The following is a 57671-nucleotide window of genomic DNA, read 5'->3' as shown; positions in this document are numbered from 1 at the left end:
CGTGTATTGGTCCGTGGTCACACGGCCCAGGATGTTGACGAAGGGAACGGGTTTGAAGTTGAGGTAAGCGTTACCGAAATACCGGGAACGGGTATCCGTTTCTGCCATCTGGTTTTGAACCCAGTAGGGGTTGTCGTGGTAAGCCGGGATACCGATATGACCGGCGGTGTTGCTTTGGTAGGTCCCATCGTCCTGCCAGTTCCAACTGGCGTTGGACAGCGTCCGGAAGTAGTCGCTTTTCAGTTCCTGGATGTTGACGTTGGTGGGCCACCACTGGCGGAAGTCCGTCATGATGTTGGTGGTACCCGTATAGGGGTAGAGGTACCGGTTCTTGGCGTCTTCCTGGGAGTAGTTGAACGAACCGCCGACGTTGACCATGTCGCTGAGGTTTTGCGTCATGTTCAGGTTCAGCAGGTTTTTCGACATATTGGCGCTCGGCATGAAGTCCTTGTCGTCGGAGTGCGTAAACCCGATCTTGTAGGTCCCTTTGTCACCGGCACCGCTGGCTAAGATGCTTTCGGTAGTGGTGACCGGGGTCACAAAAAAGTCGGTCGGGTTGTGGTGCTGCGCCGGCTGCCAGGCCGTCGCCTTGTGGAAGTTGGGGTTCCCCGGAGAGAAGGCATCCCAGCCATACACCATCAGGCTCGGGTCGTAGATGGGACCGGTAGCAGCGTCGATGGGGGTCTGGACGATCTGAACGGGGTTCCCGCTGTTCACGCCCGGAACGGATTCATAAATGAAGTAAGGGCTGGGGGCGCCTGCCGAGGCAAACGCGCTACCATAACCTTCCCCGTACGTTGTTTGGTACGTCGGCAGGGTGCTATGGTCGAAGGTGCCCACTGTAACGCCAAAGGAGGCGGTCACACCAAGACCTTTGCTGGCGCGGCCCCTTTTGGTCGTGATCATGATGACCCCGTTGTTCCCGCGGGAGCCATAAAGGGCGGATGCCGCAGCGCCTTTCAGGACGCTGACGGACTCGATGTCGTCCGGGTTCAGGTCGGAGGCGGTGTTACCAAGGTCAAAACCACCCGTGCTCTGGTTGGTGTTGTCGTAAGGGATACCGTCCACGACAAACAACGCCTGGTTGGATTGGGTCAGGGATTTGAAACCGCGGAGGATGACGTTGGTCGAACCACCCATGGTGTTGGCGGCAGTGATGTTCAGACCGGCGACCTTCCCGGACAGGTTGTCCACGAAATTGGTGGTCGGGGTCCGGTTCAGTTCATCCCCGGACACCTGTTGGGTGGCATAGGGCAGTGCCGACTTGTTTCTTTTTACACCCAGGGCTGTAACGACCACATCGGACAGTTCCTGGGATACTTTGGATAGTTGGATGGTTACCATCGGCTGGCCGCTGTAGGTCACTTCCCCCGCCTTGTAGCCGGCGGAAGTGAACACGAGGACGTCACCTGGTTTGGCTTTAACGTTGAAAATACCGTCGGCATCAGCCACGGTACCGCCACGGGCGCCCTTGATCTTTACGGACGCATAGGGAATGATGTTCCCCTGGTCGTCCAGGACTTTCCCCCTGACGGGGACATTTTGTGCAAGTGCTACATTGCTGAGAAGCAAGCCGAATACGGCTAGAAGGCTTAGAAGTTTTCTCATATCTCTGAATGTTAGGTGATGTGTAAAGGGAGACCCAGGTAATCGGTGCTCGACAATTACATGCCATCAAGTTGACACGCAAGATATTTAAATTGCTGCTTACAAGCGGGAAAAATTTTAAGAACTCTTTTTGTTAAAACGTAGTCCTATCTAAAATTCGCTTAAAGTCAAGGAGTTAAATATGCAATTTGAGGCAAATAAAAGGCCGGCTTCATATGAAGCCGGCCTTCGTCTTATCAATTTTGATTATTAAAATTATCTAGTAGCTGTTATGCGGGTGGCGAATAAGGCGATGCCGGCCAGTCATCCGCATCAAACCCGGTCCTTGCCACCCCTTCCACGGTCAATGTATCGGTTGGATTCGCGATAAACACGATCTTCAAAATGAGACTATCGGTCACCACCCCGGTCCTGGACCGCCCACCCTTGGGAAAGACTTGCCCAACGGCATACTTCACCGGGTTGCTGGTCTGGTAGAGGTTCATCGTCCCGGCCGAGGAAATGGTATAGCTCGTATAATTCGCACCCAACGTCGCTTTGAAGTCATAACCCGCAGGGCCATAGGCACCAATGGCGCCCAGGTCATCGGCCCATAACGAGTCGTTGGTGTTGCCGGACGTATTGTAGGTCGTGATGTAGATATGACCCGCCGCCGAATCGGAGCCGGCGGGATTGGCGGGCGGGGTGATAGAAACAAGGCCGTTGACGGAGGAATAGGCTTTCACCCACCACCCGTTCGCCATCTTCTGGACGGCCGTGCCTCCATAGTTCTGTGTCTTCGTACAGGACGCCGCCAACCCGAGACCTGCCAGAAGGATCATGCTATAAAATAACTTAACCATATTAAAGTTTTTTTGCGTCATTACAATATATCATTACAGTCCCCACCATACAGGAGTAGTGATCGGAACAGTGGGCAGCGCATTGGTATTCCTGGACTGCTCGTCAAAAGGATATATCAATCGCTTGGGCATCAGCCCCGACCCCAAAACGGAGTTGGCCACCACCACCAGCTGGCCCGGTACGTAGCTCGCGGAGGTCGAATAGACGGCGCTCTTCGCCGGGAACCCGGTGCGGTTGAAGTCGAAGTAACTTTCTATACCATGGCAGCCGTAACCGCTGGCGGCCCATTTCTGACGGATGATCTGGGCAAGGGGGGTGAGCAGCTTTCCGCCCTCCATTTCTGCGCCCCAGGCATAAGGTCCGCCCGTGGCCAGAAAGGCCGCGGCGGTATCCGACGGATAACCCGTATAGCCGAAAGCCACGGTGACGCCCTGGTTGTAAAGGCTCTGGGCGTTCGTTCCTCCATAGTAACGAACCGCAGCTTCCGCCTGCATAAAGTAAGAGTCCGCCATAGAAACAAATTCTACCGGGTCTTTGGCCGTCTCCGTGAACACGTTGGCGTTCCCATAGGTATTACTGATGATACGGAAATTCCCCTGATCGATCGCAAGGACCGGTGTTCCCCAGGTGGATCCATAGTACGCGTTGACCCGGGGATCGTTATTGGCGTACAGCCAGGAGACCATCGTAACGCTGGCCCTCAGGTTTGTCGGGGTATTCAGTTCCCGGACATTTTGTTCGTACAAGGGGTTGTCCTGTCCGGGGGCGTTCGAGAAATTCGTTACGCTGGCATCGCCCGTGGAAGTACCAATGAGGGGTACCCCGCTATTGATCAGGGCGGTGATCCCGGCCTGCGCGACACTCGGGTAAGCGTTGACCATCCGCAGATACAACTTGAGTTTTAGCGTATTGGCGAAGGCCTGCCAGGAAGACATGTTACCCCCAAATATCAGGTCCTGGCTACCCATATTGGTATTGGTGTTGGCCGAAAAGTCTTTCCCCTGGGCCGTATCGATCTCCGCGATCAGGCTGGTATAGATGGCATATCCGCTGTCAAACTTTGGGTCCAGGTTGGTGATGCCTTCGAGGGCGTTGGAATAAGGCGTCGACCCATAGAGATCCACCAGTGTGGCAGCGGTATATGCTTTCATGACCGTGCCCATCAGGTAGGAGTTCCAGTCCTGTACGGAATCGGCCTGGGCGATGACGTATTGGAAGTTCTTCAGGCCGTCCACAAACATCTGATCCCAGGGGCCCTGTACGAACACGTCGGTGCTCGTCAGGTTATAGGAATCCACTTCGGTGTATTGTTGGGAAAGGGATGCCTGGGTAAAAATCTGGGACCACATCCCGCCTAGGATGGCCAGGTTCCCTCCCACGCTGCCTGCCGTTGCAAGGACAGCGACCGGGAATACCTGGGCCGGTGTCCCTTGGGCCAGCGTCGGATAGTTCGGATTCTGATTGATGTTGAGCAGCCGCTTACAAGAGGTCGCTCCCAATAACAACGCGAACAAACAGGCGCTGTAAACGATATATCTGTTATGTATTTTCATATCCTGATGTCATTGGTTGGTTAAAAGACGATTTTCACAATTACCCCATAGCTTTTGGTAAGGGGAGGCCCGGTCAGTTCACCGTATTCGCTCTGGAGGTCGTTGCCAAGGTCTGTGGCCTCAGGATCGACATACACATTGTTTTTCGGTGTCCACAGCAAAAAATTCCGCCCGTACACGCCCAGGGAAGCGGTAGACGCTTTGATCTTGGCGGCCCAGGACCCCGGCAGGTTATAGGAAAGGTTGACGTCCCTCAATTTCAGGAAGGACTTGTCGATGATCCTTTGCTGATCGGCGGCGCCGGAGAAGCTATTGCTTTCCGAGTACGCGTTGTAATACTGGTCGGATTCCCCGCCGCCTCCGGGCGAACCGATAAAGACGGTGTTGGGGACATATTTGCCACCGCCAACGGAAATCACCGAGTTGGGGAAAATGAAGGGACGGCGGTCATTGTATACCGTCGGGGCCGCATTCCCCACAAACAAGGACAGGTTCGCCGTGCCGCTGTACATCACCCCACCGTAGCGGAAATCGAGGGACCCGGACAGCGTCCAGTTCTTATAGGTGAAGGTATTCGTCAGCCCCATTTGGTAGGTATAGAGACCGCTGCCCATGTATCCTTTGGTCAGGTTCAGGCCATACAACCCGGTGGTGTTAGGCAAGGGGTACCCGGTAACCGGGTTGACCACCACTTGTCCGGCTGCATTGGTCTGGGGGATGCCCGTGTAAATGGACGCCACGGTCTTGCCGACCACGGCGCGCATTTCGGCGTCGACGGCCGAAGAGAACCCGAACAGCAGCGGATCCTGGGAGGAGCCCGTCAACTCCAGCACCTTGTTCCAGTCCCGGCTGAAGACATAGGTCAGGTTCCAGGTGAAATTCCTGGTTTCTACCGGACGGACGTTAAGAGTCAGCTCTATCCCCTTGTTGCCGATCGTACCCAGGTTTTGCACATAGGTCGCATATCCCGAGGAGGGGGCAACCGGTACCGCAAATATCTGGCCCTTTGTCTTTTTGCTATAGACGGTAGCGTCCAACCCGATCCGGTCCTTCAGGAACCTGGCTTCCACACCCCCTTCCCATTCATTGGTAAAGATGGGTTTCAGGTTGGCGTTATTGATCTGGTCACTGACGCCGAACCCGCTGACCCCGTTAAACGGTACGGTCAGGGACCCAAACGGAAGGGTGATATTCCCGGTCCCCAATTGGGCCAGGGTTTGATAAGGGGCAGGGTCGGACCCGGTCTTCCCGTAGGCCGCCCGGAATTTCAGGTAGGAGACGGTGCTGCTGTTAGCGAACAGGGAGGACGCCACCCAGGAAAGGTCCGCGCCGGGATAGAAGATGGAGTTGGCGTTGATCGGCAAGGCGGAAGACCAGTCGTTCCGGACGTTGCCGGTAAGGTAAAGCTGGTCTTTGTATCCGAGGGTTACCTGTCCATACACGCCTATTTTCCGGTATTGCCCCGACTGGTCGGTCACCGTGGGCGGTTTCCCCGTATTGTTCAGGTTATAAAACCCGGGAACGGCGATGGGGGTGATGGACGCAAGCTCTGACCGCTGGCTGGTGGTATAGTAGTTCCCCCCTGCCAATGCATCCAGTGAAAAACCACTCCCCAGGTCGGCATTGTACTTCAGGATGAGGTCTCCGTTGACCAGGCCGTAGTAGTCGGATCCCTGGGCCACCCCGCCGTAATCCGGGTTCCTGATGGCAAAAATCCCTTCGGGGTTGGTGGCCGGAAAGCCGTCCCAGGTACCCGCCAGCGCGTTGGCGGAGTTCTTCCATTCGAAGGTCCGGGCATTGGTAATGTCCGCACCCAGCCTGAATTCTGCACTCAACTGCGGGGTGAACTTATAGCCGAAGTCCAGGTTCCCGAAGATCCGGTCCAGCTTCTGCTGGTTCCCGTTGTTGTACAACCCGAAGTAAGGGTTTTCCGCATACGGGGTAAAGAAATTATTGATATTGAAGAACGGGTTGTTGATGTCCTTAAATTGCTTGATGGGAATGTCTACCGGGATCTGCAGCACGGACTCATAGACCCCGCCACCGGAGGAGGTGCCTTGACCCGTGTTGGGTACCTTCAGTATCTGGCCCACATAGTTGATGGAAGTGTTGAACGTGAAATTCCCATAGCGGCTATTGGTCCGGAAGGACAAGGTATTGCGCTGCTGCGTATTACCGTTGATCGGGACGATCCCATCGCTGCTTACATTGCCGTACGAGAAATAAAACCGGTTCGCGTCGGAACCACCGGAGAGCGCCAGGTTGTTATTGTATTCGTGCCCGGTGACATAAAACTGCCGCAAGGGATTCTTAATGGCCACAAAGGGCTTGCTCAGTTGCTTCCCGTTCACGATCGATCCCCAAGGCCGGATGGTGCCATCGTATTTGGGCCCCCAACTGCCGTTTTCATCCAGCACCATGACGCCGCCCCAACCCTGTCCGAATTCGTCCTGGTAGGTGGGCAGCTTACCGGCCTGGCTCATATTGAAGGACCCGCTGTATTCGACTTTCAGCTTCCCTGCCCTACCCCTCTTTGTCGTGATCATGATGGCGCCGTTTTTCGCAAGGCTCCCGTACAGGGAGGATGCCGCCGTACCCTTTAGCACCGTGATGGTTTCTATATCATTGGGATTGATATTGTTCATCCCGTTGCCATAGTCGGCCCCGTCTGTTCCGGTCGTATTGCCGGAGAAGATGGCATCGCTCATAGGCACCCCATCGACGACATACAAGGGCTGGTTATCGCCGCCGGAAATGACCCCATAGCTCCTCAACACCACTTTGGTGGAAGAACCGGGTCCACCGGTATTGGAGATTTCTGCCCCGGCTATCTTTCCTTCCAATCCGTCCAAAGCGCCGGTGACACCGTTTTTGTTGATGGCGGCTGTGTTAAACGTTTGTGTGGCGTAACCGATCTTGGCCTTTGCTTGCGTCTGGCCGAGCGCGGTCACGACCACTTCGGTCATGGTCGTGCTTTTGTGGCTGATGACGATATTCAGGCTGGGTTCGTCGCCAACGGTAATTTCCTTGGAGGTGATGTTGGTCCCGCTGATGACCAGCACATCCCCGGCTTTTACCGAAATGGAAAAGCGACCATCCGCGTCGGCGGCTACTCCTTTATGGTTTCTTTTAAGCTGAACGGAAGCAAAGGCGGCGGGCTGCCCCTGGTCATCGGTCACCCGGCCTTGCAGCAGTCTGGTTTGGGCAAACGTCCATAAGGAGCACAGCAACAGTGCCCCCAGCAGTAGTGTTTTTCTCATACGACATTCGTTTTTTGGTGTTGGAGAAACTGTCTATCAGTGTAGTGGAGTTTGGGGCAAGACAAAAAGCCCCCGTTGGGAGGATACAATGGATCTCTCATAATCTCTGATGTTTTAGGTCAAAAAAATAAAAACGTAAAAATATGTTAATACCGTCTCCTGAATAGACAATCCAGTTAATTAATATGCTGCATTTATGTCCATCGGTTTCTTCTAGGATACTTTATTTTGCTGGGTTTTCAAGAATTTTGAAATACGCATTTTTTCACGCAAAGCCCGTACCTTCGCGCCATGCAAAAAATCGACGGAAGACTGGTTTCCCAGGCAGTACGGGACGACCTGGCTCAAAAGGTTAAAGAACTGACGGACAAAGGAATGCGGGCACCGCACCTGGCCGCGATCCTGGTAGGCAATGATGGCGGCAGTGAAACGTATGTCGCCGCCAAAGTAAAGGATTGCGAAGAGATCGGTTTTGGATCGACGCTCCAAAGGTTTCCATCAAGTATTCAAGAAAACGAATTGCTGGCCGAAATCCGGCGGATGAATAAGGACTCCGAAATTGATGGCATCATTGTTCAGCTCCCGCTGCCCAAACACATTTCCCCGGACAAGGTGATCGACACCATCGACCCGGCCAAGGACGTGGACGGGTTTCACCCCGAAAGTGTCGGCAGGATGGTCGGGGGCTTGCCCACCTTCATTTCCGCCACACCCTTCGGGATCCTGATGCTCCTGGAGCACTACAAAATCGAGACAAAAGGCAAGCACGCCGTGGTCATCGGCCGGAGCGGCATCGTAGGGACACCGGTGAGCATACTCTTGAGTAGGAACACCTATCCCGGCAACTGTACCGTTACCCTTTGCCACTCCGCAACACCCAATATAAAAGAACTTTGTCTTCAAGCAGATATCGTTGTGGCTGCCCTGGGCAAACCCGGTTTCGTGACCGCGGAAATGGTTAAACCGGGCGCCATTGTCATCGACGTGGGCACCACCCGGGTCTCCGATCCTTCGAAAAAAAGCGGTTTCTCCCTGAAGGGGGATGTGGATTTTGATAACGTAGCACCCCACACCTCTTATATTACCCCGGTGCCTGGTGGCGTGGGTCCCATGACCCGGGCAGCACTGATGAAAAACACGTACCTGGCGTACCTGGGGCGCACAAAGCCGTGAAGTCCCCGGGGATTCGGTACCTTTGCCCCATGATCGCCACAGCAGACACTTCGGTTCTTTTGCCGGTGATGGAGTCGTTCTACACCCTCCAGGGTGAAGGCGCCTACCAGGGCCGTGCCGCGTGGTTCATCCGCCTGGGGGGATGCGACGTCGGTTGTGTCTGGTGCGACGTCAAAGACAGCTGGGATGCCGCCCGGCACCCGTTGCGCAGCGTCGGGGACCTGGTGCATGAAGCGGCGGCCCAACCCGGGCGCATCGCGGTGGTCACGGGGGGCGAACCCCTGATGCACGACTGCGGTCCCCTGACAAAGGCCCTCCGCCAGGCCGGGTTCCGGACCCATATCGAAACCTCGGGGTCATCTCCCCTCAGCGGGGAATGGGATTGGATCTGCCTGTCTCCCAAAAAGTTCAAGGCGCCCCTGCCGGAAGTAACCGGGAAGGCCGATGAGCTTAAAGTCGTCGTGTACAACCGGCACGACTTCGAATGGGCGACCCGCTATGCCGCCCTTGTCTCCCCTGAGTGTCGTCTTTTCCTGCAACCGGAATGGAGCCGGGCCGAAGAAATGACCCCCCTGATCGTAGACTATATAAAGGCCAACCCTCAATGGACCCTTTCCGCCCAGGTTCACAAATTCATTCACGTCCCCTGATGAAATCCCTGCTCATTTTTATACTTTACTGGTCGGTTTTCGCCGGCGCCCACGCACAACAAACCTACGATCCCGACAGGGTCAACCGGAAGGCTGTAGACTGGTACAACATGGCCCTCAACGAGTTATCTACCAATAACGACCGGAAAAAGGCCCTCGAATACCTCGACAGGGCCCTCGACATAGACAGCAGCTATATCAACGCCCACCTGACCAAAGCGGGCATATACGCCGATATAAAAGACTACACATCCTCGGTGGCGGAATACAATAAGGCCCGGTCCATGGACACGGCTTATTTCTTCGACATGGACCTCCCCTACTCCATTTCCCTGGCCGGAACCGGAGACTTCCAGGGAGCCCTGCAGGCCGTCACCCGTTACCTGACCATCCCCCACCTCAACGACCGCGCACAGGGCGCCGCGATGTACCGCCAACGGACCTACCAGTTTGCCCTGGACATGGCGAAGGAACAGCATTTGTCCAATTATGTTTTTGCCCCCGTTAACTTAGGGGACAGCGTCAATACCCGGGCATCGGAATACCTCCCGTCGCTTACCCTGGACGGGAATACCCTCATTTTTACCCGCAACGTCAACGGCAACAACGAGGACTTTTATGAAAGCCACCGGGGGCCCGACGGCAAATGGAGCCTCGCCAGACCCCTGGAAGGCGACATCAATACCCCCGACAACGAGGGCGCCCAGAATATTTCCCAGGATGGCAAAATGCTCGTCTTCACCGGTTGCAACCGGCCGGATGGCTTTGGCAGCTGTGATATTTACTACGCCCTGCGCACCAAACAAGGGTGGTCTACGCCGATGAATATTGGCGAGCCCATCAATACCGAATTCTGGGAATCACAACCCAGTCTTTCCCCCGACAAACGCGACCTGTATTTTGCAGCCCGCGACCCCAGCGGTTTTGGAGGGAGCGACATCTGGGTCAGCCACCGCCTGCCCAACGGCGCCTGGGGCAATCCCCAAAACCTGGGGACCAACATCAATACAAAAGGAGACGAGAGCTGCCCGTTCATACATGCCGATAACCAGACCCTTTATTTCACGTCCAACGGTCTTCCCGGTTATGGAGGCACCGACCTCTTTGTCGTGCGCAAGGACTCCACGGGACACTGGGGCAAACCCATGAACCTGGGATACCCCATCAATACGATCGACAATGAAGGCGCGCTGACGATCGCCGCCGACGGCAAAACGGCTTACTACGCCGCCGACAGAAGCGATACCCGGGGTGGTCTTGACATCTATACTTTCGAAGTGAGGGACAGCATCCGCCCCTTCCGGACGCTTTGGGTCAAGGGTAAAGTTTTTGACAAAAAGACCAGGGAAGGCTTGCCCTCCGGCGTCGACCTCACCGACCTGCACGGTGGCCAGGCCATCGCCCGGGCGCAGACGGACGAAGAGGGAAACTACCTCATCACCCTGCCCGTGGGCAAGGAATATGCCTTTAGCGTCCACCGGAAAGGGTATCTTTTTTACTCCGCCCATTTCGACTTTACCGGAAAAGCGCCTGACTCCACCTACGAGGTCGATATCCCGTTACAACCCCTGGAAACGGGCGCCGCCATCGTGCTGAAAAATATCTTTTTCGACACGAAGAAGTTCGACCTGAAACCCGAATCCATCGTCGAGCTCGAAGAGGTGGTGTCGCTGATGAAGGAAAACCCCACGCTCAAGATCCAGATCAGCGGGCATACCGATAATGTGGGACAGGATAAGGATAATATGGTACTGTCCAACGCCCGCGCGATTTCCGTGATCAATTACCTCATGACCCACGGCGTGGCCCCTTATCGATTGGCCGCCAAGGGGTATGGGGCCACCCACCCCATCGCCGACAATGCGACCGAAGCCGGCAGGGCACTCAACCGCCGGACGGAATTGTCGGTTGTTTCCAATTAAGACGCGTTCTTTGGGGGCTATGCTTCCGGAAGACGAATTGTATTACCGGGTCGCGCTGACCATGGTTCCCGGCATCGGGCCGCGGCGGCACCGGCAACTGCTCGACCATTTTTCCTCGGCCGCTGCCGTGTTCCGTTCGGGCCTCCTGCCGGAATTTGACAATTTTAAAGCGGTGGATCGCACATTTACATTCGCCAGGAAACACAACATCGGGATATATTGTCCGGGGGACCCGAGGTATCCCGCGCAGCTTCTTGAATGCTCCGACGCCCCTCCCATATTGTATTACAAGGGCATTGCGGATCTCAACCATCAACGCATATTGGCCGTTGTAGGTACCCGGACACCGAGTTCTTATGGCCAACAGATGGTGCGGTCGCTGGTCGGGGAACTGGCTTCCTGCGACGTCCTTATCGTCAGTGGACTAGCGGATGGGATCGACACCTGGGCACACCGGGCGGCTCTGGATAACGGCCTGCCCACCGTCGGCGTCCTGGGACACGGTTTACAAAGGATCTACCCCGAAGGCAACCGCTTGCTGGCCGCATCGATGCTTGACAAAGGCGGTCTGCTTACCGAATATCGACAGGATCAGGGTCCCGAAACATTTCATTTTCCCATGCGGAACCGCATTATCGCCGGTATGGCAGTGGCTACGGTCGTCGTCGAATCCCGTTCGCAAGGCGGAAGCCTGATTACCGCAGAGTTGGCCAAGGGGTATCACCGCGAGGTTTTCGCCCTTCCGGGAAGGGTCACAGACGGCCGTAGCCAGGGATGCCTCGCCCTTGTCCGCGACAACGTCGCGGCCCTTGTGACCGGGGGTGCAGACATCGCGCGGATGTTGGGCTGGGAAACACCTACACCCAAGACCAAACCGGTGACAAGCATTCATCCCCTCCTGGACCTTCTACGGGACAGAGACAGTATCCACCTGGACGAGCTCCTGGAGCGTACCGGGTTATCTTCCGCGGAGCTGGCGGCACGCCTCCTTGAGCTGGAGTTAGAACAGGCCATAGAGGCTCTCCCTGGAAACCGCTACAGGCTTATCTTCTGACCGCCAGCAAGCCCCTCATTTGGCTCGTATACCTATTTTACCATACCTTTGCACATGGCGACAATAAATATTCCCTCCGACACGGATTCTCTCCATTCCAGGTTTTTTGGTGAAGGTCTGACCTTCGATGATGTGCTCCTGATGCCTTCCTATTCCCAGGTTCTTCCCCGGGAAGTGGACATCCGCTCCAGGCTTACGGGCAACATCACCATCAACGTACCCATGCTGTCCGCAGCCATGGATACGGTCACCGAAGCCAACCTGGCCATTGCCCTCGCCAGGGAAGGAGGGATCGGGATTCTCCACAAGAATATGCCCATTGACAGACAGGCGGAACAGGTCAGAAAGGTCAAACGCAGCGAGAGCGGCATGATCATCGACCCGATTACCCTTCACGAGGACGCCACCTTAGGAGACGCCCTCCGGTTGATGAAGGAGAATAAGATCGGGGGCATACCCATCGTCGATAATGTCGGTAAGCTGTCAGGTATCCTGACCAACAGAGACCTTCGCTTCGAAGAGGATACACGCCGGAAGGTCCGTGAAGTGATGACCGTTGAAAACCTCATCACCGCCCCTGAGGGCACCGACCTCAAGGGTGCGGCCGTCATCCTGAGGCACCATAAGATTGAAAAACTCCCCGTGATCAAAAACGACGGCACCCTGGTGGGGCTGATCACCTACAGGGACATCCTCCAGGTGCAAAGCCATCCCAACGCCGTAAAAGATACCTACGGGCGTCTCCTGACCGGGGCCGCACTCGGCATTACTGCGGATATGCTCGACCGTGCCGCCGCCTTGCAACATGTAGGGGTGGACGTGGTTTGCCTGGACAGTGCCCACGGCCATTCCCGGGGGGTCATGGAAGCCCTGAGCACCTTGAAGAAGTCGTTTCCGAAGTTGCAGGTCATCGCCGGCAACGTGGGGACCGCTGCAGGGGCAAAAGCCCTCGCGGAAGCCGGAGCGGATGCCGTCAAGGTCGGGATAGGCCCCGGTTCTATCTGTACGACCCGCATTGTCGCCGGGACCGGTGTTCCCCAGCTCACGGCCATCATGGAAGCCGCGTCTGCCCTCAAACCACTCGGCATCCCGGTGATCGCCGACGGTGGCATCCGGTACACGGGCGACATGGTGAAGGCGCTGGCCGCCGGTGCCGACGTCGTGATGATGGGCAGCGTCTTTGCGGGGACGGAAGAAAGCCCCGGCGAAACCATCATTTATGAGGGCAGAAAGTTCAAACAATACAGGGGTATGGGTTCCATCGGCGCCATGCAACAAGGCAGCGGGGACCGTTACTTCCAGGATGTGGAAGACGGCATTAAGAAACTGGTGCCCGAAGGCATCGAAGGCAGGGTTCCCTATAAAGGTTTCCTGACGGAGGTCGTCCAGCAGTTTACCGGTGGCCTCCGGGCGGGAATGGGTTATTGCGGGGCGGCAAATATGGAAGCCCTTCAACAGGCCACCTTTGTCAAGATCACCAATGCCGGCATGAAAGAAAGCCACGCCCACGACGTGGAAATCACCAAAGAAGCACCCAATTATCATCGCTAAGGATATGCATAAGAGCAGCTTTTGGCAACACCCGGTATTTCTCTCAGTAATATCGGGTGTCTTGTTATGGGCCTGTTGGCCGACCTCTCCCCTGACCTTTCTGGTCTTTGTAGCCTGGGTACCCCTCCTCGCGCTGGAAGCAAGGAGCACCCGTCTCCTGAGGTTCTGGGGATGGACCTACCTTAGCCTGCTCCTCTGGAATGCCGCCACGACCTGGTGGGTAGGCAACACCACCGTACCCGTCAGCGGGGTCATGGCCAATGTGCTCAACGCCCTGGTCATGTCCGTTCCCTGGATCGGGTATTGGAAAACCAAAAGAAGGTTTGGCCAGACGGCGGGGTACATTTCCCTCGTCGCCTATTGGCTGGCTTTCGAGTACATCCACCTCCAATGGGAGCTGAGCTGGCCGTGGCTCACCTTAGGCAACGTCTTTGCGGGCCAGCCCCGGTGGGTACAATGGTATGAGTGGACAGGCACCTCCGGGGGAACGGTTTGGGTATGGGTGGTCAACATGCTCGTCTTCCGGGCTTTACAAACAGGCGTTGCCCGTCTCCGTTCCTGGAGGACCGTAGCGCTCGCCCTGGCCGTGCCCCTTGTCGTCTCCACCGGTATCCGGTTTTACCGGTCCGGTTTGAAAGCCGTCCCCCTGAACGGACCCGACGTTGTCGTCGTCCAGCCCAACATCGACCCGTACAATGAAAAGTTCGAGTCGGGTACGGAAATCCAACAGTTGCAAAAGCTCATCACCCTGAGCGATTCGCTCATTGACACGACGACCAGCCTTGTCGTCTGGCCGGAGACGGCCATCCCCTTCGAAGTCGACGAATCGCGCTTCTGGCACGTCCCCGTGTTGCAACCCCTCAGGGACTTTCTGCAAAGACATCCTCGTATCCGCCTCGTGACCGGTCTTGCGGGGGAGCGGAGACTGCCCGCCGACACCAGCACCCCCGCCATGCGGATCGATCCCGCCACCGGCATTCACTATGAAGAATACAACACCGCCCTCCAGCTCGATACGGGCCAGGGCATCGAATATTACCACAAAGGCAAACTCGTTCCCGGGGCCGAGATTGTTCCCTATTCCTGGTTGTTTGGATTCCTGGAGAAATTTTCACTGGACATGGGCGGTGCCAGCGGCACTCTTGGCCGCGGTACGGAACGGACCGTCTTTTCCCGTTCCCCCGCGGGATACCGGGCTGGCCCCATTATATGCTATGAAAGCATCTATAGCGCTTACGTGACCGGTTATGTCCGGAACGGGGCCAATATCCTCACCATCATCACCAACGACGGCTGGTGGGGGGATACCCAGGGTTACCGTCAGCACCAGCAATACGCGCGGCTCCGGGCGATCGAGACGAGGCGCTGGGTAGCCCGGAGCGCCAACACCGGTATCTCCTGTTTTATCGACCCCCTGGGCCAGGTCTATCAGGCACAACCCTATGACGTGGCCTCGGTGATCAAAATGCACGTTCCTCCCCTGGAGGGAAAAACGCTGTTTGTGCAAATAGGCGACTGGCTGAGCTTCCTGGCACTGGCCTGGACGGTGATCGCGCTGGCCACCGGTATTTTTGTACGCGTCAAAAAACGGGTATGGAAAAAACACTAAGCCACACACCCCTCACCTACGAGGACACCGGCAAGGGTCCCGTGGTCGTTCTGTTACATGGCTTTGCCGAAGACAGCACCCTGTGGAAACACCAGGTGGCCCTTCTCGCGCCTCACTACCGGGTGATCGCGCCCGACTGGCCGGGGAGCGGGTTGTCACCCCTTGGACCCGGCGAGCCTCCCGGCGCCGGCGAGCCCTCCATGGAATCCTTTGCCGGCCTGCTCCATACCCTCCTGGTCCATGAGCGCATCGACCGCGCCGTGGTCATCGGTCATTCGATGGGCGGCTATGTGGCGCTCGCCTTTGCCGAAGCCTACCCTGATTTCGTGGCCGGTCTTGGGCTTTTCCACTCGACCGCCTTTGCCGATACACCGGAGAAAATACAAACGCGCAAACGGGGGCAGGCGTTTATCCGCGAAAACGGCGCGGCCCTTTTTATCAAACAATCGACGCCCAACCTGTTTGCGGACGCCTTTAAGGCAACGCACGCCGGCGAGGTAACCGCCCTCCTGCAAAGAGGCGATCACTTCCAGCCTGAGGCTCTTATAGGTTACTACGAAGCGATGCTTCAACGGCCGGACCGCACCCACGTTTTGACCGGCAGCACCGTACCGGTACTCCTGATCGCGGGCGCGCAAGACAATGCGGTCCCGCTGGCCGACAGCCTTCGCCAGGCAGCCCTGGCACCCACGACATTTTTTCACATCCTCGCGGGCACCGCCCACATGGGTATGTGGGAAGCCCGTGAAGCCTCGGGCAGGATCCTTTTGGAATACCTGGCTTATGTGTATAAACAATGACAACTTATGAATAAGATCGTTCTCGTTACAGGGGGCACCTCCGGCATCGGTGCCGCTTGTGTTCAAAAGTTCGCCTCGGAAGGATATGACGTGATCGTCACCGGGAGAAGGGCCGACAGGCTGGAAGCGCTGAAGGGCGACCACATCCTGCCGCTGGTCCTCGACGTGCGGGACAAACAGGCGGTTGCAGACACACTGGGGTCGCTCCCTCCCGAATGGAGAAACATCGACGTGCTGGTCAACAATGCGGGGCTGGCCCTTGGCCGTGACTTTTTTGATGAAGCCTCGATGGACGACTGGGAGACCATGATCGATACGAACGTTAAAGGGCTTTTGTACGTCACCCGGGCCGTCCTTCCTTTTATGACCGCCCGCGGGAAAGGCCATATCATCAACTTAGGGTCCACCGCGGGTAAGGAAGTCTATGAAAAAGGGAATGTCTATTGCGCCACCAAATTCTCGGTGGGTGCCTTAAGCCAGGCCATGCGGATCGACCTGCTCAGACACGGCATCAAGGTGACGGCTATCCATCCCGGTGCGGTGGAGACCGAGTTTTCCATGGTCCGTTTCAAGGGCGACAAGGCGACCGCCGACTCGGTGTATACCGGTATCGAGCCCCTGGTGGCCGAAGACGTGGCGGACGTGATCTACTATACGACCACGCTGCCCGCGCACGTCTGCATCAATGATCTTGTGCTGACGTGTACGCAACAGGCGAACTCCATGTACATGTATAGAAAGTAGTGTTGCGGCGGCGGCCTAAGCGGACAATTTAGGCCGCCGCCGCAACACCGCTAATGATGGCCCTTCGGGCAGGGCGCCTGTGGCGCCCTTAGCTACTGCGCCAGGTTGATCTTAAACTCAAATCCCATCCGCGTTAAGCTCGACGGCGGCGACGAAGATATATACGGGATGATCCGCGTGCGGTCATAATACAACCGCACGTCGACCTTCTTGCTGATCACATAGTCCACCGCGGGTTGGATCTTGATCGTCTTATTCCCCGCCACGGGCGTGGTCAGGTTTTGGTCCAGGACGCTGTTGGAGGTGGAGTTGTTGAGGATGCTGAGGTCCAGCTTAAAGGTCAGGTCGTTGTCCAGGCGATGGGTATCCTTGCTGGTGAAAGGCACCTTGAAGGGCAGCACGATCCCCTTCTTCCGATACGTCCCGCCCAGCGTGAAGCCGGAATTATGGACTTCACTCACCTGGTAGTCCACCAGGCTAAGGCTCACCGACCGCCCTTTGACATAGCTGAAGTGGATGTTCGCCCCGGTTTTGGTGGTGGCGTCGATCCCGATCAACGGGTTAAACTGTTCGGTAATCGTCGTATTGGGTACGTAAAAGAAGGGCACAAAACTGTGCGAGATCGTATCGATAAATCCCGGCCATCCGTACCCCATGGGGTCGTCATAGGTCAGGTTGGTGCCAAAGCCATTCATCGCCAGGCTGCCTGTATAAATATTGGTCAGGGTGATGCTTCTAAAAAGGTCACCGATGGCGGGGATACGCGTCAACCCGTTGTAGGTGATCTTCCAGTTGGGCATGGGTTTGTAGCCAGCGAAGGGGTCCGTCTTGATGTTTTTGTTTTGTTGACCTAAAAGGGCAATCTTATTGGGATCCTGGCCGGTATAGGCGGCGATAAAGGCAGGGACCAGCACATCCTGCGCATATTGACCGTATCCTAAGTAGTATCCTCCTGTCGGGAAATAACCCAGGCTGTACGGGTTTTCCATGCCCAGGCGTTTGGACAACGCGGTCCGGTAGTTTTGGAAGTTCAGGAAGGTCTGGGACGTCACGTTCGGGTTAAACGGCTTGAACAAGGTTTTCAGCGCGATATAGGACACGGTAAAACCACCGCTGGCGTAGGGCGTCAGGTGGGAGAAGTCGCCGTTGCCCAGGGTGTCCTTGAACAGTTCCGAATAGCTCTTTTGAAAAGACTTGCTGATGGTCAGGTCGATGGTTACGTCCCGGAAGGGGGTCAGGGTAGCATTGGCATTCAGCGTTTGCTGGAAGCTTTGGTTGAGCATCTGGTTAAAGGACGTATCCCTGGTCAGCCATCCTTTATAGGCGGCATTTTCCAGCCAGGCGGCATTGGGTTGGGCACCGAACACAAAGGGCAGACCGGGTGCCCCCGTCTTCCAGTCCCCACCAAAGGCGACGGCGCTGTCCGTAAACCCGGGCAGGTAGGTCGAATAGTTTTCGGAATAGTCGATGCCCACCATCTTCACCGCGGTAAGGATGCGCCCGAAGAATTGCGCGGCCTTGTTCTGGGCAAGGCGCGACACCTTGGGTCCCGGAGGTTGTGAGGGCGGCCGTTTCGATTTGGCGCTGGCCGTATCGCGCTTGGGCGGAGCGGGTGTGGCCGTCGCGGCGTCCAGGCGGTCCATGTCCCGGAAGAAGTGCAGCTTGTCATACAGCTTGCGCATATCCATGGTCACCTTAAGATTCCGCGAGGAAGAGTTCTGGATGGTATTCCCGTAGTTGAGCCCGAGTTCCTGCTGCAACTGGCTGGCCGCCGTCCATTGGTACATCGAGCTATACCCCACGGATATATTGGTCCAGTCGATCAAGGGCAACTTGAGCGTGGGCAACGTGTAGGTGATGTTTGTCGACTGCCGCCACATCGTGTTGCGCCCCCCCTTGAAGAAATTGCGCCATACGCTGTCCTTTTTATGGCCGTTGTTGATGCGGCCGTCCGGTTCATCCACACGCGCACTGTCCAGGGCCTGGATGGACACGTTGATGGATTTGGTAAAGTCCCAACCCAGGCCGTACGTCTTGGCAATGGTGAAATACTTGTTGTAGGTTTCCGGGATCTGGTAAACGTTCGAGTCGGTGACCCCGGGCACAAGGATATTCCTGGCCTGCTGGGCACCGAATTGCCGGTTGACATCCTCCCGGAAAAGGAGCAACGTGGGATGGCCGTTCAGGTTGAAATCCTTGACCATGTCCAGCCAGTGCGACTTGGACTTTATCTTTTTGAAAGGCGTCCAGAATTTGGGCTGACCATTATAAGTATACCCGATACCCGCGTAGTATTTCTTTAGGAAGTCTTCCGACAAGGTAGGGCTGTGGTGTTTGCTCTCCGTAAACGAAAAACTAAAGTCAAAGTTGGTAATATCCAGCAGCTTTGGCTTCTTACCCCCGGTTTTTAGTTTTTTGACATTTGTAAAATTGATGGTACTGATCTGTTGTACCTCGACCGCATAGTTCTTGATCGAGTCCTTGGCGTGTTTGCCGGACACCTGGCTGAGCTTTTCGCTCAGCTGCACGTCCTCGTCAAAGGGGTCGTATTTGGGCGTACTGACGGCCTGGGAATAGTCCGCAAAGAAGGGCACGGAGATCGCCGCCTTTTTGGGGAGGAGTTTACCAAGCTCCAGGGTCGAAGAGATGTCCAGCTGGGTCGTCGTCGATAGGGACCGCTCTTCTATGCTTTGATCGATGGTTCCCCAGCCTACGGTCTTGATACTACCCGACGCGCTGATGTGGCCGAGGTCGGCAAGCTGCACGTCCACCCTACCCTGGGCGGCGTATCCGCCCTTCTCGTCCAATTCGGTGAGCCGGAGTTCGTCCACCCAGACTTCGGTGGAGACAACGCTACTGCTGTTGTTCTGGATGGAGATCAGTATCCCGCTCACTTGTCCCAGGTTGGGTACCCCCATCACGGAATAGGTGACGCCTGTCGACAGGGCTTCCGTATACTTCGTGGTCACGGGCCGGCTTCCCCTGCGCAATTTTAGCTGCACCAGGTCGTCCAGCATGACGTCGAGGTTGTTGGCCGTCGGCCAGACGGCGGTGTCGGGATAACTCCCATTCTGCGGGGTAACCTGCAGCGGTATTTTTATCTCGTAGAAGTTGTTGACGAAATCCTGCCCGATACGGATGACGGCGGAGGTCTGACCGTTTTGAAGCAGGAGGCCCTGCGCCGCTTCCGAGTGGAGAAACATCTGCATACGTTTGTACCGCCGCAGGTCGAGGCTGGTCGTCTTATAGACCGCACGTCCGTCCGAAGGCTGCAGGTTATAGATCTGCAAACTCATGGACTGTTCGTTCTGGAGCAGGGTCACGTTGTTGGAACTGAGGGTCTGCTGCCGCTGGACACCGGGGGGTATCACGTAAGGGATGGGAGTGCGTTGGTCGTTTTGTTCGATATTGACGGCCGTGATATTAAAAGTCGTCGTCGTATTCGATATAGGTTCGTATTGACCGCTGGAGTCTACATTGTAGTTAAACTGGCGCCACTGGTTACGGACCAATTCAAGCTCCGCAAAACGCAGGACGTCCGCGGTGTCCGAGAAGCCGGTCATGTACATCCGCATGAACTGGATAGACGTGAAGTCGGGGATGTTGCCCACCTTTGTTTCATACGACTCCACGGGTATGCGGAACTGGTACCAAACCTCGGTCTTGGAATTACCATTGGCCAGGGTGACCGTGACGTTGCGCTTGTCGGTGATAAAGTTTGTTCCCACCTGCATGCGCAGACTACTAGGCCGTTGCAGGTCCACGTGGTACTGAAAGTACTCCTCATCCGTATTCATGGTATTGTCCCCGTTAAGGTCCTCGTTGTCCGGGTAAAGCGTGGCTGCCGTGGAATAGGTGGCGTTGGAGTTGACGACGGGGGAGTTCCCTTCCGTATTGTTATAGAGCTTGTACCGGTTCAGGATGCTGGCGTTGTAGGCATCATAGCGTGCATCCCTGTAGTGCACATAGTCGTCGGAAGACGGGTCCGCGGTGGCCGCTTGCAGGGCCGCGGGGCTGACACCCCGGAGTTGGAGCGCGTTCAGATAAGGTTGATGCAGTATTTGCTCGGCCGTATCGTTGATCCCGTCGAGGCCTATATCCTGGAACGGCCGTTCCCCGGGGTCATTGCTAAAGGCATTGGTGATCTGGATCGGGTTGCGGGGTACCTTCCCCCAGACCGATGTGTCTTCAGGGGCGGGGTTGGCCGGCGTATTCAGGCCGTTTTCAAAAGAGTGCTTACCGTCCTTAAGGATGTCCTCACTGATGTTCCCCAGGTTGAAATAAAGGCGTCCGCTGTCGGGAGAGGCACCGGAGACGTCCATCGCGTATGGGTCTTGCAGCCAGAATTCGATGTACTCGATGTTTCCGGTTTCGAAGTCGGTCTGGTCCAGGGAACGCATGATCCCCCCCCAGCGGCTTTTCGGGTTGGTCAGGTTCCCATTGACGTCTACGTCCCCCTGGGCGGCGTCGAAATTGTATTGACCACGCTGGAACGGATAGTACGCCATGTCGAAGGACACCAGTTGGTTCTGCCCGATGTCGGTGGTCTGCTGAGGGAAAAGCTCCTGGTAGGACAGGGCCCTCGTCCGGGAATCGGAGAGGGAGGCGATGTTACCCCTGACCGGGTTATTGGTGCTGTTCGGGTCCTGGAGGGTGGTCTCAATATTATACCAGGCCATGCGTGCCCTGTTCTTTCCATAATCCAGGTTGTCGTTGAGCCCGGCCTCGGGGAACATAAGGCTCCCGTTTGAAACGTTTACGGCGCCATAGGGCGTGCTGGCCGTTGCCCAGCTGGTGAACGGGAACCTCAGGTCCACGCCGCTGGAAGAAGCCTCGAAGTCGTCGATGTACACCGCCCCGCTGGAGCCCCTCCCGATCTGGGGCGGGTGCCCCGGGATCAATTTGGCGATTTCACCCTGGGCCTGTATGGTGGAGGGCGCGGTCGTCTGGTAAAGGTTGTTCAGCCATTTCGTCATCCGCGGGAAGTCCGATTTATAGTTGGCGTCCACGCCGAGCATGGCGTTGTCGATGGGGTCTTCCCCGTATTGCACCTTTATATAATAGGGTCTTTCCGCCAGTTTTTCGAAAGTGGCCCCGAGCGCAAGCTGTTTGTTGGGCTTGTTGATGGCCATATAGTCAAACCGCAACCCCATGAAGTTCCGCTGCTGGAGACCATACGATCCGTTGTTTTCATAAGACACGTTGACCGGCACCCCGGAGTTCAGGATCGCCTGGTTGATGATCTTGACCTGCCCCTGGTTATAGTCGACGAGGTAGTCCTGGTTCTCCTTCAAGGTCGTCCCACCCGATGTGACCACGACCGAACCGGGCGGTATGTTGAAGGCACCTAAGCTGACCGTATTGGAAGACGTCCCCTTAAAGGAGCCCTTCAATTCGAAGCGATCCAGTTGCGGCGACTGCTGGGCGACCCATTGTAAAGAATCATACAGGGTATAAAAAAGTGTATCCCGGACGTTGGGCGGGATGGTTTGATAGATGCGCGACGCCAGGTCCTTGCCGAAAGGATCGAGCACGGGAAAGATAATCTTGGAAAACTGGGGCAGGACGGTAAAGTTGGGGATAAAGTCAAATACCCCATCCGGTTGGGGATCGTTGTTGCTGTTGAGCCGGTCCAACCCCAACACGCTGATCAGGGGTACCCCCTTCTGGCTGGCATCCCCGAAAGGAACATAAGTCTTGGCGCCTCCACCCGGCTGGTCGTACAGCACGTTCAGTACAAAACCTTGTTGCTGGAGCGTTCCGCTTCCCAGTGAATAGACGTTCTTCATCATCAGGTTCCAGATCGGCAGGGCGGGCCGGGGTGCGGTCGCCTTGAGCAGCTTCAGGAAAAGGGTCTGCTGGTTCCCGGCATTGGACGCAGAAGTATCGGGAGTCACGTCCGTCGAGAATTCCCCTACCTGGTACACCTTCCCGTTGTAGGAATACTGGTACGCCACCGCCAGCACGTCGTTGGGCTGGAGCTGGGTGTTGACACAGATAAAACCGGCATTGGGATTAAAGTAATATTCCGACGTATTCAGCTTGCGTGCATACACCTGCTCATAGTCCGTGACCTGGCTGAGGCCCAGGGACTGTAACTGGCTGCCGACCCTCGTGACATCCCGGAAAGCAGTGTTCGAGGTAACCGATCCGTATAGGCTGTTGGCGCCGTTTGACGGGAAGGGCGATGTGGTCAGCGAATGGACCACCGCCGTATTGGACGGTTGGTTTTCCCCCAGGTCCGCCAGCCCCACCACGATGCGGTTGTTCAGGGATGCACCCTGGCGGTTGGTCACCCAGACTTCCAGCCGCAGGATGTTGACCTGGGAGGTGACGACCGGGGCGGTGGACATGACCTTGTTAAAGTTGTTGACGAAGTATTGGGCGAGCAGGAAGTTCCGGTTGACGTCGTACTGGCTGGATTTCAGGTCGAAAGTCTGGGAAGCGGAGCCCCCCTGGAGGGTGATCGATTGGGTGGCCGCCTTTTGGTTGGCAATGGCCGCCGTCACGAACAATTTCCCGAATTGCAACTGTGCCTTGATCCCGAAAAGGGATTGAACGCTGGGGATCAAGGCGCTTTTGGTTGTGAAATTAATGTTCCCCGCCTCGATCTTTTTGATGATGTCGTCGGTCGTCCCCTGGTACTCCAGCTTGAGCTGGTTTTCGAAGTCGAAGGAGGACTGGGTGTTGTATTGGATGGGCAGCTTCAGCTTGTCGCCAATGCTGGCGTTGACGTTGACGTTGGCGTTCAGGTTAAAGTCGAAACCGCCGTTGGACCTTGCCCGCTCCGGTAAGGTAGGGTTGTCGATGCGCTGACCCATATACCCCACCTGGACGTCGATCAACCCCTGGGTTTTGTAGTCCAGTTTGGGAATACCGGTGGTGGAAAAAATACGGTTGAAAAAGCTGGGGTGGATTTGCAGGTTCGGGTCGTTGATGTTCCGGTTCAACGCGCTAAGGGCGTCCGCCCGCTGCTGGAAATAATCCCGTTCCGACTGGTCGCTGAGAATCTTGAAGAGCTCATCGAAGGTATAGGAGGTCGGCATCCGGTAATAGGTCTTGCCCACCTTTTCGTAGATGAAATAACGGTTGGTAACAGGGTCGTAAACGATGGAGTCTCTGATGTTGGAGGGGTCGCGGAGGTTGATCCCTGGAAGCGAAGTCACCGAAAAAGGGTCCCCTCTCCTGTCTTCAATAGGATAGTGGAGGGTATCCTTTGAAGCCGGCAGTATAGTCGTGTCTGGTTGAGCCCATTTTTCACGCCCGCCTGCCCAGGCGTGTAGGCTGGGTAAGCAAGTTAAAAAGGTGATAAGCAACAAGGACACGACAAGGTGCTGTCGTGTACGGGTCAAATTCTCTAAGCTGTTTTTCACGAAATATTATAAGACCTGTAGGGCACGCTTGATCAAGTTTTCCACCCCTGCCTCCTCTCCTTCCGCCTGTACCGCCTTTCGAAGGGCTCCTTCGGCGGCGGAACGGGCTATTCCCAGGGCCAGAAGTGCATTTAACGCGTCATCCTGTGCCGTATTGTGTAGCGAAGCGGGAATATCTGGCCCCGGGAGCACCGGGCTTCCCTTTTTGCCCAGCTTGTCTCTTAGTTCCAGGACAAGCCGCTGGGCTGTTTTTTTGCCGATCCCCTTTACCCGTTCCAGGAGCGGTTCGTTCCCCTGTATGATGGCGCGGGTGATTTCAGAAGGTGGAAGGGAGGACAACATCATGCGGGCGGTAGCGGCACCCACACCCGAAACACCGATCAGGTGCTGGAAGAGGTCTTTTTCTTCCTGCTCGGAAAAACCATAGAGGATGTGTGCGTCCTCCCGGATCAGGAGACACGTAAGCAGGGTCCCTTGTTCCAGGCCTTGTATCCTGGAATAGGTGTGCAGACTGATATTGACCTCGTAACCTATACCCTGGACCTCGACGAGGACCATTGTGGGTGTCTTTACCGTAAAAATTCCCTTCAGATAAGCAATCATATCGGCGCCCTTGCTTAAAGGTCAAAAATACCCCATTTCTCCTTACTTTTGATCCCTGTTTTCATATACAGGTCATTGATTAAACAGATTCTATGCAAAAAGTCACCGCCGCGATCACGGCAGTAGGAGGATATGTACCTGAATACCGCCTTACGAACGCAGCACTGGAAAAGATGGTAGATACGACGGACGAATGGATCAGGACCCGTACCGGTATTGAAGAGCGAAGAATTCTCAAGGGTGAAGGACTGGCTACTTCCGATATGATCGTCCCGGCAGTCCGGGAGCTTTGCGCCAAAAGAGGCATAACCCCGGAGGAGATCGATTGCCTGATTGTCGGCACCGTTACCCCGGACATGGTTTTCCCTTCCACCGCCAACCTGGTTTGCGACAAGATCGGCGCCAGGAATGCCTGGGGCTTTGACCTCAGCGCCGCCTGTTCCGGTTTTCTGTTCGCCCTGAGCACGGGCGCTATGTACATCGAGTCCGGCCGCTACAAAAAGGTCGTCGTGGTCGGCGCGGACAAAATGAGCGCGATCGTTGATTATTCCGACCGGGCCACTTGCATCATCTTTGGAGACGGGGCCGGCGCGGTGTTGCTGGAACCCGACACCGAAGGGCTCGGTGTCCTGGATACCATCCTTAAAAGCGACGGCAGCGGCGCCCCCTACCTTCACATGAAGGCCGGCGGCTCCCTTCACCCCGCCACCGTGGACACGGTCACCAACCGCATGCACTACGCCTACCAGGAAGGAAAGACCGTATTTAAATTCGCCGTCACGGAGATGGCCGACGCCGCTTTCCAGATCATGGAACGCAACCAACTCACGGAAAAGGATATTGCCTGGCTTGTCCCGCACCAGGCCAACAAGCGCATCATCGACGCCACGGCCCACCGGATGGACCTGGCCCCCGAGAAGGTCATGATCAATATCCAACGCTATGGGAACACGACGGGCGGGACCATTCCGCTTTGTCTTTGGGACTACGAACAACAATTGAAAAAAGGGGATTTGCTCGTACTGGCCGCCTTTGGTGGCGGTTTCACCTGGGGATCGATCCTGGTGAAATGGGCCTATTCCCCGCAATAAGATTTTTATGTCAGACACGTCCTTCCACCCCGCCGGTTTCGGCTCTACAGCCGTCCACAGCGGGCATGAGCCCAATTCAGCTTACGCCCACCTCGTACCCATCTATGCGTCCAGCACCTACGTCTACGAAAGCGCGGAGCAGGGTATGCGCCGTTTTAGCGGGGAAGAAGACGGGTACATCTATTCACGCTGGGGCAACCCCACCTTTACCGAAGCGGAAGAGAAGATTGCCGCGCTGGAAGCCTTTGGGTTAACGGGACCCGATGGCGGGCCCCTCCGCGTCAAAGGCCTTCTTCATGCGTCCGGGATGGCAGCCCTCAGTACCCTGTTGCTGTCCGTCCTGAAAAAAGGCGACAAGATTTTGTCTCACTATTCGCTGTACGGCGGTAGCCAGGAACTGATGGAAGGCCTCCTCCCCGGTCTGGGCGTAGACGCCGTCATCACCGATCTCCGCGACCTGGATAAGGCGGAGGCCGTTTTTAAAAGCGATCCTTCCATTCGCCTTCTCTACCTGGAGACGCCTGCCAATCCCACCATGCAGTGCGTGGACATCGCCGCGCTGACGGCCCTGGCGCGGCGCTACAACTGTCCTGTCGCCTGCGACAATACTTTTGCTACGCCCTATCTGCAGCAGCCCTTCCGGTATGGCGTGGACTTCATCATGCACTCCACCACCAAATTCCTCAACGGGCATGGCACCGCCATCGGCGGCATCCTGCTCGGGCGGGACGTCGAACGCATGAAAGGACCGGTCTTCAAGACCCTGAAGCTGCTGGGCGGTAACGCCAACCCCTTCGACGCCTTCCTGCTGATCAACGGCCTGAAAACGCTCGAACTCCGGATGGAACGCCACTGTGACAACGCCGAAGCCGTCGCCGCCTATCTGGAGCGCCACCCCGCCATTGCCCGCGTTAATTATACGGGACTGGCTTCCCACAAGGAGCACGCCATCGCCGCCCGCCAGATGCGCAGGCACGGGGGCATGCTCAGCTTCGAACTGAAAGGTGGCCTGCAGGCCGGCGTATCCTTTATCAACCGTTTGAAGATGTGCACGCGCACGGTGTCCCTGGGTACCTGCGACACCCTGCTTTGTCACCCCGCTTCCATGACCCATTTTAGTATTCCGAAGGAGAAAAGGGAACAATATGGCATCACCGACGGCCTCATCCGCATGAGCGTCGGCATCGAAAATGCCCCCGATATTCTCGCAGACCTGGAACAAGCCTTATGAGCCTGACAATACGCCACGCGGCGCGCGAAGACTGCCCGCGTATAATGGAACTGATCGAAGAGCTGGCTGAATTTGAAAAAGCACCACCCGGTACCATTACCGCCACCCTCTCCCACCTGGAAGACAGCGGCTTTGGGCCCCATCCCGTCTGGTGGGCTTTTGTCGCCGAAGAGAACGGCCATGTCATCGGCTTCGCCCTTTACTATATCCGCTACAGCACCTGGAGGGGACAACGTCTTTACCTCGAAGACCTCATCGTCACGCATGAAAAACGCGGCCTTGGCGCAGGAAGGCTGCTCTTCGACCGCCTGATCCAGGAAACCGAAGAGAAAGGCTTCTCGGGTATGACCTGGCAGGTCCTTGATTGGAACGAGCCCACCATCCAATTCTACAAGAAATACGGCGCCGATATAGAGGCCGGCTGGCACAACTGCAACCTTACTGTACCCCGTCTGTAGTTACCCCCTTGGCGATCTTTGCGATCAGCCCCTGGAGAACCTTACCGGGGCCCACTTCCGTAAAGCGGGTCGCGCCGTCGCGCACCATGGCTTCCACGCTTTGCGTCCAACGGACCGCGCCGGTCAGTTGGTCTTCGAGGTTTTGTTTGATCCGGGCCGGGTCCGTTTCCGGGGCCGCGGTCACGTTTTGATACACAGGGCAAGACGGCGCTTTGACCGTTGTCCGGGCGATAGCGGCATTCAACTCGGCCTTGGCGGGTGCCATCAATGGTGAGTGGAACGCGCCTCCGACAGGAAGCACCAGCGCGCGTTTGGCACCGGCTGCCTTGAGGCGCTCGCAGGCAATTTCGATGCCCTTGACGCTGCCGGAGATCACCAGCTGACCCGGGCAGTTATAGTTGGCGGGAACGACGACTTCGCCTGTTTCCTGTTGCACCGCCGCACAGATGTCCCCGACCTTTTCGTCGTCAAGGGCCAGCACCGCGGCCATCGTAGACGCCTGAACCTCGCAAGCCTTTTGCATGGCTGCCGCACGGGCCGCCACCAACAAAAGCCCGTCGGCAAAAGACAAGGCCCCTGCGGCCACCAGGGCGGAGAATTCACCCAGGGAATGACCGGCGACCATGTCCGGTTTGGGTTGGTCCAGGGTCGCATAGGCGATCACGGAGTGCAGGAAGATGGCGGGTTGTGTCACCCGGGTTTGTTTCAGGTCCTCTTCCGAACCCTCGAAAAGGATATCGGAAATCCGGAAACCCAGCAGGTCATTGGCCTGCTCAAACATATCCCTGGCCAGGGTATGCCCTTCGTATAAGGCCTTTCCCATCCCGGGGAATTGGGAACCCTGCCCGGGGAACACATACGCATGCTTCATAATCGTTTCATTTGGGCGACAAAAATAAGGTTAATCACGTAACGGCGACAGCAACGTATGCTGGCTCGCGGTATGAATATCCCTCCATACCCGGTTGATGTCGGTGCCCATACGCATCATCCGCATGCCTCCGTAAGGATACAACGTGTCCGCCACGCGAAGGGCCGTTGCTGCGGCGGCACGCGCCACCTTACCCACCTCTGTCAGCGGGACGGGCCCACCGGGTGACGCCCACGAAGCCCTTATGGTTGCATAAAACCTTTGTCGCATTTGTTCCAACTCCCCGGCCAGGTCGGGCGCACCATCCACCACCCCGAACAGGTCCAGGAAATGTCGCACCATCCCGAGCATAGTCACGCTCAAAACCGCCTCCGCCTGTTGCAAAAAGGGATAGGCATATAACGGTCCGGATGCATGTGGAAAGGGTTTGTCCAGCGCAAAGCTCCGATTAAAAGGCACAAAGGCCTCCCGCACCACCATATCCTGGCTGGCCGTGGCTTTTAGGCCAAGGCTTTGCCAGCCGTCTTGCAGCGTAACCTGGTCCGGCAGGAATATGACCGCCCTGATCAAAGGCTCGCCCCGTTCGTCGCGCAACGGCTGGCCGTCTCGCATCAACCGACAGTTGGCCGTGTATAGCGTCGCATGCGGCGCCCCGCTTGCATAGCGCCAGTGTCCCGACACGAGATAACCGCCCGCTACCTCCGTGGCGGAACCTGCGGGAAAACCCGTCCCCGCCGCACAAACATCCGGCCGCCCAAAAAGCGAAACTGCGAGCGCTTGTTCGATAAATCCCGCGAAAAAACCGGCGCCCCCGCAAAGCGCGAGCACCCATCCAAAGCTCCCGTCCGCCCAGGACGCCGCTTCCTGTAATGCCAGCAGGTCGGGCAGGTCGTATTCCAGACCGCCCACGGACCGGGGGATCAGCAGCCGTAGCCATCCCTGCTCTACCAGTAAGGCAACCGCCGCAGGCGTCAGGCGGCCGAGCGCCTCGGACGGGCCGGCCTCGGATCGAATCCGCGCCAGCAGGTCGCCCGGCAACACCGCGGTGACGTCAGGAGCAACCGGCGTCCTCATATCAGGTCGGCCGTAATCAGCTTTGTAAATTCACTCCGCGTCTCCGCCCGCTCGAACTCGCCCCAAAAGGCCGAGGTCGTCGTCACAGAGTTTTGCTTTTGCACACCGCGCATCATCATGCACAGGTGTTGGGCTTCGATCACGACCGCGACCCCCAGGGGATTGAGGGTTTCCTTGATGGCATCCAGGATCTGGGTCGTCAGGCGCTCCTGCACCTGAAGCCGGCGCGCATAGACGTCGACGACCCTGGCGATCTTACTCAGACCGGTGATGTACCCGTTCGGGATATAGGCGATGTGTGCCTTGCCAAAAAAGGGCAGGATGTGGTGTTCGCAAAGGCTATAGAGTTCTATGTCTTTGACCACCACCATTTCGCTGATGGATTCCCTGAACTTTGCCGACTCCAGGATCTGGTGAGCGTCCTGCTCGTAACCCTGTGTCAGGAATTGCATGGCCTTCGCCAGGCGTTCGGGGGTTTTCAGGAGCCCCTCCCTGTCGGGGTCCTCGCCCAACATATGCAGACACTCTTTGTAATTCTCCTTTAGTCCTTCGGTAACCGCTTCGTCGTATTGCTCGATCTTTTTGTAGGCCATGGCAGGAATTTTAGGCTGGATAAGACACGAAATTACGGTCTGTTTCATAAAGCGTGACCTCCAGATCCAAATCCACCGGGATATGAGGTCTCAGGAGACGGTAAATCACCATGGCGATATGCTCGGCCGTTGGGTTGAGGTCCCTGAATTCGACCGTATCCAGGTTGAGGTTCTTGTGGTCGAAGCGCTGAATCACCTCCTCGTGGACCAGGTCGCTCAGGCGCTTGAGGTCCATGACATACCCCGTGTCGGGGTCTGGTACCCCGGTCAGCTTGACGATCAGCTCGTAGTTGTGGCCGTGGTAATGGGGCAGGTTGCACTTACCAAACACGCGTTCATTGGTCGCCGCATCCCATGAGGGATTGTGCAGGCGGTGGGCCGCATTGAAGTGCTCTCTCCTGTAAACGGCGACTCGGTTTGTATTCATAATCTATTCTCCGAAAAATTCCACGTAGATCCTGGGGGTTTCATACAGCTTGATGGCGTGCAGCCGTACGCCTTGCGGAAGGTGCGGCGCCAACTGTGCCCAGATACCCTTGGCCAGGTTTTCGGTGGAACACATCTTATCCTTTAGAAACGGGACATCCAGGTTCAGGTTGCGGTGATCCACGATGTCCAATACGTGTGTTTTGACAAGATCGCTCAACACCTTTACATCCATCAGGAAACCCGTGTCCTCGTTGACCTCGCCCTTCACCGTTACGTACAGCTCATAGTTGTGGCCGTGCCAGTTCTCGTTGGCGCATTTCCCAAAGACCGCCTCATTCTGCGCGGTGCTCCATCGGGGGTTATACAGCTTATGCGCCGCATTGAAATGTTCCACCCGCGTCAAGTACACCATCTTCCCTAAAAATTTTGGCAAAGGTACAACAGATGGGGTAAATTTGTGTATGCGCATCCTCCTGGCCGCCGCTACGTCTTTCGAGCTCAAAACCCTCATGGAACAGCCTCCCGCCGGCGTCCGGCCCGTTATTACCGGGGTCGGCCTGGTGCCCGCGACCTACCATCTTTCCAGGGCCATCGCCACTCATTCCCCCGACCTGGTGATCCAGGCCGGTATCGCCGGTTGTTTCGACCCCGCCCGTTCCTTAGGCGAAGTCATTGCCGTTTCCGAGGAAGTGTTGGCAGATGTGGGTGTGGAAGAACACGGACAGTTTAAGGACCTCGGGGACCTGGGCCTCCAGGATCCCAACGAACCGCCCTTCCAAGGCGGCCGTTTGCCCAACCCGCACCTGACCCGCTTTGCCGGTTTGCCCACCGGGCGGAGCATCTCGGTCAGCGAGATCACCACCCGTCCCGACCGGATCCGCCATTATAAGGATCGGTATGCCCCGCTGGTGGAGAGCATGGAGGGCGCAGCCCTACACTATGTCTGTTTGAAAGAAAACATCCCGTTCCTCCAGGTCCGGGCCCTGTCCAACTATATAGGCGAACGGGACAAGACCCGCTGGAAGATAGCACCGGCCCTGGCCAACCTGCAACAGGCGATCACCCAACTCCTAAACGAACAACGATGACACTTACGCTCGGATTTTCCCCCTGCCCCAACGACACCTTTATCTTTGACGCCCTGGTTAACCATCATATCGATACCGGGGGACTCGACTTCGACGTTTACCTGGAAGACGTGCAAACGCTCAACCGCTGGGCCATGGAGGGACGGCTCGACTTGTCCAAGATCAGCTATGGCGTACTCCCCCTGATCACCGGCACGTACGAAGTCCTTCAGTCCGGGGGTGCCCTGGGTAAAGGCGTTGGCCCCCTGCTCATTTCGAAGACGCCCGTCGACCCGGCGACGATCGAGCATAAGACCATTGCCATCCCCGGGGAAAACACGACCGCCCACATGCTTTTTTCCCTGGCCTATCCAAAGGCAAAGCACAAACGGTTCGTTTTGTTTTCCGATATAGAACGGATGGTCCTGGAAGGAGAAACCGACCTGGGGGTGATCATCCACGAAAACCGCTTCACGTATCAGCAAAAGGGGCTGGTCAAACTTGCAGACCTCGGTCAATTCTGGGAAGAAACCACCGGCAACCCCATCCCACTGGGCGGTATCGTCGCTAAACGCAGCCTCGAACCCGCCCTTGTCCGCCAGGTGGACGAACTGATCCGGCGTTCGGTGGCCTGGTCCTTCGACCGTTATCCCGGGTTGAGCGCCTACATCCGGGAACACGCCCAGGAAATGGACGAGACCGTGATGCGCCAGCACATCGATCTTTATGTCAATGATTTCTCCCGCGCGTTGGGCGCCCAGGGGGAAAAAGCCGTGGAGAAATTGCTGGAAGTGTATACGGGCCTGCATCCGGACACCGCCCTGCACCAGCCCGTTTTTATCCGTTAGCGCTCCAGACTTTTAGCCAGCTCGATACTGACCGATCGCCCATACGTCGCGGCGCCAAAACGGGTAACCCAGCGTACACCCCGGATCGCGTTGGTCAGAAAGACCTCTTCCGCAGTCATCAGGTCCGCCGGCGACACCGGCTGCTCGCGGATGGGAAAGCGCTCTACAAGGTACCGCCGCGTAACCCCCGCCACACCCGCCTCCGACAAGGGCGGTGTAAAAATCTCACCGGACCGTACCCAAAACACATTGCTGGTCGCCGCATCCGCCACCCGCCCGTAGGCGTTGAGCACCAGGCACTCATCCAGCCCTTGTGCGCGTGCCCAGTCGGCCGCTCTTACATAAACAAGGTAATTGTTGCTTTTCAGGTTGGCAAAAACATCGAAAGCCTTACGTCCATCAGGATACACCCCGATCTCCAGGGCCCTGTCCTCCAAAACCAAAGGGAAGGTTTCGATGATACAGTGACAATCCGAAAGGCCTTCCCCCCGGAACACATTGAGCCGCACCCTTGCCAGGGCGGAGTGCCCGTTGCGGGCGCACAAGTCGAGGACGTCGGCCTCCAGCATGGACGGTGTGCAGCGCAAGTCAAACCCCAGGGTTGTCAGGCCGTGCCATAACCGCTCGACGTGATAGTGCCACAAAAGTACCCGGCCGCCCGCGACCTTGATGGTTTCGAACAAACCGTCGCCATACCGCAGCCCCCGGCTGCCGCCGCCCGCTAAAGGAGTGTCTGTGGGGTAAAATTCACGGTCGTAAAGCAATTGCGCGGCCACAATGCTATCCCTCCAAAAGGTTGTGTTTGACCGCGTATAAGATAAGACCCGCCGTGGTTTTGATGTTCAGTTTGGCTTTGATGCGGTCCCGGATCGCCTCGATGGTGCGCGGGCTCGCGTCCACCATGTCCGCGATCTCGCGGGTGCTCCGTTCTTCGCACATGAGTTTCAATACGGTAATTTCCTTTTCAGACAGCTTGGCCTCGGGGTTGGCGCCGTCCTGTATAGCCTGTTTCTTATTACGCAGGTTGTCGATCAACGCCATATTCGTCGTGGCGTTGAAGTGGAACTCATTATAATAACAGTTGCGGATCGCTTCGTAAATCGCTTCCAGGTCGGCCGTTTTGGTCAGATAGCCGTTTGCCCCAAGCTCCATCATTCTGGTAATCATAGAATTATCGTCATGCATAGAAAGCACGACCACTTTCACGTCGGGGAAATCGCGTTTGATCTCCTGGAGGGCGCCAATCCCGTCCATCAGGGGCATCTGTATATCCAGCAGTACTACGTCTGGTTTTTGGTACTTTAACATGTGAACCAACTGCACGCCGTTGTCCGCCTCGGCAACGATGCGGACGTCTGGCTTCGCCGCAAGTGCAGTTTTGACGCCGGCCCGGTATAACACGTGGTCATCGGCAATCACTACCTTGATCATCCGGCTTTCAGAGGTATGGTCCTGATTTCTTTCCATCATCCTAGAAAATTGCGCAGGCGCGCCGCTTACTCAATGAGCTTGTTTCTCATGCCATAAACAATCAGGCCTGCTATCGTTTTTACCCCCACTTTAGCTTTCATATTCTGGCGGATACTTTCAATGGTACGGGGGCTTAGGAACACCAATTTAGAGATTTCCTCGGTTGTTTTGTCCTCGCTAAGGAATTTAAGTATCTGGAGCTCTTTTTCCGAAAACTGAATTTGTTTGGGATAGTGCTGCCGGACGATCTTTTTGTGCTGCAGCCGAAGCAGAACTGCCTGATTTACAAGATCATTGAAATAAAATTCGTCGTTAACACAGGTCAGAATCGCCTCGTAGATCTCGTCGGGGTCCGTCGTTTTTGTAAGATACGCGTTGGCCCCGCTCTCCATCATCTTCGAAATCATCTGCTGGTCGTCGTACATGGTCAGTACGATGATCTTTATCTCTTCGTTCTCCTTGCGGATCAATTGAATAGCGTTGATTCCGTCCAGCTCCGGCATACGGATATCCATGAGCAGGACGTCGGGCATTTTTATCGCCAGTTTGTGCATCAGGTCTTTGCCGTCATCAGCCTCCCATATTATCTTCAAATGAGGCTTCCCACCCAATGCCATCTTTATACCCTCCCGGAAGATCTTATGGTCATCTGCTAAGGCCAGCTTTATAAAATTATTCCCCGAAGCTGACATAGGATGATTTTAAGAGTTGCAAAATAAAAACCTTATGCATACGTTTTTGAATTGGATAGAACTTTATTTACGCCACCGTAGTTTTCCCATCCCCCCATCGAAAATCTCCCATTTTTCGGCGTATTAACTTCACGGATAAAATAGAGCGGTTTTGCTCTTTTGACGATTTAGCAAACCCTTTACATTTGTATAAGTAATGAAGAAGTTAGTTCAAAAAAATCCAGTATCCAAAACGTGTTTCCGGTATCCTAAGAAAACGTAAATCCGCGCCAAAATCCTAAGAAAACGAAAAAATCCGATCCCTTGGAAAGACTACATTGATCCAACTTCTATGAAACGAACCGCGAACTAACCCATTAGAGACGAGCCCGCACCGCTCAAAGGAACGGTCGCCCGTCGTTTTAATCCGTGTCCTATGGGAGAAACGTTGGTAGTCATGCCCAACAAACTTACCCCAGCAAGGCCAGCTAATTAATTAGCTGGCTTCTTTTTTGCTTGTCTTGAAGTGCTAAAAAATGGGGAGCGTTATGCACATTTTTTACACCCCAGGGGTTTAACGGTCCAAAATAAGGGGGAATTACCCCGATAATCTACGCTCCGAAAGACCGTAATTTTACGCAGTTGCAGCCGTACATACCCGCAGTTTTAACATCGTTTTAACCCGATATAATAGGGTTTAATTGTTGTAAATCAATGATTTAAAGCATACTACATTCTTTCATTTTGGTCCTCAGGCCCTTGTGCATTCTTGTTTTTATTGAGTATTTCGAAGCAATTACTCATTACCCACAAACTGAATCCCATGAACAAGAATGTACAAGACTCCGTGATTGCTGCCCGTCCTTTTAGCGCTTCTGTAGGTGAGCATATCGGCGCCGAAGCCGGTGCTAAGATGGTAAAGAACTTTTATGAAGCACACCCTGATCAAGCCTACGGTCACCTGATCGGTCGCGACATCCTTGAAAAAATGCTGGCCCAGCCCGGTTGCGCAGGTCTGAGCATTTACCCTGCCTATGACGATAACTCCAACGTCCGCACGCTGGTTTTCGCCGGTGTTGACGCTGATGGTCAGGAGATTCTGCAATATTCCACCATCCAGGAAGGGGGTCAGATCGTTATGCATGATGGGGTTGTAGTTGACCACATTATTACCACCGTAGGTTTCTAATTGGTTTTTTTTAAGTCTGGTATGCTATATTTGAGTAAAGTATAACATATCAGTTTCCTAAAAACCTTAGGTTATATAGCCCGGCTATCTACGTTGATACCCATAGTCCTATTTCTCTTTACAAGGAAAAGACACAGAGGAAAAGGACTATGGGTTATTATTATTTATCTATGCTATGGTATTGCTACAGAGCTAATTAACAGCTACTACAACGAAGTCTTCCACGTCATCCCCCAGTTCAATTTCAATCTTTTTGATATTGTCGAATATTGTCTGTTGACGTATTTCATCTACAAGCTGATGCGCCACAAGCAATTCCGGATCATCATTCTCGCCTTTTCCGTAGTCTTTCTTTCGGTATCCATATTTAACATCACCCGTCCTTTCTTCCACAGCCACTACGATTCCCTGACAAACGTGTTGGAATCCATTCTGCTCATCATTTATGCGATTTTCTATTTCTTCGAGCAGATTCGAAAGCCAGATCATATATTTTTCTATGCCATACCGGAATTTTGGGTAATTGTGGCCATACTTTTATATTTTAGCGGAACTTTTTTCATAGATCTCTACGCCCAATCTCAACTAGAAAACAAAGCTTTCGAACTCCAGTATTCATTGATTAACACCGCATTCTACATTCTCAAGATCCTGCTTTTAGGGGTCGCGATGATCATGCAAAGTGGGGATAAGAACAACAACATATCGAGAATAGATTACAGTAACCTCGATGAGCACCTGAACCTTAACCGTTAACTGCATTACCCCTGGAGTAGAAAGAATGACATTTTTGCAACTCATTTCGAACGAAGGGCACAGTATACCTTATATTTTATACTTTGGTACCCTGGGCATGTTCACGCTCGCCATAGCCCTGGTGGTTTTCATCGTCTTTTACCAACGCCGCATCATCCAGTACCAGATGAAGATGCAACGCATGGAGGAAGAACAGCAAAAGCTCCTCCTGGCGGCGTCCATCCAGTCTCAGGAAGAAGAACGGCAACGCATAGCCGCAGATTTGCACGACGACGCAGGTCCCTTGCTCGCGACGGCCCGTCTTTATCTCAACGAGAATCTCGTCCACCAGGAAGTCACCACCCAGCTACAGGCCATTTTCAGCGCCAAACAAATCATAGACGAAGCCATCCAGCTCATCCGGAACATCTCCCACAGCCTGATGCCGTCCACCCTCAAGAATTTCGGTTTGGAGTCCGCCATAAATGACGTATTCCAGAAAATAAATGGTTCGGGATCCATCAATGCCAGCTGCCGCTTCCATGATTATCGTAGACGATTGTCTACGGAGAAGGAACTACTGCTGTTCCGTATCATCCAGGAGCTCATCAATAACACGCTCAAACACAGCCACGCAAGCTTTATCCACCTCATCCAGGGACGCAACAATGACCAGTTTTTCATCCGCATCCACCATGACGGTTATGGAATCACACAGGACACTTATGAGAAATACAAGATCATCCCCGAGGGTCTCGGTCTAAAAAATATTCACAGCAGGGTTAAAATTTTAAAAGCAAATATTACTTTTGAGAAAGATCCTTCTCAAACCTATTTTAAGATATCTATCGAGCTACCCTTAGAGACACCTGGTTGACAAACACCTTTGCTAAAAAGCGACCTGGAGAACATAATTATTTATGGCCAATATAAAGGTGGCTATAGCGGACGACCATCAGATATTCCGAAAAGGAGTTATTCTGTCTCTTCGCCACTATGCCAACATTCAATTTGTACTGGAGGCGAGCAACGGTGAGGAGTTATTAAAAGGAATTTCAACCACGGACACAGACGTGGTATTGCTTGACCTCAGGATGCCCGTCAAGGACGGGATCGAGACCACGAAGGCCCTCGCCAAAGATTATCCCTACATCGGGGTGATCATTCTCACTATGTACGAGGATGAGCGGTTTGTCACCCACCTGATGGAAAACGGGGCGAATGGCTATTTACTCAAAAGTGCCGATCCCGCGGAAATAAAAAGGGCCATTATCGAGGTAAAAAGTAAGGGATACTACCTCAACAATTATGTCAATCGCATCCTCCTGCAGAAGTCCCATTACCGTGTAAAATTCACGCCCTCCCTCCACACGGAGATCGTGCTCAACGATAAGGAAAAACAGGTCATCAAACTCCTTTGTATGGAGCTGACGGCCCAGGAGATCGCGAAGGAGATGGGGATCAGTCCCCGGACGGTCGAGGCGATCAAGGACCGGCTCATGGACCGTTTTGGCGTCAAGAACTCTGTCGGTCTTGTGTTCTTTGCGATGAAAAACGCGCTAATCGATTAGCATCTCCGGGACCTCCCCCTCTACGACCAGCCTTCCACCCGTTTTTTGCCGGATCTCCTCCACGCTCACACCGGGCGCTCTTTCCAAAAGTTTGAAGCCCCCACCGGGCAAAATGTCCATGACCGCGAGCTCGGTGACCACCTTTTTGACGGAAGCCACCCCTGTCAACGGAAGCGTACACTGCGGAAGCAGCTTGGAATCCCCCTTGGGGCTGGTATGCATCATGGCCACGATGATGTTCCGGGCGGAGGCCACCAGGTCCATCGCGCCCCCCATCCCCTTGACCATCTTCCCCGGTATTTTCCAGCTGGCAATATCCCCTTTCTCGGATACTTCCATGGCGCCTAAGACGGTCAGGTCTATCTTCCCCGAACGGATCATCCCAAAGCTTTCCACGCTGTCGAAAAAGACGCCGCCGGGAAGGATCGTCACCGTCTCCTTTCCCGCATTGATCAGGTCCGGATCTACCGAAGCCTCGTCGGGATATGGCCCCATACCGAGAATACCGTTCTCCGACTGGAGCATGATGGTCATCCCTGCCGGGATAAAGTTGGCCACCAGGGTGGGGATCCCGATCCCCAGGTTTACATACATGCCGTCCCGCAGTTCACGGGCGATCCGTCGGGCGATACCAAATTTGTCCAATGCCATAGGTGCTAATTTGTGGTTCTGCGCTCGATGCGTTTTTCATACGCATCCCCCTGAAAGATTCTGTGAATGTAGATGCCGGGTACGTGGACCTGGTCCGGGTCAAGCGCCCCGGGTTCTACCAGTTCCTCGACCTCGGCGATCGTGATATGCCCCGCCCTGGCCATGGCGGCGGAAAAATTACGGGTCGTCTTCCGAAAGACGAGGTTCCCCAGGCGATCTCCTTTCCAGGCTTTGATAAGGCTGAAATCCGCGTGCAATGCCCGTTCCATGAGGTACATCTTATCGTCGAACATCCGGGTTTCCTTGCCTTCGGCGACTTCCGTTCCATAACCCGCGGGGGTGAAAAAGGCGGGAATACCCATACCCGCCATTTGGATACGCGTCGCCAGCGTCCCCTGGGGCACGAGCTCCACCTCCAGTTCTCCGTGCAGCAGCTGCCGCTCGAATTCCGCGTTCTCTCCGACGTAAGAGCTGATCATTTTTTTGACTTGTCTCCTGTTTAGCAGGAGCCCCAACCCAAAGTCATCCACCCCGGCGTTGTTGGAGATACAAGTCAGCCCTGTGATGCCCTTTTCGACAAGGGCGGCAATACTCTTTTCGGGGATTCCGCAAAGGCCAAAGCCTCCCAGCATCAACACGGCTCCATCGCTTATGTCGTGGATGGCGGAGGCAGCGTTGTCGACAATTTTATTCATAAGCAGCAAGTTGCGTTTGTTACGGGATGGCCTGGGGCTGGGGCTTCGGGGAGACCTTTCCGGGAGGAGGGCCTTGGTGCGCGCCGGGTTTTGCGGGTGACGGCCCACCGGGCTTCCCGGGTGGCGATGCGCCGGGCTTTCCCGGCGGCGGTGCACCAGGCCCACCGGGTTTCCCGGGCGGAGGCCCGCCAGGTCCACCAAGCTTTCCCGGCGGCTGCCCACCGGGCCTCCCGGGCGGCGGTGCGCCATGTGGACCAAACGGGGTGATCGTACCGGGCGGCGGCGCCCCAGGCCGGCCAAACGGCGTGACCGGACGCACCGGCATCGGCCGTCCATCAGGGCCCACGGGCCCCGGCGGATGCGCCAGGGGAGGCGTAAAGGTGCGGACCGGTTGGTGTGGTCCCGCCCCCTCTTTCATCATGTCCCGGTTGGCCCTTTCGGTCATGGTATCGATCATGGCCCTCAGGACGTCCGGACGGGACATATAGTAGTCGTAGCTATCGGCAAATTGAGCGCGGGTAACGTGGTGCGTCCTGAAAATATCGGTATACAACGCAGCGTAGGCCGTATCGTGTTTGAAATTGGTGTCGGCGACCATCCTCGTCTCGTTATAGGCGTCCGCCTCGAACATTTCCCAGAGCAACACCTGCATGGTATCCTTGGCAATGATCGCATTGCCGCCCGGTGACATATTCCTGCAGGCAGTGCCGGCGATGATCCAGCAGGACACGATGGCCCCCACGATGCATTTCCTCACTTGAGCAACTGTTTATACTTATTGATATTGCTGACATCCAGGCGTTGCAGCAAGTCCAGCGCCCGGGCTTTGTCCGACATGTTGGCCTTTGCAAAGAGGTTCCCCAGCTCCGTCGATTTCCCCTGGAAAAAGAATTGACGGATGGCCGTACCCGGCGACTCCTGGTTGATGTTATCCATATCCGTCAGTGCGGTCAACACCCCCGACCTCGCCTTTTGATCGTCGGTCGTCATCTGATCCATACCCTGTCTGTAGTATTGATAGTATACGTCATGGATCAGCGAATACCGGGAGTTTTGCAGGTTCTCGGCCAGTTGGTAGCGGTTGACACTCCCCCCGTCAAAAGCATTCCATCCTTTGATCCCGCTTCCGTCGGGCGCATTGTTGACGATATTCCACGCTTTTTGAAAGTAAGGATCCCCACCTTTCAGGGAGAAAGATTCGTCGTCAAACCCCACGATCAGGTAAGCGTAGTAAGCAAAAATCGCCGTCAGGTTCGCCACCAGGGGGTCGGATCCCTGTACGCGGTTGTCATCAAATAAAAGGGAGGTGAATAAGACATACTTGAACTGTACATCGTTGTCCTGGAAGTTGATCAACGGAGAGTTATAGCTCGATCCATACACGGGGCGGGCGGCCTGTACCACCAGGTTGGCGGAATAGGTATCCACGTCCGGGGATCCGGTCAGGTTAAGGAGGAAGGAGCACTCGATCCTTTCGTTGGTCTGGTAGGTTTCTCCCGTCCACTTGCGGTTATTCAAAAAATCAGACAGGGCCGTTTGCAGCGCCTGGTACACCCGCCTGTCCACTGTCGTCGGCATACGTGCACCCGATACCGACACCCTGGCCTGAAGCTCCTGCCCCAGGGCCGGCCGTCCCAAAAGGGCAAAGGCCGCCAGCAAAAGTCCTGTTTTTATGGCGCTCATGGCACTTCGTTTTTAGCGCGCAATGCGCGTTATTTGGCTCCCAGCGCACGAACGAGGGTGTCGGCAATATCCCGGGCCACCGCCTCCTTCGTCTTAAGCTCGAAGGACCACTCCGAACCCTGCCGGTCAAAAATAGTGATTTTGTTGGTGTCGAATCCAAAGCCGGCACCCTGGTCGCGGAGACTGTTTAGTACGATCAGATCCGCGTTTTTGGATTCCAGCTTCGACAAGGCGTATGCCTTTTCCTCCCGGGTCTCCAGGGCAAAACCGACGAGGAACTGGTCCTTTCGTTTTTGACGCCCCAGTTCCTGCAGAATATCTTGTGTTTTTGTCAATTCCAGGGACCACGTCGATTGCTGCTTCTTGACCTTTTCCGCGGCCACCTGTACCGGCGTGTAATCCGCCACCGCGGCAGCCATGATCCCAATGTCTGAGGCCCCCCAGCGCCCTATACAGGCCTCGTACATCTCCGCAGCGGTCAGCACCGGGACGACCTCGATACCTGGCAGTGAGGGCCGCTCAGCGACCGGTCCCAGTACGAGGGTGACGGAAGCGCCCCTGGATGCCATTTCCCTGGCCAGCGCAATCCCCATTTTCCCCGATGAATGATTGCCGATAAAACGCACCGGGTCGATCGGTTCATGGGTAGGTCCACCCGTTACCAACACGTTCTTGCCCTTCAGGTCTTGCCCGGTACGGAAAAAATCCTCCAGCCAGGAAAGGATGGATTCGGGCTCCGCCATGCGGCCATCCCCTACCAATCCGCTGGCAAGCTCCCCGTGTGCCACCGGGATCACCCGGTTGCCGTAGGAGGACACCTTGCCCAGGTTGACCCGGGTGCTGGGGTGATGCCACATATCTTCGTCCATGGCGGGCGCCAAAACCACCGGACAGGTCGCCGAGAGGTACACCGCATGCAAGAGGTTATCGCAAAGCCCCTGGGCCATCTTTGCCAGGGTATTACAGCTCAGCGGTGCCACCACCATCACGTCCGCCCAGCGCCCCAGTTGAACGTGGTTGGCCCACGTATCCGCAGCGGCCAGGTCGGTCAATACCGCACCCTTGGACAGGGTACTCAGGGTCAGGGGCGTGATAAAGTCCCTGGCGGCCGGCGTCATCACGACCCTCACCTCCGCCCCGGCCTTCACCAGCAGGCGTACGAGGGAGGCGGATTTATACGCGGCAATACTGCCGGTGACCCCCAAAAGTATCTTTTTGCCTTGTAGCATAGGTTCCAGGTTGTGTTGCGGCGACGGCCTAAAGCGGACAATTTAGGCCGCCGCCGCAACGCGGCTAATGATTGCCCTTCGGGCCGACCTCCGGTCCGCCCCTTGCGGGGCCCTCTCGGCTCCTAAACGCCACAAGCGGCGCCATTCGTATGGGCGCCGCTTGTTTCGTTACATAAGGGCCTCACGGCGCCTAGCTAAACAGGTCGTTATCGTTCTTCCTGTAGTAGATCTTGTTCTCCAGGAATTCCTGGGTGGCAAGCAGCGCCGGGTTCGGCATCCGCTCATAGGCCTTCGATATCTCGATCTGCTCCTTGTTCTCGTGTACTTCTTCAAGGCTGTCCGTATGGCTGGCGAATTCCTCCAGCTTGCTGTGCAGCTCTTCCTTGATCGCGATATTGATCTGGTTAGCCCTTTTGGCTACAATGGCGATAGACTCATAGAGGTTACCCGTCTTATTTTTGATGTCTATCACGTTCCTTGTTTCAGCAACGTTGGGAGTATTAGCTCCCAGCTGCCTCCTTAGCTTGCTCATATTGCAGGGCTTTTATTAAATTTTGAGAATCTAAATTATACTTCTTTGCCTCGTTCAGAAACTTCGACTCGGGAAAACGGTCCGCCATATCCCGGTATTCCGTTTCCACCAGCTCGTAGCGCTCCTTCTGCTTCCACTCGACGCTGATCTTGGCAAATTCAAAATCGGATTTGACCACCATCAGCTTGTAAAAATCCCCTTTCGGAGAGTCGGGGTAGTCTTCCAGGACCTGGGCAAAAGTAATTGCCGCCGCCCTGAAATACCCGATGTTGAAATACAATTGCGCCGCCTGCTCTTCTTTCGTTTCGAGCTTCTGACGGCAAATATCGATGATGCTCCCGGCTTCCTTCACCCTGGGTGAGGTGGGGTGCATGTTGATGAATGCCTGCATGGCGCCCATCGCCTTTTCCGTATTGCTCTGGTCCAGCTCCACTTTCGGGGACTGTTTGTAGTAGCAATAGGCGCGCATAAAGTCCACTTCCTCCACCATTTCACTCTTAGGGTAGGATTCGATGAACTGCTTGAAGATTCCCTCTGCGCTCAAATAGTCCTGTTGATAATACGCGCAGTAGGCATACTTATACAACATGTTCTCCGCTTCCTCCGTCCCCTTGTAGATGGGCAGCAACTCTTCAAACAACTGCTGGGCGAAATTGTACTTCTTCTTCACATAGTACTGCTCCGCCATCTTCAATTTATAGCTATAGTCATTGCTCTTCTGGACCCTGGAGAACTGCGAACACCCGAGGATTCCAAATACCGGTAATAACAACAATAGCCAAATGCGCTTCATAAAGGACTGCAAAGTTAAGGTTTTTGCCAAAAATGCCGGGAAAAATGCTCTCCACCAAATTTCGGCCTCTAAATCTTTCCCAAATCGCCCCCAGCCGCTCGCCTGGCATCTCTGCCCAGGCCTTAGGCCTGTGCGCCCGGGGGAGGGTAGGTAGGCTTTTTCCCCCTTTTCCTCCGGTAAGTGAAGCGATTCCCGTCGTTCAAAGCCCCGGAGGAAAAGGGGGAAAAAGCCTACCTACCCTCCCCCGGGCGCGCGTGCCGCTGGACATACCGATATGGGGACATACCGATATGGGAAAAGAAAAGCCCCCGAAACCGGGGGCCTTTCCTATAATCGATTCTAATCGTAGAGACTAGAGACCGGAACGCAGGTCGATGGTGTGAACGTCGCCTTCGCCACCGTCGTATTGAGGAATCACGCGATCACCGCTGATACCTTCTTTTTCGATCAGGTAGGTCTTGATGGCGTCAACACGCTTCTGGTTCAGGGCCTGGGCTGCTTTGTTGGCAGCGGGGTGGCCGGCCAGGGTTACCTTACAGTTCGGGTTGTTGCGGAGCTGGGCGGCAACGTCGGCGAGGAGGGCCTTGGCAGCGGCGTTGATTTCAGCAGTCTTACCCTTGAAGGTGATCGAGGGCAGGCTACCCAGGGCGCAGGTCGGAGCAGCAGGCTGGATGTTTTTGCAGCAAGCAGGATCCGGGCACTTACCGACACCGTCAGCGTCAACCGGCTGGCAGATCGTCGGAGTGATCAGTTCTTTATCCTTGTAGTCAGGAACACCGTCACCGTCCGTATCGCGGGATACACCGTGAGAGTCAACGGGAGCACCGGCGGGCGTGTTGGGTTCTTTGTCGAATTGGTCGGTCACACCGTCGCCGTCAGCATCAGGCAGGATCGGCGTCGGGATCTTCATGTGCTTGGGGGCGTTCAGCTCGTTGTACGCATAATCCAGCGGGTTCCACCACCACAGGGGTTCTACGTGCGTAGCTTTCTTGCCGATGTTGATGTTCAGGCGCAGCGACGTGTAGTTGAAGGCGTCATTGTGGCCGGTGTTCACACCATCCAGGTAAGGATCGAAAGCATCGGTAACCTTGTCCTCGATGGCGAGGTTCCACTTCGGAGAGATCTTATAGGCAAACCCGGCGCCGAAGTCGAGGGCGTGACGGATCGCATACGCTTTCAGGAGACCAACCGGAGGACGGTTGCCACCATTGACGCCAATCTGGTTGTAGTTACCGCTACCGATCAGGTCTTTCAACTGGGTGCGGATGTTCTTACGAGACTGGCTGGGGTCGATGGAAGCGAAGTTGTAGGTACCGCCGCCTTTGGGAACGGCGTTTACATCAACGTCCGTAGCCAGCAGGGTATAACCGCCCAGGATGTAGAAGTTGGTCTTTACCTTATCGGAGTAGAATTTGATGTTGTTCAGCGTCATGATACCGTCAACAGACAGCATGTGTGTCTTGGTGCGGTAGTTGGCGTAAACGACATTGTTGCCATAGGCAGCTGCCCAGATACCGCCGATGGAGTTACCGGTGCGAGGCCTGTAATCCAAACCATAGGCGAAGGAACCGGTGTATTCAGCACGAATGGAGAAGGTATGACCCAGTGACTTGCGCACCGAGATGCCACCACCGAAGCCCGGACGGGAAGGGATGGAGCCGATGATCATCATGTGACCAGCGCTCAGACCCAATTCCCACTGATCCCGCGGCTTTGCCGGGAATGCGTACTGATTGTTGAGGAACTCATTTTGTTGAGGCATCCTCTTGGAAGGAATTTTGGAAGAATCGCGCCAGTCGTAGGCCGTGCCCTCCTGTGCGAAGGCGCTGGACGCTGCCAACAGCAGCAGACCCGCCGCCAGTGAATACTTTTTGCTTGCCATAGTAAGTGTTATTGGTTTAGATTTTGGTGTAATTCTAGTTAGTTGTTGCCACAAAAATAGACATTGGGTTTTAAATACCAAATTTTTTTAATCCCAGTTTCAGGGTATGGAGCACCGTTATTGGCGCCGGTAAACCAGGAAGTTATACCACTAGACCGCTCCCGTTCTTCAAAAGTTGCATGGGGTGCCAAATTTTATTTAGCAACATCTGTACCATAAGGTTTATGTATCGTAAATTGCCCTCTCGATAAGGCGCGATAATGCGCCTCCGGCGCCCGCCCGAAGGGGCAGCCGCCACTCAACACACCATGGAACTGACCAGAAAGCTCATACAGGAGGAACTCGCACTTTTTGAAACCAAATTCAATGAATCTGTTCAAAGCCGGGTTCCGCTGCTGGATAGGGTTATGCGCTATGTGATCAAGCGGAAAGGCAAGCAGCTCCGGCCCATGTTCGTATTCCTCTGCGCCAAGGTGACAGGCGCTACTGTGGGTGAAAGCACCTACAAAGCCGCAGCTTTTGTGGAATTATTACACACTGCATCCCTGGTACACGACGACGTTGTCGATGAATCTCTTGAACGAAGGGGCTTTTTCTCCATCAACGCCCTTTGGAAAAACAAGATAGCCGTGTTGGTAGGCGACTATCTCCTGGCTAAGGGGATGTCCCTGGCCACGAGCGAGCACGACTATCGTGTCCTCCAGATCCTTAACGTAGCCGTCCAGCAAATGAGCGAAGGTGAACTTCTCCAGATGGAAAAGGCCCGGAACCTGAACCTAAAGGAAGACGTTTACTACGAGATCATTCGTTGTAAAACGGCGTCCCTGTTGAGTTCCGCGTGTGCAGCGGGCACATATTCCGCTACATCAGACCCAGAGCTGACGGAAAAGATGCGCCTTTTTGGAGAAAATGTCGGCATGGCCTTCCAGATCAAAGACGACCTTTTCGACTATGGGAACGAGGACGTCGGCAAGCCCACCGGCAACGACATTAAAGAGAAAAAGCTGACCCTTCCCGTCATTTATGCCCTGAACCGGGTCGATACCGCCACCCGCCGCAAAATGATTTACATCCTCAAAAACGAAAACCGGCGCAAAGAGCAGGTGGCTTATGTGATCAGGGAAGTCACCAAGGCCGGTGGTATCGACTACGCCCGGAAACGGATGGAAGACTACCGGGATGAGGCCCTGAGGATCCTGTATACGCTTCCCCCCTCCCCCATCCAGGGTGGCCTGGAAGACCTGGTCAGGTATACTACGGATAGAAAGTACTGAAAAAAGGGCCCTGCATGGAGAAGAAATGGAAAGTACGGCCCGCCGATAACGCCGCGGTCTCCCGTCTGAAGGATCAGTTGCACATACATCACGTGCTTTGCGCGCTCCTGGTGCAACGAGGCATCGATACCTTCGACGCGGCAAAGGCCTATTTCCGTCCCAGCCTGGCCGACCTGCACAGCCCCTGGCTCATGAAGGACATGCAACGCGCCGTAGACCGTCTTACCGAAGCCCTTTCGAGGGGCGAAAAAATCCTCGTCTATGGTGACTACGACGTAGACGGTACGACATCCGTGGCTTGTCTTTACCAATTCCTCAAACAACAGCACGACCCCGTGGACTACTACATCCCCCACCGTTACCGGGAGGGATACGGCATTTCCCGGGAGGGTATCGATTTTGCACGGGACAACGGGTTTACCCTTGTCGTTTCCCTGGACTGCGGGATCAAGTCCGTGGACCTCATTACCTACGCCCGGGAATTCGGCATCGACTTCATCATTTGCGACCACCACCTCCCGGACGACGTACTTCCCCCGGCTGTCGCGATCCTTAACCCCAAACAGGTGGATTGCCCCTACCCCTACAAGGAGCTGTGCGGGTGCGGCGTCGGCTTCAAGCTTCTCTCCGCCCTTTGCGAAGCCTGGGGCCTTCCGGAGGATACCGCCGAATACTACCTCGACCTCGTGGCTACCGCCATCGCCGCAGACATTGTCCCTATTACGGGGGAAAACCGGATCCTCGCCTACTATGGTCTAAAGCGGGTCAACGAGGCGCCGTCACCCGGCATTGCCGCCCTCATCCGGTTGAGCGGTCTGGACAAAACCCTCCACATCAACAGCCTCGTTTTTGTCATCGCGCCCCGGGTCAATGCCGCCGGGCGCATGGACGACGCCCGGAAGGCCGTGCAGCTTTTTATCGAGAAAGACCCGCTGCGTGCGACCGCCTTTGCCGAGATGCTCCACAACGACAATTCCGAAAGAAAGGATGCCGATCTAAATATCACCAAGGAAGCCCTGGCGCTGATCGAGTCCGACCTGGACATGCAGGAGCGGAAATCCACCGTAGTATTCCAACCACACTGGCACAAAGGCGTCGTTGGCATTGTCGCATCCCGTCTGATCGACCGGTATTACCGCCCCACGATCGTGCTCACCCAATCCGGCGACATCATCGCCGGCTCCGCCCGCAGTGTAACCGGTTTTAACGTATACGAGGCCGTCCATCGCTGCAGGGAATTGCTGATCGGATATGGAGGGCACTTTTACGCGGCCGGTCTCACCATGGCCAGGGAGAACGTCGAGGCCTTTTCTGCGCTTTTTGAAACGGTGGTATCCGAGTCGATCACGGAGGATATGCTGACGCCGGAATTGTCCATCGATGCGGAAGTTGCCTTCCCTGACCTCGTGCCCTCGTTTTACAACATCCTTTGCCAGATGGAGCCCTTCGGCCCGGACAACATGCGCCCTCTTTTTGTGGTGCGGCGCGTCATTGATCAGGGGTACTCCAAGATCGTAAAGGAAGATCATATCCGTTTCGTCCTTCGCCAGGGCGACCAGGTCTTTACCGGTATCGGTTTCAATATGGCCGCGAAGTTCCCCCTGCTCGCCGGCTCGACGCCGGTGGACGTCGTTTTCACCCTCGACGAGAATGAATGGAACGGGGAAAAAAATCTACAACTCAAGGTCATCGACGTGCGCCGGTCGGAAGACGCTTTCACATAAAAGGCCGCCGGATTCACATATCGATCCCCATGCTACAGGATACACGGTTAATTTCGGTACAAACATACAGCCATGCGAAAAATATGCTTACTGATATGTCTGTTCAGCGCAACGACTGCCCCATGGGCTCAGACACCCAACCGTACCCCTGAGGAAATAAGGCGGGACAGCCTGGCGACCCTAGAGTACATGAGACTCTATCCGGAATGGTACCGGTTCAACCGGATGCCCTTTATCCTGGAGGATTCGAGCGCCATTATCCAAGGATTTACAACGTCCCTGAGGTTGCGGAACAACTACGTTGTCGATTCCATCCACAATAACTTCCACACCAACATGCCCGATACCACCACGGTAACCCCGTATTCCTCCATTTCCGTGGGTGGACCAAGGGTTACGATTTCCTATGAAAACGGTGTAGTAGGGATGGAATTAGGCCGCGCGAAGATCGTACCATACACCCTAGAGGGGATGAGAAAAGATTCGCTTCGCTTCATGAGTGGTGATACCATGGCACGGGGTGCGTACATGTTTTACCGCGAACCTGAACCGCAGTTCCGGGACACATTCTATGTCCGTCTTACACTAAACGGCCGTCTACTATACGACTGGAAGCCTCTCCCGAGTTTGCCCGCCACCTTTTGTAAAGGCACCGAGACCTATGTACTCCGGGGAGAACAAAAATATCCCCCCATGCCCTTCACCGGCTACGGCTACGAGTACCTTATTTGTGACACGACCCTGAATGTACATGACCAATTGCTTGTGGAGATCAAAGAAAGCAGACGAAACTGGATGGTCGGCCGGTACAATTTTACGCGGGTGGCGACGGCGCCACAGGCCGACGCACTTCGGATCACCAGCGAGGACGGGCGTACTGCTTTCGTCCCCCTCCAGGAAAAAAAAACTTTAGCCTCGGCCCCGGTAACCAGGACTTCTCGCTGAAGTTCTCGATTCCGCCCGGTCTCAGCCCCCCGGACATCGAATACCAGTTACACAGGGCGACCGCCCCCGGTCAGGATAGCCATGAAAAAGATACCCTTTGGCGGACGTTCCCCTCGGACACGTCCGCCTTTCCATTACATGCCCCCAGGGGCCACGCTTACGACCTGCGCCTGCGTTATCGCTTTCAGCCCGAAACAGAGGCCCATTACATTATCCTGGTTAGCCCGTATTGGTGGCAGTCCACCTGGTTTCTGGCTCCCTTCATCACAAGCCTCGGCATCGGGGTGATCGTCCTGTCCTTTTTGACCTATCGTCGTGAAAAACGCCGCCAATTGGGCATAAAAGAAGACCAGAAACAGCAGGCGGTGCAGGCCCTCCACTCCGTCCAGGCCCAGCTCAACCCTCATTTTATTTTCAATGCACTGACGTCCATCCAGGGGCTCGTTAACCGGGGGGATACAGACGGTGCCAACCAATACCTTTCGGCGTTCAGCATCCTGATGCGCAATACGCTGACAGACCATGACCGCCTGATGGGCCCGCTGGAGCAGGAACTACAGGCGATGGAGACCTACCTTAGCCTCGAACAACTCCGTTTTCATTTCCAGTTTTCCGTCGTAAGCGAGCCCGGCCTGACCAACCTGGAGATCCCCCGGCTCCTGCTACAGCCCGTCGTTGAAAATGCCGTCAAACATGGCGTATCCTCCCTGCGCGAACAAGGCGTCATCCGCATCACGGCGGCCGCCCGGGAATCCGATCTGCTCATCTCCATCCGCGACAACGGCCCCGGCCTCCAGGGCAACGGCGGCAACGGCTATGGCCTCCGCCTGACAGCCGACCGCATTCACCTGCTGAACCAGCTTTACCCGGCCACCCCCATAGCACTGGAAAGCGCCGGAACCACGTTTACATTTATCTTTAATAAATGGCTGGCATGATCCGCGCGGTAATCGTCGACGACGAGCCCGGCAACGTACAAAACCTCGTCCAACTCCTGGAACGGCATTGCCCGGAAGTCGCCGTGTCCGGGACGGCTTATGACGCCGCCCACGGGAAGACCGTCATCCTGGAACAAAGGCCCGACCTTGTTTTTCTTGATATTTCCATGCCCGGCGAAAGCGGCCTTGACCTCCTCAAAAGCTTGCCCGCCCCCGAATTCGACGTCATTTTCGTCACCGCGTTTCACCAATATGGCATCCAGGCGATCAAATTATCCGCCCTGGACTACCTGCTCAAACCTATAAACATACAGGAACTCCGGCACGCGGTATCCAAAGCCCTGGCCAAAAACGACGGGCGCCGCCAGCAGGCCCTTTTGGAAAACCTCGTCCACCTGCTGCAAGACCGGCAACAAATGGAAAGCCACCGCATCGCCCTCCCCGGGGCCAAAGAAACCCGCCTGGTCCAGCCGTCCCGGATCATCCGTTGCGAGGCCTCGAACAATTACACGACTTTCTTCCTTCAGGGCAACGAAAAAATTGTTGTCTCCAAACCCATTTTCGAATACGAAGAATTGCTCGGTGGCTATGGCTTCATCCGCTGTCACCAGTCGCACCTCGTCAACAAAGCGCATATCCGGAGTTGGATAAAAGAAGATGGCGGGTATCTCCTGTTAGAAGACAACACCGCCATCCCTGTATCCCGTCAAAAAAGGGATCTGATCCGATCCATTATGGCTCCAAAATGATTTTACTTTTTTTCTCCCCGCTCATCAACTCCACACTTCTTTGTATAAACGCCGTCAGCTCATTCCCCTTGAGCAGGCCTTGAGATAAAAGTGCCAGGTCTGCCAGGTTGCGCACCTGTTTGTTCCGGTGTTCGGCATCGTTATCGGCGAAAAGTTGTTGGTAGACAGGGTGGTTCCCGTTGACGGTCAACGTCACCTCGTCGGGCATATTCGCATAAAAACCGGCCATACCACCGCCGCCGACAGCGGCCATGTCCTTCATCCGGCGCATAAATTCCGGCCGTGTCGCCACCACCGGGGCCGAATCGGGGCTTAGACCGTGGATCTCCACGGTGATGTGCTGGTCAGGCACCTGGCTGGCAAACCATTCTTTCAGGGACGTTTCCTGGTCACCAGAAAGTATGCTATCGCCCTTTTCCTGGCGGTCGATCAGGTTTTCGACGATGTCCGCATCCACGCGGGTGAACTGGACATTCTCCCACCGCATCTCCATATTGTTGATAAAGGCGGCGTCCACCAGCGTCTCCGCCTTAACCACCACAAAACCCTTGGCCTGGGCCGCTTGTATATAGGCGTCCTGTTGCACGGGTTGGGTCGTATAGAGGATGACGGTCTTGCCCTCCTTGTTCTTTTGGAGCGCCTCCGTTTTCTGCTTATATTCTTCCAGTGTATAGAACGTACCCCCGCGGGCGTCTTCCATGATGAGGAACTCGTTTCCTTTTTCCATGAACTTATCGTCCGTCATCATACCATACTTGACAAACAACCCGATCTGCTCCCATTTCCCCTCGTATTCCTTCTGGTCCGTGCGAAACAGTTCTCCCAGCTTGTCCGCGACCTTCTTCGTGATATAGCTGTTGATCTTGCGTACATTGGGGTCCCCCTGGAGATAGCTCCGGCTGACGTTGAGGGGGATGTCCGGGGAATCGATCACCCCGTGCAGCAGCATGAGGAATTCCGGAACAATGTCTTTCACCTCGTCGGTCACAAACACCTGGTTCGAGTACAGCTGGATCTTGTCCTTTTGTATTTCGTAGCTGTGCTGGATCTTGGGGAAATAAAGGATCCCCGTCAGGTTGAAGGGATAGTCCACATTCAGGTGGATCCAAAAAAGCGGCAGTTCGCCCGCCGGGTACAGCTCTTTATAAAAATCCTTGTAGTCCTGGGGCGTCAGCTCCGACGGCTTTTTGGTCCAGGCAGGGCTTGTATTGTTGATCTGTTTGCCCTCAAACCAAATAGGCACCGGCAAAAAGCGGCAAAACCGTTCCAGGATGTGCCGGATGCGGTCCGCTTCCAAAAACTCCTGGCTATCCTCGTTCAGGTGCAGGATAATGTCCGTGCCCCTGCCGGCCGCTCTTTCCGCCGGTTCCAAAGTAAATTCCGGGCTGCCGTCGCACTCCCAGCGTACCGCCGGGGCGTCCTGGTAGCTCTGGGTCACGACCGTCACCCGGTCACTGACCATAAATGAACTATAAAACCCCAGGCCAAAATGACCGATGATATTGGCCTCGTTTTGTCCCTTGTATTTATTGAGGAACTCCTCCGCCCCGCTAAAGGCTACCTGGTTCAGGTATTTGTCCACCTCCGCTTCCGTCATCCCGACCCCCCGGTCCGAAATCGTCAGGGTCTTGTTCTCCTTGTCGATCGACACGTCGATGCGCAGGTCCCCCAGGTCGCCCTTGGCCTCGCCCAGGCTGGAAAGTGTTTTCAGCTTCTGGGTGGCGTCCACCGCATTGCTCACCAGCTCCCGGACGAAAATATCATGGTCGCTATACAGGAACTTTTTGATGATGGGAAAGATGTTTTCCGTTTGGACGCGTATCGTACCTTTTTGCATGTCGTATTTTCGTTTAGGGGAACCCGGGACAAACCCAATGCCAAGCATGACACCCTGACAGTATGGCAATGGAGCCATATTTGACCACGGCCATTAAAAAGCCCTGATTTGGCGCGGATATACGGGAAAAACGCTACCTTTGCTGCCCCAATTATTTTAAACCAAATACAGGGATATTATGCAGAATTACGAATTGATGGTGATCTTTACCCCTGTGCTTTCTGAAGACGAGTTCAAAACCGTCCAGAAAAAATACACCTCCTTTATTGCCGAAAACGGCGGGGAAGTGGTGCACGAAAATCCCTGGGGCCTGAGATCACTGGCGTTTCCGATCCGCAAGAAGACCACCGGTCTTTACTGGGTCGCAGAATACAAAGCGCCATCCGACTTCAATGAGAAGCTGAAAATCCAGCTTCTGCGTGACGAACAAAGCATGCGTCACCTCATCGTTAAGCTCGATAAATACGCCGTCGAGCACAATGAAAAAAGAAGGAACGGCGCATTTTCCACCCCTAAAGACAAAGTGGAGGCTTAACTATGGCAAAGAGCAACGAGATCAAGTACCTCACGGCGATTAAGACCGAAAAACGCCAGAAGAAGTACTGCCGTTTCAAACGGTATGGCATCAAGCACGTGGACTACAAGGACGTCGAGTTCCTGAAAAAGTTCCTCAATGAACAAGGTAAAATGCTGCCCCGCCGCATCACCGGTAACTCCCTGAAGTACCAGCGCAAAGTGGCCGAGGCTGTGAAAAAAGCCCGCGAGATGGCCATGTTACCTTATGTAACTGATCTTTTAAAGTAAGGAGAACGTCATGCAAGTCATTTTAATAAAGGATGTAAACAACCTGGGCGGTGTCAACGAGCTCATTACCGTAAAGAACGGATATGCCCGTAACTTCCTCATCCCCCAGAAGCTGGCTGTCGAGGCCAACCCCGGCAACCTGAAAATGCTCGAAGAGCGTCAAAAACAGCAGAAAAAGCGCGAAGAAAAGATGCTGGCCGAGATCAACAAGGTCGTCGAAGTCCTCAAGGCTTCCCCGATCAAGATCGGCGCCAAGACCGGTACTTCCGGCAAGATCTTTGGATCCGTTACTTCCGTTCAGCTGGCCCGTGCCATCCGGGAAGAGAAGGGCTACGATATCGACCGTCGCAGGATCCATATCCTGGACGAGGTAAAGGAACTCGGCACATATAAGGCAAAAATTGACTTTGGGGGCGGGAAGGAAACGGAGCTGGAATTCGAGGTAATTGGGGAGTAAAAAAAATATAGCCTTTTCCCCGATTTCACCTAACTTTAGATTGTTATGCTGTATTTATTCATCCAGCTAACAATGATTCACTTAAATTTTTTGTCAAATGAACCTTTATGTTGCGAATCTTTCCTGGGGCATCTCTGAGGAAGATCTGAAAAATGTTTTTCAACCCTACGGCGCGGTGACTTCCGTAAAAATTGTTACCGACAGGGAAACTGGCCGTAGCAGGGGCTTTGGATTTGTCGAAATGGAAGATGAAAACGCGGGCCAACAGGCTATTGCTGGGCTGAACGATACGGAACTCCAGGGTCGTAAGATCGTTGTAAAAGAATCTTTCCCCCGTCCTCAAAATAATTCCTCCTTCAAGCGGGGCAACTCCGGTGGAGGTGGTTATGGTGGTGGCGGTGGCTATCGCAGGGGTGGTAACTCCGGTGGTGGCTACGGTGGCGGTGGCGGCCGTTACGATCGCTAAGGTTATCCCATCAGGAAAAACATTGATCCCCCAAACAGTAGTATTTGGGGGATTTTTTTTGTCCATTCGTTGTCATATAAGACCAAAAAAAGGGGCCGCAGCCCCTTTTTTAATGCCCTGCGCTGAATGAGTATGGATAATCCGCCGGATTTTGCCCCCTGGCCTTATTCGGCTGGCCCTGCATATCAAAGTGGATCACCGTCCCCTTTTCCAGGTCGAAGTGATTAAAGTATTGCCTGGTATAAGGCTGGCCATTCACCGTCACCTTATTCACATAAATGTTTTCCTCGCTGTTCGCCGGCGCCTCGATCACCACCTGCTTCCCGTTTTCCAGGCTCAGCGTGATCTTCCGGAAAAGCGGCGCTCCCATCACATACTGAGGCGTACCCGGGCAAACGGGATACATCCCTAACGCAGACCACACATACCAGGCGGAGGTCTGTCCATTGTCCTCGTCCCCGCAATAGCCGTCCGGAATTGCCTTGTACAGCTTGTTCATGGACTCGCGGATCCAGTATTCTCCTTTCCAGGGCTGTCCCGCGAAGTTGTACAGGTACAGCATGTGCTGGATCGGCTGGTTGCCGTGTGCATACTGCCCCATATTGACGATCTGCATTTCGCGGATCTCGTGGATCGTAAAATGGTAGTACGAATCGTCGAAGATGGGCGGCAGCTTGAAGACCGAATCCAGCATCTTCCCAAACATTTCCCGGCCCCCCATCAGGTTGGCCAGCCCCGTGATATCATGGAATACACACCACGTCCAATGCCAGCTATTGCCTTCGGTAAACGCGTCCCCCCATTTGTAGGGGCTGAACGGACTTTGGAAGCTGCCGTCCTTGTTCCTGCCCCGCATCATCTTCGTTTCCGGGTCGAACACATTGCGATAGTTCTGGCTCCTTTTGGTAAACCGGTCGATTTCGTCCTGTGGCCGGTGCAACGCAATCGCCAGCCTGGAAATCGTAAAGTCATCATAAGCGTATTCCAGCGTCCTCGCCGTATTCTCCTCTACACCCACGTCATACGGCACATACCCCATGGCGTTATAGTATTTGACCCCGAGGCGCCCCACCGAACTCAGCGGTCCTTCATTCTCGCTGTTCTTCAGGATCCCCTGGTACAGCGTATTGATGTCATACCCCCTGATGCCCTTGAGATACGCATCTGAAATAATGGAGGCAGAGTGCGACCCTACCATACAATCCCTATGCCCCGGGCTTTGCCATTCCGGAAGCCAGCCGCTTTCCTTGTACGCATTCGCCAATCCCTCCATTACCTGCGCATCATGCGTGGGATACACCAACGTGAAAAACGGGAAAACCGCGCGGAACGTATCCCAAAAACCGTTGTCCGTATACATATACCCCGGCAACACCTTCCCGTTATAAGGGCTATAGTGCATCACCGCGCCGCTGGCATCCAGTTCGAAGAATTTCCGGGGGAAAAGGAGCACCCTGTATAAACAAGAGTAAAATGTTTTCACCTGGTCAACCGTACCGCCTTCCACGGCGACTTTTTTCAATTCCACATTCCACGCCGCCTTTGCCTTCCGTTCCGTCGTCGCAAAATCATCCCCGCCAATTTCCCGTTTCAGGTTCAACTCCGCCTGGTCGTAGCTGATAAAAGAAGAGGCCACCCTGAGATGGATCTGCTCCCCTCTTTGGGTCTTAAAACCCAGCACCGCACCCACGTGTCCCGCCTCATACTCCAGCGTATCCTTGGCCAGCATTTTATCATGCCAGGTCGCCGCAAAAGTGAACGGCCGGTCTACATAGATCACGAAATAGTTCTTGAAATTCTCCGGCACCCCCCCGCTGTTCATCGTCGTATACCCGATGATCTTGTTCTCGGAAGGAATCACCTTTATATAGGAACCCCGCTCAAAGGCATCCACCACGATAAACGAGCTATCGGATTCCGGAAACGTCATCCGGAACTGCGCCGCCCGCTCCGTCGGTGTAATCTCCGTCGTCACGTCCGCGTCCGCGAGGTATACACTATAATAATAAGGCCGCGCGTCTTCCGCCTTGTGCGAAAACCAGCTCGCCCGGTCATCCTGGTCAAACACCAGGTGCTTCGTCACCGGCATGATCGCAAACTGTCCATAGTCATTGATCCAGGGGCTCGGCTGGTGCGTCTGTTTAAACCCCCTGATCTTGTCCGCCTGGTACACATACCCCCAACCGTCCCCGATCTTCCCCGTCTGCGGCACCCAAAAGTTCATCCCCCAGGGCAACGCAATCGCCGGATACGTATTCCCATTCGACATCGAAGGTTTCGAGGTCGTCCCCATCAAAGGGTTGATCCAATCCACCGGATCATTCACCTTCCCCACGCTCCGCGGGATCGTCTGTGCACCGGCCACCGCCGCCGCCAACATCAACCCCGCCACAGGCAAACATTTCAGCATTCTTTTTGTCATGTCAGATTTTTTAGCGCCTCCCGTTCGTCGCCGCATTCCAGCGCGCCGCCCATGTCGCCGCCCCTTCATCGCGCTCCGCCCGTTCCGGCAAAAACGATTAAGCAATTTACAGCGGCTTAAATTACAAAAAAATCACCACCCCAATTCACAACAGATGTTAAACGGCTCCGGCTGAGGTCCGAAGGGGGCGCCCGCCGCCGGCGTTCGTCTGCGGTCCGGGCCTTGCGCTCCCCCTCACAGGGGGTACCAGGGGCGCAGCCCCTGAAGGGGTCCGGGGCAAAGCCCCGAAGGAGGAGGTCCGGAGGGGCGCAGCCCCTCAGAAGGGGGATTACAAAGGGGGCGACGCCCCCTTTGTCGCAACGCATATGAGTAATTATGGGTTTTGGCCCGATCCTTTAAGTTCTCAAACTAAAGGATCGGGCCAAAACAAAAAAAGCCACACGCGAATGCGTGCGGCTTTTTTTAATAATTACGGCAGCTACCTACTCTCCCGCATTTTGGTGCAGTACCATCGGCCATGAGGGGCTTAACTTCTCTGTTCGGTATGGG

The 57671-nt window shown here is 55.2% G+C and carries 50 protein-coding genes and 1 rRNA gene (1 of these 51 running past the window's edge); 25 read left to right on the top strand and 26 right to left on the bottom strand.

Annotated elements, in window-relative coordinates:
- From EDB95_RS17445 to EDB95_RS17430, 4 genes are all read right to left on the bottom strand, one after another.
- On the bottom strand, nt 1-1608 hold the start of the coding sequence (locus EDB95_RS17445; RefSeq protein WP_133995344.1) for a SusC/RagA family TonB-linked outer membrane protein. 1644 nt of this gene lie to the left of the window's left edge; 1608 of the gene's 3252 nt are visible here — the first part of the coding sequence; its start codon is at nt 1606-1608; the stop codon falls past the left edge of the window.
- Nucleotides 1609-1877: 269 nt separating this feature from the next.
- The gene (locus tag EDB95_RS17440) at nt 1878-2450 is read right to left on the bottom strand and encodes a lipid-binding protein (protein WP_162852660.1); all 573 of its coding nucleotides are present in this window, start codon (nt 2448-2450) and stop codon (nt 1878-1880) included.
- 33 nt (nt 2451-2483) lie between these two features.
- Nucleotides 2484-4004: a SusD/RagB family nutrient-binding outer membrane lipoprotein gene (locus EDB95_RS17435; protein WP_133995340.1), complete on the bottom strand. Its 1521-nt coding sequence runs from the start codon at nt 4002-4004 to the stop codon at nt 2484-2486.
- A gap of 20 nt (nt 4005-4024) precedes the next feature.
- Nucleotides 4025-7264: a SusC/RagA family TonB-linked outer membrane protein gene (locus EDB95_RS17430; protein ID WP_133995339.1), complete on the bottom strand. Its 3240-nt coding sequence runs from the start codon at nt 7262-7264 to the stop codon at nt 4025-4027.
- Nucleotides 7265-7555: 291 nt separating this feature from the next.
- On the opposite strand from EDB95_RS17430, the gene EDB95_RS17425 reads away from it, so the two are divergent.
- From EDB95_RS17425 to EDB95_RS17390, 8 genes are read left to right on the top strand one after another with little or no spacing between them, the layout of a single operon-like run.
- On the top strand, nt 7556-8437 hold the full coding sequence (locus EDB95_RS17425) for a bifunctional 5,10-methylenetetrahydrofolate dehydrogenase/5,10-methenyltetrahydrofolate cyclohydrolase (protein ID WP_133995338.1): 882 nt from the start codon (nt 7556-7558) through the stop codon (nt 8435-8437).
- A 29-nt stretch (nt 8438-8466) separates the two neighbouring features.
- On the top strand, nt 8467-9087 hold the full coding sequence (locus tag EDB95_RS17420; RefSeq protein WP_246073728.1) for a 7-carboxy-7-deazaguanine synthase QueE: 621 nt from the start codon (nt 8467-8469) through the stop codon (nt 9085-9087).
- Nucleotides 9087-11009: an OmpA family protein gene (locus tag EDB95_RS17415; RefSeq protein WP_133995336.1), complete on the top strand. Its 1923-nt coding sequence runs from the start codon at nt 9087-9089 to the stop codon at nt 11007-11009. The genes EDB95_RS17420 and EDB95_RS17415 overlap by 1 nt, the downstream gene beginning before the upstream one ends.
- A gap of 19 nt (nt 11010-11028) precedes the next feature.
- Complete coding sequence (dprA, locus tag EDB95_RS17410) at nt 11029-12063, top strand: DNA-processing protein DprA (RefSeq protein ID WP_162852659.1); 1035 nt, start codon at nt 11029-11031, stop codon at nt 12061-12063.
- Between the two features lie 54 nt (nt 12064-12117).
- Nucleotides 12118-13614, top strand: coding sequence for an IMP dehydrogenase (gene guaB / locus EDB95_RS17405; RefSeq protein ID WP_133995332.1), 1497 nt, complete (start codon nt 12118-12120; stop codon nt 13612-13614).
- Nucleotides 13615-13618: 4 nt separating this feature from the next.
- A complete protein-coding gene (gene lnt / locus EDB95_RS17400; protein ID WP_133995330.1) occupies nt 13619-15223 on the top strand; it encodes an apolipoprotein N-acyltransferase in 1605 nt (534 codons plus the stop codon).
- Nucleotides 15208-16023, top strand: a complete 816-nt coding sequence (locus EDB95_RS17395) for an alpha/beta fold hydrolase (protein WP_133995328.1) — start codon at nt 15208-15210, stop codon at nt 16021-16023. Before lnt ends, EDB95_RS17395 begins: the two co-directional genes overlap by 16 nt.
- Nucleotides 16024-16029: 6 nt before the next feature.
- The gene (locus tag EDB95_RS17390; protein ID WP_133995326.1) at nt 16030-16767 is read left to right on the top strand and encodes an SDR family NAD(P)-dependent oxidoreductase; all 738 of its coding nucleotides are present in this window, start codon (nt 16030-16032) and stop codon (nt 16765-16767) included.
- A gap of 92 nt (nt 16768-16859) precedes the next feature.
- Here EDB95_RS17390 and sov read toward each other — a convergent pair whose 3' ends face one another.
- Both sov and ruvA read right to left on the bottom strand, forming a co-directional pair.
- On the bottom strand, nt 16860-23933 hold the full coding sequence (gene sov, locus EDB95_RS17385; RefSeq protein WP_162852658.1) for a T9SS outer membrane translocon Sov/SprA: 7074 nt from the start codon (nt 23931-23933) through the stop codon (nt 16860-16862).
- A 213-nt stretch (nt 23934-24146) separates the two neighbouring features.
- On the bottom strand, nt 24147-24743 hold the full coding sequence (gene ruvA / locus EDB95_RS17380; protein WP_133995322.1) for a Holliday junction branch migration protein RuvA: 597 nt from the start codon (nt 24741-24743) through the stop codon (nt 24147-24149).
- Between the two features lie 92 nt (nt 24744-24835).
- Here ruvA and EDB95_RS17375 point away from each other — a divergent pair, with 92 nt between their 5' ends.
- From EDB95_RS17375 to EDB95_RS17365, 3 genes are read left to right on the top strand one after another with little or no spacing between them, the layout of a single operon-like run.
- Nucleotides 24836-25834, top strand: a complete 999-nt coding sequence (locus EDB95_RS17375) for a beta-ketoacyl-ACP synthase III (protein ID WP_133995320.1) — start codon at nt 24836-24838, stop codon at nt 25832-25834.
- Between the two features lie 7 nt (nt 25835-25841).
- Nucleotides 25842-27065, top strand: a complete 1224-nt coding sequence (locus EDB95_RS17370) for a trans-sulfuration enzyme family protein (protein ID WP_133995318.1) — start codon at nt 25842-25844, stop codon at nt 27063-27065.
- Nucleotides 27062-27523, top strand: coding sequence for a GNAT family N-acetyltransferase (locus EDB95_RS17365; RefSeq protein ID WP_133995316.1), 462 nt, complete (start codon nt 27062-27064; stop codon nt 27521-27523). The genes EDB95_RS17370 and EDB95_RS17365 overlap by 4 nt, the downstream gene beginning before the upstream one ends.
- Here EDB95_RS17365 and fabD read toward each other — a convergent pair.
- Genes fabD through EDB95_RS17340 form a run of 5 tightly spaced genes read right to left on the bottom strand, consistent with a single transcriptional unit; the run spans nt 27504 to nt 30902 of the window.
- Entirely contained in the window at nt 27504-28394 is an 891-nt protein-coding gene (gene fabD, locus EDB95_RS17360; RefSeq protein WP_133995314.1) for an ACP S-malonyltransferase, read from the bottom strand. The genes EDB95_RS17365 and fabD overlap by 20 nt on opposite strands.
- 30 nt (nt 28395-28424) lie before the next feature.
- On the bottom strand, nt 28425-29468 hold the full coding sequence (locus tag EDB95_RS17355; RefSeq protein WP_133995312.1) for an acyl-CoA dehydrogenase family protein: 1044 nt from the start codon (nt 29466-29468) through the stop codon (nt 28425-28427).
- A complete protein-coding gene (gene folE, locus EDB95_RS17350; RefSeq protein ID WP_133995310.1) occupies nt 29465-30061 on the bottom strand; it encodes a GTP cyclohydrolase I FolE in 597 nt (198 codons plus the stop codon). The genes EDB95_RS17355 and folE overlap by 4 nt, the downstream gene beginning before the upstream one ends.
- Before the next feature lie 10 nt (nt 30062-30071).
- Nucleotides 30072-30488 carry a 6-pyruvoyl trahydropterin synthase family protein gene (locus EDB95_RS17345; protein WP_133995308.1) on the bottom strand — a complete coding sequence of 139 codons (417 nt, stop codon included), beginning with the start codon at nt 30486-30488 and terminating at the stop codon, nt 30072-30074.
- A gap of 3 nt (nt 30489-30491) precedes the next feature.
- Nucleotides 30492-30902 (bottom strand): 6-pyruvoyl trahydropterin synthase family protein, encoded by a 411-nt coding sequence (locus EDB95_RS17340; protein WP_133995306.1) that lies wholly within the window; start codon nt 30900-30902, stop codon nt 30492-30494.
- A gap of 49 nt (nt 30903-30951) precedes the next feature.
- Here EDB95_RS17340 and mqnB point away from each other — a divergent pair, with 49 nt between their 5' ends.
- Together mqnB and EDB95_RS17330 are read left to right on the top strand one after the other, a co-directional pair.
- A complete protein-coding gene (gene mqnB, locus EDB95_RS17335) occupies nt 30952-31578 on the top strand; it encodes a futalosine hydrolase (RefSeq protein ID WP_133995304.1) in 627 nt (208 codons plus the stop codon).
- Complete coding sequence (locus tag EDB95_RS17330) at nt 31575-32405, top strand: 1,4-dihydroxy-6-naphthoate synthase (RefSeq protein WP_133995302.1); 831 nt, start codon at nt 31575-31577, stop codon at nt 32403-32405. Before mqnB ends, EDB95_RS17330 begins: the two co-directional genes overlap by 4 nt.
- On the opposite strand, the gene EDB95_RS17325 is transcribed toward EDB95_RS17330, so the two are convergent.
- From EDB95_RS17325 to EDB95_RS17315, 3 genes are read right to left on the bottom strand one after another with little or no spacing between them, the layout of a single operon-like run.
- Nucleotides 32402-33169 (bottom strand): aminotransferase class IV, encoded by a 768-nt coding sequence (locus EDB95_RS17325; protein ID WP_162852657.1) that lies wholly within the window; start codon nt 33167-33169, stop codon nt 32402-32404. The genes EDB95_RS17330 and EDB95_RS17325 overlap by 4 nt on opposite strands.
- Before the next feature lie 16 nt (nt 33170-33185).
- Nucleotides 33186-33875 (bottom strand): response regulator transcription factor, encoded by a 690-nt coding sequence (locus EDB95_RS17320; protein ID WP_246073724.1) that lies wholly within the window; start codon nt 33873-33875, stop codon nt 33186-33188.
- Between the two features lie 26 nt (nt 33876-33901).
- The gene (locus tag EDB95_RS17315; protein WP_133995298.1) at nt 33902-34567 is read right to left on the bottom strand and encodes a response regulator transcription factor; all 666 of its coding nucleotides are present in this window, start codon (nt 34565-34567) and stop codon (nt 33902-33904) included.
- A gap of 802 nt (nt 34568-35369) precedes the next feature.
- On the opposite strand from EDB95_RS17315, the gene EDB95_RS17310 reads away from it, so the two are divergent.
- Nucleotides 35370-35735, top strand: coding sequence for a hypothetical protein (locus EDB95_RS17310; protein WP_133995296.1), 366 nt, complete (start codon nt 35370-35372; stop codon nt 35733-35735).
- Between the two features lie 192 nt (nt 35736-35927).
- On the opposite strand, the gene EDB95_RS17305 is transcribed toward EDB95_RS17310, so the two are convergent.
- Nucleotides 35928-36224: a hypothetical protein gene (locus tag EDB95_RS17305; protein ID WP_133995294.1), complete on the bottom strand. Its 297-nt coding sequence runs from the start codon at nt 36222-36224 to the stop codon at nt 35928-35930.
- A 364-nt stretch (nt 36225-36588) separates the two neighbouring features.
- Between EDB95_RS17305 and EDB95_RS17300 the strand changes: the two genes are divergently transcribed.
- Together EDB95_RS17300 and EDB95_RS17295 are read left to right on the top strand one after the other, a co-directional pair.
- A complete protein-coding gene (locus EDB95_RS17300; RefSeq protein WP_246073722.1) occupies nt 36589-37347 on the top strand; it encodes a sensor histidine kinase in 759 nt (252 codons plus the stop codon).
- A 43-nt stretch (nt 37348-37390) separates the two neighbouring features.
- Nucleotides 37391-38041, top strand: coding sequence for a response regulator transcription factor (locus EDB95_RS17295; RefSeq protein WP_133995290.1), 651 nt, complete (start codon nt 37391-37393; stop codon nt 38039-38041).
- Here the strand turns inward: EDB95_RS17295 and EDB95_RS17290 are convergent.
- The 8 genes from EDB95_RS17290 to EDB95_RS17255 all read right to left on the bottom strand — a co-directional run bounded on the left by EDB95_RS17290 (nt 38030) and on the right by EDB95_RS17255 (nt 45386).
- Nucleotides 38030-38692 (bottom strand): 3-oxoacid CoA-transferase subunit B, encoded by a 663-nt coding sequence (locus EDB95_RS17290; RefSeq protein ID WP_133995288.1) that lies wholly within the window; start codon nt 38690-38692, stop codon nt 38030-38032. The genes EDB95_RS17295 and EDB95_RS17290 overlap by 12 nt on opposite strands.
- A 5-nt stretch (nt 38693-38697) precedes the next feature.
- Entirely contained in the window at nt 38698-39387 is a 690-nt protein-coding gene (locus EDB95_RS17285; protein ID WP_133995286.1) for a CoA transferase subunit A, read from the bottom strand.
- Nucleotides 39388-39406: 19 nt separating this feature from the next.
- Nucleotides 39407-40144 carry a DUF4296 domain-containing protein gene (locus tag EDB95_RS27895; RefSeq protein WP_133995284.1) on the bottom strand — a complete coding sequence of 246 codons (738 nt, stop codon included), beginning with the start codon at nt 40142-40144 and terminating at the stop codon, nt 39407-39409.
- Nucleotides 40141-41070 carry a type IX secretion system protein PorD gene (gene porD, locus EDB95_RS17275; RefSeq protein WP_133995282.1) on the bottom strand — a complete coding sequence of 310 codons (930 nt, stop codon included), beginning with the start codon at nt 41068-41070 and terminating at the stop codon, nt 40141-40143. The genes EDB95_RS27895 and porD overlap by 4 nt, the downstream gene beginning before the upstream one ends.
- 29 nt (nt 41071-41099) lie before the next feature.
- Complete coding sequence (gene coaBC, locus EDB95_RS17270) at nt 41100-42299, bottom strand: bifunctional phosphopantothenoylcysteine decarboxylase/phosphopantothenate--cysteine ligase CoaBC (RefSeq protein ID WP_133995280.1); 1200 nt, start codon at nt 42297-42299, stop codon at nt 41100-41102.
- Between the two features lie 190 nt (nt 42300-42489).
- Nucleotides 42490-42771: a DNA-directed RNA polymerase subunit omega gene (locus tag EDB95_RS17265; RefSeq protein ID WP_246073720.1), complete on the bottom strand. Its 282-nt coding sequence runs from the start codon at nt 42769-42771 to the stop codon at nt 42490-42492.
- Between the two features lie 28 nt (nt 42772-42799).
- Nucleotides 42800-43624, bottom strand: coding sequence for an outer membrane protein assembly factor BamD (locus tag EDB95_RS17260; protein WP_133995276.1), 825 nt, complete (start codon nt 43622-43624; stop codon nt 42800-42802).
- A gap of 352 nt (nt 43625-43976) precedes the next feature.
- Nucleotides 43977-45386, bottom strand: a complete 1410-nt coding sequence (locus EDB95_RS17255; RefSeq protein WP_162852656.1) for an OmpA family protein — start codon at nt 45384-45386, stop codon at nt 43977-43979.
- 428 nt (nt 45387-45814) lie between these two features.
- Between EDB95_RS17255 and EDB95_RS17250 the strand changes: the two genes are divergently transcribed.
- The 5 genes from EDB95_RS17250 (at nt 45815) to EDB95_RS17235 (ending at nt 51136) form a co-directional block, all read left to right on the top strand.
- Nucleotides 45815-46780, top strand: a complete 966-nt coding sequence (locus tag EDB95_RS17250; protein ID WP_133995272.1) for a polyprenyl synthetase family protein — start codon at nt 45815-45817, stop codon at nt 46778-46780.
- Nucleotides 46781-46794: 14 nt separating this feature from the next.
- Nucleotides 46795-48504, top strand: a complete 1710-nt coding sequence (gene recJ, locus EDB95_RS17245) for a single-stranded-DNA-specific exonuclease RecJ (RefSeq protein WP_133995270.1) — start codon at nt 46795-46797, stop codon at nt 48502-48504.
- 189 nt (nt 48505-48693) lie between these two features.
- Nucleotides 48694-49449, top strand: a complete 756-nt coding sequence (locus tag EDB95_RS27340) for a hypothetical protein (protein WP_162852655.1) — start codon at nt 48694-48696, stop codon at nt 49447-49449.
- Nucleotides 49450-49781: 332 nt separating this feature from the next.
- Entirely contained in the window at nt 49782-50387 is a 606-nt protein-coding gene (locus tag EDB95_RS27335) for a sensor histidine kinase (RefSeq protein ID WP_162852654.1), read from the top strand.
- On the top strand, nt 50384-51136 hold the full coding sequence (locus tag EDB95_RS17235) for a LytR/AlgR family response regulator transcription factor (protein WP_133995266.1): 753 nt from the start codon (nt 50384-50386) through the stop codon (nt 51134-51136). The genes EDB95_RS27335 and EDB95_RS17235 overlap by 4 nt, the downstream gene beginning before the upstream one ends.
- Here EDB95_RS17235 and htpG read toward each other — a convergent pair.
- Complete coding sequence (htpG, locus tag EDB95_RS17230) at nt 51120-52973, bottom strand: molecular chaperone HtpG (protein ID WP_133995264.1); 1854 nt, start codon at nt 52971-52973, stop codon at nt 51120-51122. The two genes, EDB95_RS17235 and htpG, sit on opposite strands and share 17 nt — an antisense overlap.
- Nucleotides 52974-53151: 178 nt before the next feature.
- Here htpG and rpsF point away from each other — a divergent pair, with 178 nt between their 5' ends.
- The 4 genes from rpsF to EDB95_RS17210 all read left to right on the top strand — a co-directional run bounded on the left by rpsF (nt 53152) and on the right by EDB95_RS17210 (nt 54700).
- A complete protein-coding gene (gene rpsF / locus EDB95_RS17225; RefSeq protein ID WP_133995262.1) occupies nt 53152-53508 on the top strand; it encodes a 30S ribosomal protein S6 in 357 nt (118 codons plus the stop codon).
- Nucleotides 53509-53510: 2 nt separating this feature from the next.
- Nucleotides 53511-53777, top strand: coding sequence for a 30S ribosomal protein S18 (rpsR, locus tag EDB95_RS17220; RefSeq protein WP_133995260.1), 267 nt, complete (start codon nt 53511-53513; stop codon nt 53775-53777).
- Nucleotides 53778-53787: 10 nt separating this feature from the next.
- Nucleotides 53788-54234, top strand: a complete 447-nt coding sequence (gene rplI, locus EDB95_RS17215; RefSeq protein WP_133995258.1) for a 50S ribosomal protein L9 — start codon at nt 53788-53790, stop codon at nt 54232-54234.
- Between the two features lie 97 nt (nt 54235-54331).
- Nucleotides 54332-54700: an RNA recognition motif domain-containing protein gene (locus tag EDB95_RS17210; protein ID WP_133995256.1), complete on the top strand. Its 369-nt coding sequence runs from the start codon at nt 54332-54334 to the stop codon at nt 54698-54700.
- Between the two features lie 109 nt (nt 54701-54809).
- Here EDB95_RS17210 and EDB95_RS17205 read toward each other — a convergent pair whose 3' ends face one another.
- A complete protein-coding gene (locus EDB95_RS17205; protein ID WP_133995254.1) occupies nt 54810-57122 on the bottom strand; it encodes a GH92 family glycosyl hydrolase in 2313 nt (770 codons plus the stop codon).
- A 469-nt stretch (nt 57123-57591) separates the two neighbouring features.
- Nucleotides 57592-57671 (bottom strand): 5S ribosomal RNA (gene rrf, locus EDB95_RS28075); the annotation flags it as partial.

The organism is Dinghuibacter silviterrae (genome assembly GCF_004366355.1).
GTDB lineage: Bacteria > Bacteroidota > Bacteroidia > Chitinophagales > Chitinophagaceae > Dinghuibacter > Dinghuibacter silviterrae.
This window is presented reverse-complemented; position numbering and strand designations above follow the sequence as displayed.

Coding starts and splice junctions, on each gene's coding strand:
- EDB95_RS17205 (WP_133995254.1), bottom strand. CDS start 57,122: ATGACAAAAAGAATGCTGAAATGTTTGCCTGTGGCGGGGTTGATGTTG.
- EDB95_RS17260 (WP_133995276.1), bottom strand. CDS start 43,624: ATGAAGCGCATTTGGCTATTGTTGTTATTACCGGTATTTGGAATCCTC.
- EDB95_RS27340 (WP_162852655.1), top strand. CDS start 48,694: ATGAGACTCTATCCGGAATGGTACCGGTTCAACCGGATGCCCTTTATC.
- EDB95_RS17255 (WP_162852656.1), bottom strand. CDS start 45,386: ATGCCTCAACAAAATGAGTTCCTCAACAATCAGTACGCATTCCCGGCA.
- guaB (WP_133995332.1), top strand. CDS start 12,118: ATGGCGACAATAAATATTCCCTCCGACACGGATTCTCTCCATTCCAGG.
- EDB95_RS17210 (WP_133995256.1), top strand. CDS start 54,332: ATGAACCTTTATGTTGCGAATCTTTCCTGGGGCATCTCTGAGGAAGAT.
- dprA (WP_162852659.1), top strand. CDS start 11,029: ATGCTTCCGGAAGACGAATTGTATTACCGGGTCGCGCTGACCATGGTT.
- EDB95_RS17365 (WP_133995316.1), top strand. CDS start 27,062: ATGAGCCTGACAATACGCCACGCGGCGCGCGAAGACTGCCCGCGTATA.
- mqnB (WP_133995304.1), top strand. CDS start 30,952: ATGCGCATCCTCCTGGCCGCCGCTACGTCTTTCGAGCTCAAAACCCTC.
- EDB95_RS17415 (WP_133995336.1), top strand. CDS start 9,087: ATGAAATCCCTGCTCATTTTTATACTTTACTGGTCGGTTTTCGCCGGC.
- EDB95_RS17395 (WP_133995328.1), top strand. CDS start 15,208: ATGGAAAAAACACTAAGCCACACACCCCTCACCTACGAGGACACCGGC.
- EDB95_RS17440 (WP_162852660.1), bottom strand. CDS start 2,450: ATGGTTAAGTTATTTTATAGCATGATCCTTCTGGCAGGTCTCGGGTTG.
- ruvA (WP_133995322.1), bottom strand. CDS start 24,743: ATGATTGCTTATCTGAAGGGAATTTTTACGGTAAAGACACCCACAATG.
- porD (WP_133995282.1), bottom strand. CDS start 41,070: ATGAGCGCCATAAAAACAGGACTTTTGCTGGCGGCCTTTGCCCTTTTG.
- EDB95_RS17320 (WP_246073724.1), bottom strand. CDS start 33,875: ATGATGGAAAGAAATCAGGACCATACCTCTGAAAGCCGGATGATCAAG.
- coaBC (WP_133995280.1), bottom strand. CDS start 42,299: ATGCTACAAGGCAAAAAGATACTTTTGGGGGTCACCGGCAGTATTGCC.
- recJ (WP_133995270.1), top strand. CDS start 46,795: ATGGAGAAGAAATGGAAAGTACGGCCCGCCGATAACGCCGCGGTCTCC.
- EDB95_RS17390 (WP_133995326.1), top strand. CDS start 16,030: ATGAATAAGATCGTTCTCGTTACAGGGGGCACCTCCGGCATCGGTGCC.
- EDB95_RS17295 (WP_133995290.1), top strand. CDS start 37,391: ATGGCCAATATAAAGGTGGCTATAGCGGACGACCATCAGATATTCCGA.
- EDB95_RS17345 (WP_133995308.1), bottom strand. CDS start 30,488: ATGAATACAAACCGAGTCGCCGTTTACAGGAGAGAGCACTTCAATGCG.
- rplI (WP_133995258.1), top strand. CDS start 53,788: ATGCAAGTCATTTTAATAAAGGATGTAAACAACCTGGGCGGTGTCAAC.
- EDB95_RS17425 (WP_133995338.1), top strand. CDS start 7,556: ATGCAAAAAATCGACGGAAGACTGGTTTCCCAGGCAGTACGGGACGAC.
- EDB95_RS17435 (WP_133995340.1), bottom strand. CDS start 4,004: ATGAAAATACATAACAGATATATCGTTTACAGCGCCTGTTTGTTCGCG.
- rpsF (WP_133995262.1), top strand. CDS start 53,152: ATGCAGAATTACGAATTGATGGTGATCTTTACCCCTGTGCTTTCTGAA.
- EDB95_RS17430 (WP_133995339.1), bottom strand. CDS start 7,264: ATGAGAAAAACACTACTGCTGGGGGCACTGTTGCTGTGCTCCTTATGG.
- EDB95_RS17285 (WP_133995286.1), bottom strand. CDS start 39,387: ATGAATAAAATTGTCGACAACGCTGCCTCCGCCATCCACGACATAAGC.
- EDB95_RS17370 (WP_133995318.1), top strand. CDS start 25,842: ATGTCAGACACGTCCTTCCACCCCGCCGGTTTCGGCTCTACAGCCGTC.
- rpsR (WP_133995260.1), top strand. CDS start 53,511: ATGGCAAAGAGCAACGAGATCAAGTACCTCACGGCGATTAAGACCGAA.
- EDB95_RS17420 (WP_246073728.1), top strand. CDS start 8,467: ATGATCGCCACAGCAGACACTTCGGTTCTTTTGCCGGTGATGGAGTCG.
- EDB95_RS17305 (WP_133995294.1), bottom strand. CDS start 36,224: ATGATCTGGCTTTCGAATCTGCTCGAAGAAATAGAAAATCGCATAAAT.
- EDB95_RS17250 (WP_133995272.1), top strand. CDS start 45,815: ATGGAACTGACCAGAAAGCTCATACAGGAGGAACTCGCACTTTTTGAA.
- EDB95_RS17375 (WP_133995320.1), top strand. CDS start 24,836: ATGCAAAAAGTCACCGCCGCGATCACGGCAGTAGGAGGATATGTACCT.
- folE (WP_133995310.1), bottom strand. CDS start 30,061: ATGGCCTACAAAAAGATCGAGCAATACGACGAAGCGGTTACCGAAGGA.
- EDB95_RS17300 (WP_246073722.1), top strand. CDS start 36,589: ATGTTCACGCTCGCCATAGCCCTGGTGGTTTTCATCGTCTTTTACCAA.
- EDB95_RS17355 (WP_133995312.1), bottom strand. CDS start 29,468: ATGAGGACGCCGGTTGCTCCTGACGTCACCGCGGTGTTGCCGGGCGAC.
- EDB95_RS17315 (WP_133995298.1), bottom strand. CDS start 34,567: ATGTCAGCTTCGGGGAATAATTTTATAAAGCTGGCCTTAGCAGATGAC.
- EDB95_RS17310 (WP_133995296.1), top strand. CDS start 35,370: ATGAACAAGAATGTACAAGACTCCGTGATTGCTGCCCGTCCTTTTAGC.
- lnt (WP_133995330.1), top strand. CDS start 13,619: ATGCATAAGAGCAGCTTTTGGCAACACCCGGTATTTCTCTCAGTAATA.
- EDB95_RS17330 (WP_133995302.1), top strand. CDS start 31,575: ATGACACTTACGCTCGGATTTTCCCCCTGCCCCAACGACACCTTTATC.
- fabD (WP_133995314.1), bottom strand. CDS start 28,394: ATGAAGCATGCGTATGTGTTCCCCGGGCAGGGTTCCCAATTCCCCGGG.
- EDB95_RS17235 (WP_133995266.1), top strand. CDS start 50,384: ATGATCCGCGCGGTAATCGTCGACGACGAGCCCGGCAACGTACAAAAC.
- EDB95_RS17340 (WP_133995306.1), bottom strand. CDS start 30,902: ATGGTGTACTTGACGCGGGTGGAACATTTCAATGCGGCGCATAAGCTG.
- EDB95_RS17290 (WP_133995288.1), bottom strand. CDS start 38,692: ATGGCATTGGACAAATTTGGTATCGCCCGACGGATCGCCCGTGAACTG.
- htpG (WP_133995264.1), bottom strand. CDS start 52,973: ATGCAAAAAGGTACGATACGCGTCCAAACGGAAAACATCTTTCCCATC.